Here is a 57671-nt window from a genome sequence, read left to right on the forward strand (position 1 = left end):
CCCGGACACGGACAGGTCCGGACACGGACAGGTCCGGACACGGGGGAAGGCCCGGCTACGGGCCGAGCTGGTCCGTAGCCGGGCCGACACGCCCCTGCGAGAAAACCTCCCACCTCACGGTGGGGAGGATTGCGGGGCGCCGGGCTTCCCCGCCCCGCCTCCCCCCCCCCCGCCCCGCCCGTTGGCAAACTGCCTGCCCCCGCCCCCCCCCCCCCGGGGGGGGGCCCCCCCCGGCCCCCCCCCCGACCGGGGCTTCGTGCGTCGCGTGGCGGCGCGGGTGGGTGGCCCGGGTCAGCCGGTGTACGGCTTGGCCGAGAGGATCTTCACCGCGGCCTTCTTGCCGTTGGGCAGCTCGTACTCGGCGTCGTCGCCCGTGCGCTTGCCGTTGACGCCCCTGCCGAGCGGCGACTGCGGGGAGTACGTCTCGATCTCCGAGCTCGCGTACTCGCGGGAGGCGAGCAGGAAGGTGACGGTGTCGTCCGGGTCGCCGTCGAAGGCGATCGTCACGACCATGCCGGGCTCGACCACACCGTCGTCGGCCGGCGCCTCGCCGACCTTCGCGTGCTCCAGGAGCTGGGTGAGCTGGCGCACCCGGAGCTCCATCTTGCCCTGCTCCTCCTTGGCCGCGTGGTACCCGCCGTTCTCGCGGAGGTCGCCCTCCTCACGGGCCGCCGCGATCTTTACGGAGATCTCCGTGCGCGCGGGACCAGACAGGTACTCCAGCTCGGCCTTGAGCTGGTTGTACGCCTCCTGCGTGAGCCAGGTGACGTTTTCGCTGGTCTGGGTCACAGGTGCTCCTCGTCGGTACTGGGAATACAAAGCATCGCCCTACCCGGGAGCTTGTTCCCTCACGGGTGGGCGAAACCACGAGCCTAACAATTTCCCGGGCAAAGGGGGAGAAGGTTACCCAGTGCCGATGGCAGCGTGGCGGACAGTGCGGGTGGCACACCGGGGCCGCGCCGCGCGCGCTCAGGGTTCCCCGTCCGCCGCGAGCGGGCCTGCGGGGCCCGCAGGGGCTCAGCCCTCCGAGCTGCCGCCCGTGCAGCCCAGCAGCTCCACCGCGCTGGCCCGGGACGTCGTCCGCAGGGCCACCACCTCGTCGACGCGGTCGACGGGCTGGTCGAACCGGAAATCCTTGCGGGCGACCTCGACGCCTTCCGCGTCCAGGGCGCGCACCGTGCAGAAGCCGCCGGATTCCTTGTCCTTGCGCACTTCCAGATGGGCTTCGGCCCGGTCGTCGGAGACGATCTTGGACTTGATCAGCTCGGCGCTGATGTCCGTGCCGCCCACGTAATCCACACCGATCCAGACGATCACGCCGACCAGCGCGGCACCGAGGATCGCACCGATCACCCGGAGCTTGCGGTCCGCCCGCTCGTCCTGACTCCGGCCGTACCGGCCCTGAGGAGTGGCCTCGCGCACCGCCGTCATGATCGTTCCTCCTGTGCAGGGAATCGAGGAATTTTCCACCTTCCCGTTCGGTCACTATAGGAGTTGCCCATCGCGACGAATAACTGAGGATCGAGTCTTGACCGAGCAGCTGCGCCTGATGGCCGTCCACGCCCACCCCGACGACGAGTCGAGCAAGGGCGCGGCCACCATGGCCAAGTACGTGTCCGAGGGGGTGGACGTCATGGTCGTCACCTGCACCGGTGGCGAACGTGGTTCCATCCTCAACCCCCGTCTCCAGGGAGACGCGTACATCGAGGAGAACATCCACGAGGTGCGCCGGAAGGAGATGGACGAAGCCCGCGCGATCCTCGGCGTCCAGCAGGAGTGGCTCGGCTTCGTCGACTCCGGCCTTCCCGAGGGCGACCCGCTGCCCCCGCTCCCCGAGGGCTGCTTCGCGCTGGAGGACGAGGAGACCGCCGCCGGGCGTCTCGTCGCCAAGATCCGTGCCTTCCGCCCGCAGGTCGTCACCACGTACGACGAGAACGGTGGCTACCCGCACCCCGACCACATCATGACCCACAAGATCACGATGATCGCGTTCGACGGTGCGAACGACAAGGAGCGCTTCCCCGAGGACGCGTTCGGACCGGTCTGGGAGCCGCAGAAGCTCTACTACAACCAGGGCTTCAACCGGCCCCGCACACTCGCCCTGCACGAGGCGCTCCTCGCGCGCGGCCTGGAGTCCCCGTACGCGGACTGGCTGAAGCGCTGGGACGACATGGAGCACACCGAACGCACCCTGACCACGCACATCCCGTGCGCGGACTTCTTCGAGGTGCGTGACCGGGCGCTCATCGCGCACGCGACGCAGATCGACCCCGAGGGCGGCTGGTTCCGCGTGCCGATGGACGTACAGAAGGAGGTCTGGCCGACCGAGGAGTACGAGCTCGTGAAGTCCGGCGTCGATACTTCCCTCCCCGAGAGTGATCTCTTCGCGGGCATCCGCGACAATGCCTGATATGTACTCCACCCAGGCACTGACGCATCTCGTCCCGCTGGCCGCCGACGAGCTCGACAAGAACAAGGTGACCCCCGGCGTTCTCGGCTTCCTCGTCTTCGCCGCGCTCGCCGTCGGCGTGTGGCTGCTGATGAAGTCGATGAACCGCCACATGGGCCGGGTGAACTTCGAGGAATCCCCCGAGGGCGCCGGCGCCACTGACGGCCCCGCGGACGGCGGGACCGGGGCCGGTACCGCTGCCTCCGCCGGAGCCCGCGGCAAGTAGCACCCCGGCGCCGTCCGTCCTCCGGCCGGTGCCACGCCCCGCCCCGCGCCACGGCTCTCCGGCGCGGGGCGCGCGGTACTGCCCCGGGGCCCCGCACCGGCTGCCGTCGCGTCCCCTACGGGCCGCGTTCCCGCGTTTTCCCGGGTCGGGCGGGGGGCGTCCCCGATGGGGCGGTTGGCGGCCGACTGCGAGTCTGGCCGCATGACTCCGACACGCACGGGCGGCCTGCGCGCCGCCCTCGTCGCGCCCCTCCTGCTGGTGCTGTACGGCGTCCTGCGGCTCGTCGACGGGCTGAACGGGAGCCACGGGCCGGGGCTCGCCTGGAACCTCGGACACACCTTCTTCTTCGCCGGCTTCTTACTCTTCGGCGTGGTGACCTTCCCACTGCGGCGGCTCGCCCTCGCGGCCACCCCGCGCAGACGCCATGCCGCGAACGCGGCCGCGGTGGTCAGCCTGTTCGGCATCGCCTGTTTCCTCTGGGTGATCCTCGGCGACCTGTTCGCGGGCCTCGACACCGCGGCACCCCTGCCCGGACCGCTGGAACTGGCGGGCCCCCTGGCGTTCCAGCTCGGCTGGCTCGTCCTCCTGGTCCTGCCGATTGCCGCCACGCCTCGATCGCTGCCGGTGTGGAGCCCCCTCCTGGTACTCGCGGGCTTCCTCCTCTTCTCCGTCGACCTCGACCTGCTCCCGGTCGGCGGACTGCTCGTGACCGCCGGTCTGCTCCCGGTGGCCCGCTCCGGCCCGTACCGCGTCCGGTCGCCGCGCGGGGCGCGGTAGGCCCCGGCCGACCGGTGACCGCGGCGGTGACCCGTCGGACCGGGGCCGCCGCCTCGGGCGTTCCTCGACCGGGGGCCGGTGGGCCTCCGACGTCGGCCGTCAGACGGTCACCAGGTCCACGGCGACGGGGAACGGAGCAGCGGCCCTGATCGCGCCGGTGAACATCTCACCGTCCCTGTACGCCGTGGTCGCGGGGTCGAGGACGTACGTGTAAATGATCGGGACGCCCGTGGCTGCCTGCTCGACGCGCCAGTAGAAGGGGATGCCGGCCTTGGCGTACTGGTCGACCTTCACGATCCGGTCGGTGGTCTCCGAACCGGGCGACACGACCTCGACGACCAGGAGCACGTGCTCGGGACGGGTCGGCGAGAGGTCGATGGTGTCGGCCCGGTAGACGACGACGTCCGGACGGCGATTGGTGAGGGGGACGTCCTGCAGACGGACGTCGAAGTCCGTGTCGGCGTTCCAGTCCGGGCCCGCCGCGGTGTCCAGGGCGTTGGCCAGGGTGCGGGCCAGCCGGTTGTGGCGCTTGGACGCACTCGGGCTCACGACGACCATCCCGTCCACGACCTCGACGCCGGCGCACTGCTCTTCGGGCCAGGAGTCGTACTGCTCCGCGCTGATCTGCTCGTGCATCCAGGCGGGTGCGACCATTTCGGCGGTCATGGCGTGCCTCCTTCGAGGATGCTCGTCAGTTCCGGTGTTACTCGGCTCAGCGTACTGTCCGCCCAGTGTCGGCGAGGGGTTCGCCGCAGCTCCGTACGGCGCCCGACTGCCCAGCCTCCGCCGCCCGTAGGGGCACCAGGTGGCCGTTGCGCCCCACCCGGTGGCGGCGCGCGTGGTTCGACTGCCCCCGTGCCCGTGCCCGTGCCCGTCCCCGTCACCGTCCAGGCCGACGCTCTTCGTGGCCGCCCTCGTGCGTGGCGGGGGGCCATATGCTGAAAGCGCGACGGGAAGGAGCTGTTGATGAGCGTGGACGCGGTCCTGCACACCGAGTTCCCCACGGGATACGTGGTCTTCTTCGGTATCGACGGGAAGGTGGTCATGACCGCGCAGAGTGAAGAGCACTCCAGCACCATCCGGTCGATGCAGATCGACTCTCTCGCCCTCGGTCGTCACGCGAAGGTCATCTCCGACGTGTACATCGACTTCCCGGCCGACGAGAACTCCGCTCCCGATTTCGCGATCATGCGGGAGGACGCGCAGCGGCAGGGCAAGCGCTACGGCTTCGAGGACGTGCTGTTGATCGCCGAGGTGGTGTCGGTCTCCTCCGCGCGCGCGGACTACGACGACTGCACCGCGAAGTACGGCCGCTACGGCATCCCGGTCTACGTGATCGTGGACCCGTATGCGGCGGAGGTTGTCGTCCACACCCGGCCCACCGGCTCCGACTACATCGCGGCTCACACACACAAGTACGGCTCGGGCAAGCTGCCCGTCGAGCTGGCCGACGGGCGGACTTACACCCTCGACCTGGACGAGCTGCCCCGGCCCGTGTCGGACGGCCGCTGACGTACGGCACCGGCCGGCTTCAGTTTCTGTCACTCGCACAGTAAGGGAATGGGTTCACCGCAGCTCCGTACGGTGCCCGACTGCCCGACCTCCGCCTCCCGGTGAGCCCGTCCCCCCGCCGCCACCTCCGGTGCGCAAGGATTGGGCCATGGTCAACCGACTCGCGCACACCACCTCCCCGTACCTCCTCCAGCACGCGGACAACCCCGTCGACTGGTGGCCCTGGTCGCCCGAGGCGTTCGAGGAGGCCCGGCGCCGGGACGTGCCGGTCCTGCTGAGCGTCGGGTACGCCAGCTGCCACTGGTGCCACGTCATGGCACACGAGTCCTTCGAGGACGAGACGCTCGCCGCCTACCTCAACGAGCGCTTCGTCCCGGTGAAGGTGGACCGGGAGGAGCGGCCGGACGTCGACGCCGTCTACATGGAGGCGGTGCAGGCGGCGACCGGGCAGGGCGGGTGGCCGATGACCGTGTTCCTGACGGCCGACGCGGAACCCTTCTACTTCGGTACGTACTTCCCGCCCGAGCCCCGGCACGGCATGGCGTCCTTCCGGCAGGTGCTGGAGGGCGTGTCCGCCGCCTGGACCGACCGGCGCGGGGAGGTCGCCGAGGTGGCCGGGCACATCGTGTCGGACCTGGCCGGGCGGTCGCTGGCGCACGGAGGGCAGGGGGTGCCGGACGAGTCGGACCTGGGGAGGGCGTTGCTGGGGCTGACCCGGGAGTACGACGACACGCACGGTGGGTTCGGCGGCGCGCCGAAGTTCCCGCCGTCGATGGCCATCGAGTTCCTGCTGCGGCATCACGCCCGTACCGGCTCCGAGGGGGCCCTGCAGATGGCCGCGGACAGCTGTGCGGCGATGGCCCTGGGCGGCATCTACGACCAGCTCGGCGGCGGGTTCGCCCGGTACGCGGTGGACCGGGAGTGGACGGTTCCGCACTTCGAGAAGATGCTCTACGACAACGCGCTCCTCTGCCGGGTGTACGCGCACCTGTGGCGGTCGACCGGTTCCGGCCTGGCCCGCCGGGTGGCGCTGGAGACGGCCGACTTCCTCGTCCGTGAGCTGCGGACGGCCGAGGGCGGCTTCGCCTCCGCGCTGGACGCGGACAGCGAGGACGCCGAGGGCCGGCACGTGGAGGGCGCGTTCTACGTCTGGACGCCCGAGCAGCTCCGCGAGGTGCTCGGCGAGGAGGACGGGGCGTTCGCCGCGGCCCGCTTCGGGGTGACCGAGAAGGGGACCTTCGAGGAGGGGGCGTCGGTGCTCAGGCTCGACGCCGGTACCGCACGGGCGGCCGAGGACGGCGACCCCGACGACGCCGCCCCCGCCGCCTCCGACAGCCCCGACCTCGACGCCCCCGACCCCGACGCCGAGCGGCTCGCCTCCGTCCGGGCCCGGCTGCTCGCTGCCCGTGAGCTGCGGCCCCGTCCGGGGCGGGACGACAAGGTGGTCGCGGCCTGGAACGGCCTGGCGGTCGCGGCGCTGGCCGAGACAGGCGCGTACTTCGACCGGCCCGACCTGGTGGAGCGCGCCACGGAGGCCGCCGACCTGCTGGTACGCGTCCACCTGGGCGAGAAAGGCCGGCTCTGCCGTACCTCGATGGAGGGGCGGGCCGGCGGGAACAGCGGAGTGCTGGAGGATTACGCGGACGTCGCCGAGGGGTTCCTCGCGCTGGCGTCGGTGACCGGTGAGGGGGTCTGGCTGGAGTTCGCCGGGCTGCTGCTCGACGTGGTGCTCACCCGGTTCGCGGGGGAGGGCGGGCAGCTCTACGACACGGCGGACGACGCCGAGAAGCTGATCCGGCGCCCGCAGGACCCGACCGACAACGCCACCCCGTCCGGCTGGACGGCGGCGGCCGGTGCCCTGCTGTCGTACGCGGCCCACACCGGGTCCGAGCCGCACCGCACGGCGGCCGAGGGCGCGCTCCAGGTGGTGAAGGCGCTCGGGCCGCGGGCTCCCCGCTTCGTGGGCTGGGGGCTGGCCGCCGCCGAGGCGCTGCTCGACGGGCCCCGCGAGGTGGCGGTCGCCGGGCCGGTCGGCGGGGAGCTGCACCGGACGGCGCTGCTGGGACGGGCACCGGGCGCGGTCGTCGCGGCGGGCGAGCCGGGTGGCGGGGAGTTCCCGTTGCTGGTGGACCGGGTGCTGGTGGGCGGCGAGCCGACCGCGTACGTCTGCCGCCATTTCGTCTGCGAAACCCCGACGACGGACGCGGAGGAGCTGAGCCGGAGGCTGGGGGGCTGACGCCCTGCCCCATGGCGATGGACGTACTGCTCCATGGCGGCTGACGTTCTGCTCCATGGCGATGGCCGCGGCTTCTCAGCCGCGGCCATCGGGGGAAGATCTGTGCGAAAGGCGTTCGGCTGCTCAGTCGTGCTGGTAGGCGACGAGCGAGATGGCCACGTAGTGCGCGGTGAACGCGGCGAGGGTCAGCGAGTGGAAGACCTCGTGGAAGCCGAAGAACCGCGGCGAGGGATTGGGGCGCTTGAGGCCGTAGATCACGCCGCCCGCGCTGTAGAGCAGGCCGCCGACGACGACCAGGACCAGTACGCCGACGCCGCCGGCCCGCATGAAGTCCGGCAGGAAGAAGACCGCCGCCCAGCCCATCGCGATGTAGCAGGGCGTGTACAGCCAGCGGGGGGCGCCGACCCAGAACACCCGGAACGCGATGCCGGCCAGAGCCGCCGCCCAGACCGCCCAGAGCAGGGGCCGCCCGGTGGAGTCCGGCAGCAGGAGCAGGATCAGCGGCGTGTACGTCCCCGCGATGATCAGGAAGATGTTCGCGTGGTCCAGCCGCCGGAGCACCGCCTCGCCGCGCGGGCCCCACGTGCCCCGGTGGTAGACGCCGCTCACGCCGAAGAGCAGGCAGGCGCTGAGGATGTACACCCCACAGGCGACCCGCGCCCTGGTTCCGTCCGCGAGCATGATGAGCGCCAGCCCCGCGATCACCACCGCGGGGAACATGCCGGCGTGCAGCCAGCCGCGCATCCGCGGCTTGAGCGGCTCGGCCTCCAGGGTGGCGGATTCGGGTGCGGACGCACCGGCAGCAGTCATGTCCGCATGCTACCTACGCCACCGTAGGCGCCGCCGTGAGCGGTGACGCTCGCCCCCGGACACCCGCATACACGCCCCCTTCACACCCCCGTACACGCCGTCGAGGCCTGTCCGTCGAGGCATGTCCGGGGGCGTCCATGCTCACGCTCCGAGTGGCCATGCTCACATGTGAGGCCCCCTGGACAGATGGGCGGCAGCGTCGGATGATCAAATGAGTGCGGTCGGCACCGGATGAGCGCCAGGGATGACGCAGTCGAAGCGTCCGGGTCGAAGCCCCCACGGGGCATCAACGGAATCCACCCTCGACAAGGAGCGATCGTGGCGCGCGACATCGCAGCTCCCTCCCCTCTTCCCACCCGGCACCAGGAGCTCGTCTCCTGGGTCGACGAGATCGCGGCTCTCACCCAGCCGGACCGTGTGGTCTGGTGCGACGGCTCAGAAGCCGAGTACGAGCGCCTGTGCGAGGAGCTCGTCGCCAAGGGCACCTTCACCAAGCTGGACGCGACGCTGCGCCCCAACTCCTACTACGCCGCCTCCGACCCGAGCGATGTCGCCCGCGTCGAGGACCGCACCTTCATCTGCTCCGCGAAGGAGTCGGACGCGGGCCCGACCAACCACTGGAAGGACCCCGCCGAGATGCGGGAGATCTTCTCCGGCGAACAGGGCGTCTTCCGGGGCTCGATGCGGGGCCGCACCCTCTACGTCGTGCCCTTCTGCATGGGCCCGGTCGGCTCCCCGCTCTCCGCGATCGGGGTGGAGCTCACCGACTCCGCGTACGTCGCCGTCTCCATGCGCACCATGACGCGCATGGGGCAGGACGTCCTCGACGAACTCGGCACCGACGGCTTCTTCGTCAAGGCGGTCCACACCCTCGGCGCCCCGCTCGCGGAGGGGGAACGGGACGTGCCGTGGCCGTGCAACTCCACCAAGTACATCTCGCACTTCCCCGAGGATCGCGAGATCTGGTCCTACGGTTCCGGCTACGGCGGCAACGCCCTGCTGGGCAAGAAGTGTTACGCGCTGCGCATCGCCTCGGTCATGGCGCGCGACGAGGGCTGGCTCGCCGAGCACATGCTGATCCTCAAACTCACCCCGCCCCGCGGCGAGTCGAAATACATCGCGGCCGCGTTCCCGAGCGCCTGCGGCAAGACCAACCTCGCGATGCTGGAGCCCACCATTTCCGGCTGGAGCGTCGAGACCATCGGCGACGACATCGCCTGGATGCGGTTCGGCGAGGACGGCCGGCTGTACGCGATCAACCCGGAGGCCGGGTTCTTCGGTGTGGCGCCCGGTACCGGTGAGCACACCAATGCCAACGCGATGAAGACGATGTGGGGCAACTCCGTCTTCACCAATGTCGCGCTCACCGACGACGGCGACGTCTGGTGGGAGGGCATGACCGAGGAGCCGCCCGCGCACCTCACCGACTGGAAGGGCAACGACTGGACCCCCGAGTCCGGCGTTCCCGCGGCCCACCCCAACGCCCGCTTCACCGTCCCGGCCGGCCAGTGCCCGATCATCGCTCCCGAGTGGGAGGACCCGAAGGGCGTGCCGATCTCGGCCATCCTCTTCGGTGGGCGCCGCGCCACCGCCGTGCCGCTGGTCACCGAGTCCTTCAGCTGGCAGCACGGCGTCTTCCTCGGCGCCAACGTCGCCTCCGAGAAGACCGCCGCCGCCGAGGGCAAGGTCGGCGAGCTGCGCCGCGACCCCTTCGCCATGCTGCCGTTCTGCGGTTACAACATGGGCGACTACATGAACCACTGGATCAAGGTGGGCGCGGACAAGCCCGACCAGTCGAAGCTGCCCAAGATCTACTACGTGAACTGGTTCCGCAAGGACGACGCCGGCCGGTTCGTGTGGCCCGGGTTCGGCGAGAACAGCCGGGTGCTGAAGTGGATCGTCGAACGGCTGGAGGGCAAGGCCGAGGGCGTGGAGTCGCCGATCGGCATCCTGCCGGCCAGGGGGTCCCTCGACACCGTCGGACTCGGGCTCTCCGAAGCCGAGTTGGACCTTCTGCTCACCGTCGACAAGGAGATCTGGCGCGAGGAAGCGGCGCTGGTCCCGGAGCACCTCAATACCTTCGGTGACCACACACCGAAGGAACTGTGGGACGAATACCGGGCGTTGGTCCAGCGGCTCGGGTGAGGCCCGGTCCTTCGCGAGGACGCCTCCCGAATAGGTGAAGAGGTGAACGGCCCCCGGAGCCCGCGCGGTTCCGGGGGCCTCCCCGTGCGGAGCCGGGCGTGGTCCTTCCGGTGGGCGCCGACGGTGGGTCCGACGGCGCGTCGCAGGGGCGCAGAGGTGCAAGCGCAGAGGCGGGCGGAGGGCGATCGGCGCACGGGCCGGTCGCCCTCCGCCCGTGCCCGGCATGTTCCGCGGACGACTCAAGATCGTGGATAACTTTAGACTGATTCCAAGATAGGATGGTCATCCAGCAGAACCTGGAGGCCACCCATGTACGAGCCGATCCGCACTCCGTCGGTCCACACACCGGTCGACACCGCCCAATTCCCGCACCGCAGCCGCGAGGAGGAGCTGGACATCCAGCTCGCCGGTCATCTCGCCGCGCTGCTCTCCGTCACCGACGAGCTGGGGCTCGTCGCCGCCGGAGACCGCATCGCCGAACAGGTGTCGCGGTTGCGCGGCGCACCCCCGGCCCGGCACGCCGGGCTGATCGACGCCCCGGCCGCCGCACTGCACCGCCGTGCCCACTCCCTCGCGGGCCGGGCGCTCGTGGTGGCGGCATCGCGCGCCGACACCACCGTGGCGATCCTCGCCGCGGAGCGGATGGACGCGCACGCCGAAGCGCTGTCGGCGGCCGTCGGGACGCAGCGCCTGGCCCCGACGGCCTGAGGCCCTCGGGCGCCGGGGCTCCGGCCGTCGCCGTGTCACCAGCTACGGCTACGGCTACGGCGGCGGCGATGGTGGCGACGACCGACCTCGCTCTCGCTCAGGGCTGGCTGTAACCGTCCAGGAAGTGCGCGATCCGGGCCACCGCGTCCCGGAGGTCCTCCACCGAGGGCAGCGTGACCACCCGGAAGTGGTCGGGTTCCGGCCAGTTGAAACCGGTGCCGTGCACCACCATGATCTTCTCGGCCCGCAGCAGGTCCAGCACCATCTGCCGGTCGTCCTTGATCTTGTAGACCTTCGGGTCGAGCCGGGGGAAGAGGTAGAGAGCGCCCTTCGGCTTCACGCAGGTCACCCCGGGGATCTGCGTCAGCAGGTCGTACGCCACGTCCCGCTGCTCCAGGATCCGGCCACCCGGCAGCACCAGATCGTCTATCGTCTGCCGGCCGCCGAGCGCAGCCGCCACCGCGTGCTGCGCGGGCATGTTGGCGCAGAGCCGCATGTTGGCGAGGATGGTCAGCCCCTCGATGTACGAGGAGGCGTGCTCCTTCGGCCCGCACACCGCCAGCCAGCCGGAGCGGTAGCCGGCCACCCGGTAGTTCTTGGAGAGGCCGTTGAAGGTGAGGACCAGCAGGTCCGGGGCGATCGCCGCGGTCGGCGTGTGGGTGGCGCCGTCGTAGAGGATGCGGTCGTAGATCTCGTCCGAGCAGACCACCAGGCTGTGGCGCCGCGCGATCTCGGTCAGGCCGCGCAGCATCTCGTCGTCGTAGACGGCACCGGTCGGATTGTTCGGGTTGATGATCACGATGGCCTTGGTGCGGTCCGTGATCCTGCGCTCGATGTCGGCGAGGTCCGGCATCCAGTCGGCCTGCTCGTCGCAGCGGTAGTGCACCGCCGTACCGCCCGCCAGGGAGACCGAGGCGGTCCAGAGCGGGTAGTCGGGCGCCGGTACGAGAACCTCGTCGCCGTCGTCCAGGAGTGCCTGCATCGACATCTGGATCAGTTCGGAGACGCCGTTGCCGAGGTAGATGTCCTCGACGTCGAGCGGGATGCCCTTGGTCTGGTAGTGCTGCATCACACCGCGGCGCGCGGACAGCAGGCCCTTCGCGTCGCCGTACCCGTGCGCCCCCGCGAGGTTGCGCAGGATGTCTTCGAGGATCTCGGGCGGGCACTCGAAACCGAACGCCGCCGGGTTGCCCGTGTTCAGCTTGAGGATGCGCTGACCGGCCGCTTCCAGCCGCATCGCCTCCTCCAGCACGGGGCCCCTGATCTCGTAGCCGACGTTGGCGAGCTTCGTGGACTGGATGACCTGCATGTCCGCGAGCTTACGGCTGTGTTTCGCGGGGTGCTCCGGACTTACCGTCCGGCGGCAGTCCCGGTGGCGCACAGGACGGCCGCGGAGGCTTCCATCGCCATGCGGCCGGGCGGGTGGAGCCGTGGGAACCCCGGTCGCGCCGCTGGTGCGGCTTGGAATGCGCGTGCGCCGCGAGGGCGGGTGAGATGCACCACCCCGGGCACCCGCTCGTACGCGCGAGTGGCAGGACGGGGGTGACGCGTACGTGTGTGCGGGCGGGGCGTCGACCCCTCGGAGCGGGCCGCCTCAGATGTTGCTCAACTCGCACACCGGGGCGGCGGTGCCCGGGAAGAGTGCCGGCATGGGCCTCTTCACGAAGAACCACCTCGCCGTCCTCGTCCTGCACGACGCCCCCCGCATCCTGGACGCGCTGCGCGAGGAACTGGCGACGGCACCGGACTCCGACCGGCCGGGCCTGGAGCGCGCGCTCGCCCTCGTCGGGCGCTGCGCCGACCGTCCCGAGAGCGAGCTGCGCGTCCGCTGGGTGCGTGAGCGGCTCGCGGCGGCCGGTCACGCGGGCCCCGCCGACTCCACCGAAGCCATCAAGGCGCTGCGCCGGGCCGAGCCGGGTCTCTCGCTCCTCCAGGCCGTGACCTACGCCAGGGAAGCGGCGGCTGCCGGGGGCTGAGCCTGCCCCGGCCGGGGCCTGAGCCTGCTCGGCGGTGGGCGGGTGTGGGGTCGTGCGTGGTGTGGGAGTGCGCCTTCGGGGAGTGTCGGCAGGAGGGTGCCGTCCGGAGAACGAGGCTTGATTTCGCCCCTTGTGGGGGCGCGACCGGTACGTGACCATGCTCATGCCAAGGCCGGAAGATCTCCGGTCGCGCGTGTGCGGGCCCGCCGACCCCGGGGTGTCCGCATACCAGGTCATCGGAGGGGACCCCCCATGAAGAAGCCTCTCGTCGCCGCGCTCCTGAGCGCCCTGCTCCTCGGTGCGGGCACCGTACCCGCGGTCGCCGCCGCCGACTCCGCGGCGCCCGACGGTGCGCGCGCCTCCTCGGCGACCGCGTCCGCATCCGTCGGCAAGTCCGCGCCGATCGCCGGGGCGCAAATGGCCCCGGCCGCCGCCGGGGTGCAGGCGGTCGGCTTCGCCGGCACCGTGGCGCTCAGCAACTGTTCCGGCTCGGTCGTCCGTACGCCCACCGCACTGCCCACCGACCCCGCGCTGGTCCTCTCCAACGGGCACTGCCTGGAGACGGGCTTCCCGGCCGCCGGGCAGGTCCTCGTGAACCGCGCGTCCACCCGCTCCTTCACGCTCCTCAACGCGTCGGGCACCGGCGTCGGCACCCTGCGCGCCAGCAAGATCGCCTACGGCACGATGACCGACACCGACATCTCCCTCTACCAGCTCACCCGCACCTACGCCCAGATAGAGAGCAGCTACGGCATCAAGGCCCTGGAGCTCTCCGCCACGCACCCCGTCCAGGGCACCGCGATCACGGTCGCGTCCGGCTACTGGAAGCGGACCTACTCCTGTGCCGTGGACGGCTTCGTCTACCGTCTCAAGGAAGGTGCGTGGACCTGGAAGGACTCGGTCCGCTACACCTCCGCCTGCCAGACCATCGGCGGCACCTCGGGCTCCCCGGTGATCGACAACACGACCGGCAAGGTGGTTGCCGTCAACAACACCGGCAACGAGGACGGCGAGCGGTGCACGGAGAACAACCCGTGCGAGGTCGACGCCAACGGAACGGTCACCGTGCGCCAGGGCATCAACTACGCCCAGGAGACCTACGGCATCGTCCCCTGCGTCGGCCCCGGCAGCGTGATCGACCTCAGCCGCACCGGCTGCGCCCTGCCCAAGCCGTAGCGTCCTCGGGTGCCCCCGGACCTCCGTGCGGTCCGGGGGCACCCGTGCGCTCCTCGCGTCAGCGCCCGGTCGAGCGGACCGAACGGCCCGCCAGCACCTGGGTCCTCCGGCCGTCCTCGATGACGAACCGGCCGTCGATCAGCACGTGCGGGATGCCCACCGGAAGGGCCCGGGGCGCCTCGAAGGTCGAACCCGCCGCCACCGTCGCCGGATCGAAGAGTACGAGGTCGGCGCGGTACCCGGGGCGGACCAGCCCGCGGTCCGTCAGCCGCAGCCGGGCGGCCGGCCGGGAGGTCAGGTGCGCCACGCACTCCTCCAGCGTGAGGACCCCCAACTCCCGTGCGTACCGCCCCAGATAGTGCGGGAAGGTGCCGTACGCGCGCGGATGCGGCTTGTCACCCCGCAGGATGCCGTCGCTGCCGCCGGTGTGCACGCGGTGGCGCATGATGTGCCGGACGTTCTCCTCGTGCCCCACGTGCTGGAGGATCGTGGAGCCGAGGCGGTCCTGGTCGAGCAGCCGCCGCGCGGTGGTCCACGGCTCCTCGCCGCGCTCCCGCGCCGAGGCGGCGACCGTGCGGCCCACGTACCCGGAGAGCGCGGGGACGGTGACGCCGGAGATCTCGATGGTGTCCCAGTCGATCGGCACCCCGTGGCAGCCGTCCGAACCGGTGACCTCCAGGTCGTGGCGCATCCGGGCGGCGGCGACCGGGTCCGCGAGCCGCGCCAGGGTCGTCTCCGGGCCGCCCTCGCTCGCCCAGCTCGGCAGCATCGCCACCAGTGTGGTGCAGCCGGGGGTGTACGGGTACGTGTCCAGGGAGATGTCGGCGCCCTCGTCCAGCGCCCGGTCGAGCAGGTCGAGCAGTTCGGGCGCGCGGCCCTCGTTCACCCCGAAGTTCATGGTGGCGTGGGCGAGATGGAGCGCGCACCCCGCTTTCCGGGTGAGCCGCACCATCTCCTCGTACGCCTCCAGCGCACCGGCTCCGTACGAGCGGTGGTGCGGGCACCAGTAACCGCCGTGCTCGGCCACCACCCGGCACAGCTCGGTGAGTTCGGCTTCGTCCGCGTACATCCCGGGGGTGTAGGTCAGCCCCGACGACATGCCGACAGCGCCCTCCCGCATTCCCTGGGCGACGAGTTCGCGCATCCGTTCCACTTCGGCGTCGGTGGCGGGGCGGTCCTCCCAGCCCACCGCGTACATCCGGACGGTGCCCTGCGGGACGAGGTAGGCGGCGTTGACGGCGATGCCCTCGCCGCCGAAGTTCCGGTCGAGCCGGTCCAGATACCCGCCGACCGTGCGCCAGTCGAAGTCGACGTCCTCGCCGTCGCCGTTCCACCCGGCGATGGTCCGGCGCACCTCGGCGAGCGTGCGGTCGTCGGCGGGGGCGTACGACAGGCCGTCCTGACCCAGGACTTCGAGCGTCACGCCCTGGGCGGCCTTGGCGCTGTGGTCGGGGTCGCGGAGCAGCGCGAGATCGCTGTGGGCGTGCATGTCGATGAAGCCGGGGGCCAGGGCGAGACCGTCCGCCTCCAGGGTGCGGCGGCCGGTCGGGCGCGGGCCCGGCGAGCCTTCCGGGTGGATCGCTGAGATACGCCCGCCGTCGACGGCGACGTCCGCCCGGCAGGACGGACCGCCGCTGCCGTCGATGACGCGCGCGTCGCGGATGACGAGGTCCATGGCGACCCTCCCGGGGGCTCGTGGTGTGGCTCTGGTGTGCGGTTCGGACGGTGTGGGCGGGTGCGGACGGATGCGCTGCCGCGGCGCGGCCGACCCGGTGGCGCGGCCGACCCGGTGGCGCGGCCGACCCGGCGGGGCGGCTGACCCGGCGGCGCGGCTCGGAAGTCGGCCGTGGCTCAGAAGTAGGTGCGCAGGTACTCCGCGACCGTGCCGTCCTCCCGTACGACGGGGATGAGCTGCCACTTGTCGAAGGAGGTGCACGGGTGCGAGAGCCCCAGGCCGACCCAGTCACCGACCTCCAGACCGGTGCCCGGCTCGGTGGTCAGCCAGCCGTGCTGGTCGGAGAGGCCGGTGACGGTGATCCCGGTCGCGGGGCGCACCGATCCGTCCCGGGCCGAACGGACCACCTGGGCTTCGGGGAGGTGGAGGTCGTAGGCGGCGTCCCGCTTTCCCGCGTTGACGAACGCCTGCCCTTCGGCGGGGCGCGAGACGACCTGCGTCCACAGCCGGAAGGCGGGCCGCAACTCTCCCTCTTCCGGGACCCGGTTGAAGGGAGTCAGGTTGCGGTACTGACCGTCGTCGTGCGAGACGTACGCACCCGAACGCAGCAACCTGCAGACGGGACGGCTCAGTTCGGGAACCCCGGCGAACACCTCGGCGACCACGTCGAACCAGGCGCTGCCGCCCGCGCTCACCAGGATCTCCTCGTCGCCGACGAGCCCGTCGAACCTGCCTGCCGCGTCGAACTCCACGGCGAGCGCCACGAGTCGGCGCAACCAGTCGGCGACCCGCTCCGTGGTGGCCTTCGGTACCTCGCCCTCGTAACCGGCGACCCCGACCAGCCGCAGCGTGGACACGGCGGCGACCGCGTCCGCGACCGCCGCGGCCTCCGCCTCCATACGCACCCCGGTACGGGCGTCCTCGCCCGCGCCCAGCTCCACCACCACGTCCACCGGACGGCGGGCACCGGCCGCACGGAGTGCCTCGTCCATCAACTCGACCCCGCGCACCGAGTCCACGTAGGCGACGAAGGAGAACTCCGGGTCCGCGTCCAGCTCGCCCGCCAGCCAGGTGAGCGCCACCGGGTCCACCACCTCGTTGGCGAGGAAGATCCGCCGGATTCCGTGGTCGCGGTAGACCCGTGCCTGGTGCGGAACGGCGGCGGTGATCCCCCAGGCGCCGTGCCGGAGTTGGCGGGCGAAGAGCTGCGGCGACATCGAGGTCTTGCCGTGCGGCGCGAAGGCCAGACCGTGTCGCTCGGTGTAGGTCTCCAGGAGCGCGAGGTTGGCGTCGAGCGACTCGGCGGAGAGTGTCAGCAGGGGGGTGGTGAACCCGCCGGAGAAGAGGGGCCGTTCCTCGGCGGCGAGGGCGCCCACGGTGAGCCCCTCGGCGTCCGGCGGCAGCCCCTTGAAGCGGGAGTCGATCCGCTCGTCGGCGAGCGCGGCGGCGTACCGCTCCGCGACCGTCGCCGCGTCCTCGGCCGGGCCGGCCGCAAGGGTTCCCGTGGTCCCGTTCCCGGATGTCGCGTCGGCTGCCATGCGGATCCCCTTTCCCTGGGCGTTGCATCCTGTGCAACGCTCATTGCGTATGTCGCTCCAGGCTGTCTAACATCCGAGCCGATGCCGGGTCAACGACGAGCCGGCGGAGCAGCGCCCCTGCCGGCAGCGAGTCGGCGACCAGCGATCAGCGAGGAGCCCAGGTGCCCGGAACCGGAGCGGGAACGGCCGACCCGGCGGAGGCGGGGACCGGCGGCGCCCACGCTCTTGCCGCCGAGGCCGTTGACGTCGTCTGCCTGGGAGAGTCGATGGTGACCTTCCTGCCCACCGAGCCCGGCCGCCTCGCCGACGTACCCGCCTTCCTGCGCGGAATCGGCGGCGCCGAGTCCAATGTCGCCTGCACCCTGGCCGGTGCCGGACACCGGGCGGCCTGGGTGGGCCGGGTCGGCCAGGACGGCTTCGGCGACCACCTCGTCGAGACGATCGCCGGACACGGGGTCGACACCTCCGCCGTCCGGCGCGACCCCGACCGCCCCACCGGCGTCTACTTCCGCACCGCCGCCGACCGCGCCGACACCGGCCACGAGGTCGCCTACTACCGGGCCGGGTCCGCCGCCTCCGCGATGTCCCCGCAGAACGCCCCGTACGAGGCCCTCTTCGCCGGCCGCGTCCTCCACCTCTCCGGCATCACCGCCGCACTCTCCGCCGACTGCCTCGCCCTGCTGCGCACCCTCACCGCGGAGCGCCCCGGCCGGCCCCTGGTCTCCTTCGACATCAACCACCGCCCCCGCCTCTGGCGCGGACACCCGCGCGGACCCGGGGTCCTCCGTGATCTGGCGCGTGGCGCGGACGTGGTCTTCGTCGGTGAGGACGAGGCGGCGGAGGCATGGGGCGTACACGGCCCGGACGCCATCCGCGCCGCGCTGCCGGAACCCGCCGTCCTCGTCGTCAAGCACGGCGCGGACGGTGCGACGGTCCTCGCCCGCCCCGAGGGCACCCCGCCCGGCCCCGGAACGGACCAGATCACCACCGTCCCGGCCCTCCACGTGGACGTGGTCGCCGCCGTGGGCGCCGGCGACGCCTTCGCGGCCGGCTTCCTCTCCGCCACCCTGCGCGGACTGCCCGTGCGCGACCGGGCCCGCCACGGCCACCTGATGGCCGCCGCCGTCCTCACCGTCTCCGGCGACGTGGCCCACCCCCCGGACCGCGCCCACGCCGACCGGCTCGCCGCGCTGGACGACGAGGCATGGGGGAGACTGCGACTCGGCCCCGGATGGACGGGGCGCACGGCAGCCGACCGTACGGCCGAGGGCACCGGAACGGTGGCCGCCGGGCCCACGAGCGCCGGGCCCACGAGCGCCGGGCCCGCGAGCGTCGGGCCCGCGAGCGTCGGGCACCCGGTGGAAGGAGCCCTCGGATGAGCCAGACCGTCGACCGCGCGCTCAGCATCCTGCCGCTGCTGGCCGAGGGCCCCGCCGACCTCGGCCGCGTCGCCGACCGCCTCGGTGTCCACAAGTCCACGGCGCTGCGGCTGCTGCGCACCCTGCGCGAACACGGGCTCGTCTACCGCCAGGAGGACCAGCGCTACCGGCTCGGCGCCCGCCTCTTCGCGCTCGCCCAGGAGGCCGTCGAGAACCTCGACGTCCGCGAGATCGCCCACCCGCACCTCGTCGGCCTCAACGAACAGTGCGGACACACCGTCCATCTCGCCGTCTACGAGGAGGGCGAGGTCCTCTACATCGACAAGGTCGACAGCCGCTACCCGGTCCGGATGTACTCGCGCATCGGCAAGACCGTCGCCATGTCCGTCGCCGCCGTCGCGAAACTGCTCCTCGCCGACCTCCCCGAGTCCGAGCGCCGGACTGTCGCCGAGCGGCTCGACTACCCCTCGTACACACCCCGTTCGACGCCCAACGCCGCGGCCTTCCTCCGTGAACTCGCCACCGTCCGCGAACAGGGCTGGGCCACCGACCTCGGCGGCCACGAGGAGTCCATCAACTGCGTCGGCGCCCCGGTCCGGGGCGCCGACGGACGCGTGGTCGCCGCGATGTCGGTCTCCGCGCCGAACGTCGTGGTGACCGCCGAGGAACTGCTCGCCCTCCTGCCGCTGGTGCGCCGCACCGCGGACGCCATCAGCGGGGAGTACTCGGGCACCACCGTGCCCCCGCCGTAGAACCCACCCCGGCGGGCGGCCCGACCCCGGTACGCCCGACGCACCGACAGACCCGCAGCACCGCGGCCCGCACCACCCCAGCACGTGCGCAGCCCAGCACACGCGCAGTCCAGCACATGAGCAGCCCAGTACACCGCACCGTCGAAGGACATCCCATGACCGAGAAGACCGCTCTCACCCCCAGCACCCACACCACCCCGCCGGCGAAGTTCTCGCACGGGGTGAAGAAGGGGAACATCCTCCAGGTCGCCGGCCAGGTCGGCTTCCTGCCCGCCGTGGAGGGTCAGGCCCCGACCCCGGCGGGACCGACGCTGCGCGAGCAGACCCTCCAGACCTTCGCCAACGTCAAGGCGATCCTGGAGGAGGGCGGCGCCGGCTGGGACGACGTGATGATGATGCGCGTCTACCTCACGGACGTGGACCACTTCGCCGAGATGAACGAGATCTACAACGCGTACTTCGAGGAGCAGGGCCTCAAGGCCCCCGCCGCCGCGCGCACCACGGTCTACGTCGGCCTGCCCAGGGGCCTGCTCATCGAGATCGACGCGCTCGCCGTGCTCGGCTGAGGCCGCACAACCCGCCCGACCTCCACCGCTCCCCCTGAGGACAGCTCCCGGACGCCGAAAAGCGCCACCGGGGGAGCGGTGGCGCTTTTCGATGGTGCGAGGCCGTCCTGGTTGCGAGGCCGTCCTGTCCCGAGCCGGCCGGGGGTCCGTGGGGCAGATGCCCCGGCCGGCTCGCTGTCTGTCGTGAGGGCCGGTCGTTACGGCAGGGCGTGGACGTGTGCGCCGACCGCGGTGGACCAGGCGTTGCCCGCGGTGGCGTCCCAGTTGGTGGACCAGGTCATCGCGCCGCGCAGCGCCGGGTAGGTCTTGGCCGGCTTGAACGATCCGCAACTGGTGCCCTTGGCCAGGCAGTCGATCGCCGCGTTCACGATCGACGGGGCGACGTAGCCGCTGCCCGCGCCCCGGGTCGAGGCGGGAACCCCGAGACCGACCTGGGAGGCGTCGAGGCCGCCCTCCAGCTGGATGCAGGCGAGCGCGGTGAGGAAGTCCACCGAACCCTGCGAGTAGACCTTGCCGTCACATCCCAGCATCGAACCGCTGTTGTAGTACTGCATGTTGACGACGGTCAGGATGTCCTTGACGTTGAGTGCCGTCTTGAAGTACTCGCCGGACGTCGACTGCATGTCGATGGTCTGCGGGGCCATGGTGATGACCAGGCCCGAGCCCGCCTTGGCGGAGAGCGCGCGCAACGCCTTCGTCATGTAGGTGGAGTTGAGACCGTTCTCCAGGTCGATGTCGACGCCGTTGAAGCCGTACGTCTGCATCAGCGAGTAGACCGAGTCGGCGAACGCGGTGGCGGAGGCGTCGCTGTTGACCGCGACCGCACCCTTCTCGCCGCCGACCGAGATGATGACGTTCTTGCCGGCGGCCTGCTTCGCCTTGATGTCGGCCTTGAACTGGTCGACCGTGTAGCCGTTCAGACCGGCCGAGTCCAGCGTGAAGGAGACCGCACCGGGCGTGGACGTGGCGTCCGCGAAGGAGACCGCGATGATGTCGTAGGCGGCCGGCACGTCGCTGAGCTTCTGGACGGTGGCGCCGTTGTTGAAGTTCTGCCAGTAGCCGGTCACCGCGTGCTTCGGCACCGTGGTGGACGGGTTCGGGTTCGTGGTGCCCGACGTGGACGTACGGGCGCTGATCGCGGCGGACTTGGCCGACTCACCCGTGGCGTTCGTGGCGCTGACCGCGAAGGAGTACGCGGTGTCGGCCGACAGCCCGGAGATCGTCGCCGAGGTCCCGGTCGAGGTGGTGGCCTTCGCGCCGTCCTTGTAGACCGTGTAGCCGGTGGCCCCGGAGACGGAGTTCCAGGAGAGCGACACGGAGGACGAGGTCTTGGTGCCCGCGCTGAGACCCGCCGGAGTGGCCGGAACCTGCGGGGCCGGTTCCTCGGTGCCACCACCGCCGCCGTCCGGGCCGGTGACCGCGATGTCGTCCGCGTAGTAGGCGGGCTGGCCGTACCAGCCGTGGGTGTAGACCGTCACCGAGGTGGTGGAGGCGCCCGTCGTGAAGCTCGTGGCGAGCTTCGTCCAGCCGGTGGCGCCCGGCGTCCAGGTGGAGACGTCCGTGGTGCCGGTGCCGTTCACGCCGAGGTAGACGTAACTGCCCTGTACCCAGGAGGAGAGCGCGTACGTCGAGTTGGGCTTCACCGCGACCGTCTGGCTGCACTGCGCGTTGTCCAGCCCGGCGGGGGTCGCCTTGAGCGCGGAGCTGCCGCCGTGCACGGGTGAGGAGACGGCGGCTCCGCTGCCTCCCGTACACGTCCAGTTGGCGAGGCCCGATTCAAAGCCCGCGTTCTTGGCCACGTTGATGTCGGCGGCCTCCGCGTTGCTCACGAGACCCGTGAGGGTCAGCGCGCCCGCCGCGACGACGGCCATGGCCGCGCCGAGCACGGGACGGGTGTAGGGCCTTCGGTGCCTTCTGCCTGCGGTGCGTTCCACTGCATCCTCCGGGGGGAGTCGGGGTGGTGGCGGGGGTGCGCCGGGGGGTCCGTGCGGTACTGCGTGGGGGTCGCGGTGGGGGGATCGCCGTGGGAAACCACGAGGGGCGGGGGTTACCGCTGGCCGATAAACTGGTCCAGACCAATCAAGTTGTCAAGACCTCTGCTGCCGATTCACTCGTCCTGGCGGTTATTGGGGGAGCGCGGCCGGGGTGCCGATTGTCCGGTCCGGGTGGGTCTGCGTGCTGCGCGCGGACCGGTCCGCCCCCGGGCCCCCGGTGCACCGTCGGGTCCCGTTGCGACCGTGTGCATCTGTGCTGCGCCGTCAACACGGTTGGGCTGCGGTGGCGTTGTGGGCCCGCGTGGGTGTGCGGGGTGGCGGGCCGGACGTGTCCGGCCGCTGCTCCTCCGTCCCTGCTGGGGGCGGCCCGGCGAAGGTTCCATCTCGTCTTGTGCGGAGTGTGGTGGCCGGTGCCGCGCCCGGCCGCTCCGTCATCCGGATAAAATGGCGGGTGCGAAGAAGGGTTGGCAGCCGCATCGATGGGCATCATGCGGACGCACGGGGAGCGGGTGGAGTCAATGAGTTCTCGTACTCAACAATTGTCGGACGCGCGTACGGACGACGATGCGGGAAACCTCAACGCCCGCCCATGATCAGCCGATTGGCGAATGGCTCGCAGGGCGACGCATAAACCTCTTCGGCGTCCCGAATTCAACTACCTTCGTACCGAACCGATATGGGCCGGGCGCGAGCGTCACGTTCCCGGTATCCGTCTCCATATTGATTCCTGAAGACGGTTTCCCGCCTGGTGGGACGTGACTACAGTGCTGTCCAAGAACCACGGACAGGAGCGATTGCGGTCGGCGGTGCGACGCCGGCCGGAGCCGAACGGGGAACAGCGTGCCGATCGCCATTGCAGTAACCAGCGCTGACCTGGTGCTACCGCCCACCGACCAGCAGACGCCGACCGCCGCTCTGCTGCACGCGCCGGAGGCTCAGGCGCTGGAACTCGCCGTCGGTGACATCCATCTCCTGCTGGAGCAGCACGGATACGTCATCGCCGTCTACCCGTCCTCCCTCCCGCCCGCCCACGAGCGGAGGCTGTACGCCATCCGCTCCGTCCTGGAGAGCGATCGGATCGCCCTCCTCAAGGTCGATCTCCCGCCGCTCGGGATCGCCGTCCTCGTACGGCAGTTGCGCCAGCTCTCCATCTGCGACTTCAGCCCCGGCGTGGTCGCCTCGGCCGTGCGGCTGCTCGCCCACTACATCCACGCCGGGGCACTGCTGAACTCCGTGGCCAAGCTGGACCGTTTTCCGGTGAGCCTCAAGGAGCACGCCAAGTCGTGGGTTCCGGGCGCACAGTTCGTCGCACTCGCCGGCGCCCGGGCGCGGCTGGTCAAAGTGCGACCGGTGATGGAGCCCCTGCCCGGACCGGATTTCGCGACCCATCTGCTGATCGCCAAGGGGCAGGCCCCGCAGGAATGGGTGAGGGAGCGACTCGCCCCCGACTGGAAGGTCCAGGCCATTCACGAGGCGGCACTTCCCGCCGAGTCGGTCCGCTGGTGGGGGACCCCGAAGCTGGTGGAATTCGCGTCCTACCTCCCGGACATCTCCGTCCTCTACCAGCTGGTGGCCTCGGTGCGCCGGGAGAACTGCCACTGGTGCGGCATGGAACTCATCGGGGACCGCTGCGGCTTCTGCTCCTCCCCCATCGCGCAGCCCGAGAACCGCGCCCACGCCTCGGTCGTCCTCGCCCGCGAGCGGTAGCGACCACCGCCGGGTCACCCGCCCCCGCCGGGCACACCGCACCGCGCGCACCCGTCCCTGTCCGCAGCCCCACGCATCCGATCCGAACGAGGTTGTCCGGTCCATGAACTCCCGCCAGCGCCGTGGCGTCATACTCCTGCTCCTGTCGGTCCTGTGCGCCTTCGGCGCCTTCGCCGGGGTGCTCTCCGTGATCAGTGACGTCAACTCGAAGGTCGGACCCGAGGTCACCGCGTACCAGCTCAAGGCCAACGTCGCCCCGTACACGGCGCTGAACAGCGGTCAGTTCGAGAAGATTTCGATGCCCGAGCGGTGGCTCTCCGCCAACGCCGTGACCGATCTGCGCGAGGTGCAGGGCAAGATCGCCGTCACCCAGCTCCGCGCGGGCTCGCTGCTGCAGAGCGACATGATGGTCGCCAAGCCCGAACTCCGCGCCGGGGAACAGGAAATCGCGATCATGATCGACGCGGCGACCGGCGTCGCGGGCAAGATCACCCCGGGTGCCACGGTCAACGTCTACGCCACCTTCGCCGCCGAACGCGAGGGCGACCCGGCGCAGTCGAAGGTCATCGTCGCCAACGCCAAGGTGCTCGAAGTGGGCAAGCTCACCGCGCTGGAGCCGGACCGCAGCAACACCTCCTTCCAGATGACGCAGGCGGTGCCGATCACCTTTGCCCTCAACACGCTGGACACCCAGCGCATCGCGTACGCCGAGTCCTTCGCGGAGCACGTACGGCTGGCGCTCGTCGCCCCCGGCAGCGACGGAACCATCCGTCCGGGCGACCGCACCTACCAGCTCGACAAGGACAAGTGAGGACGGATGACCATCAGAATCCTCCCGGCCGTGGGGGACATCGACGCGGCCAGATCCGTCACCACTCTCCTCAGCCAGCTGCCCGAAGCCGAACCGGCCACCCCGGTGAGCGACTCCACCCAGCTCATCGACACCCTCGCCCGGCTGGCGGGCGAGGCCTTCGACGAGCTGCCGGAGGTCGTCCTCGTCCACGAACGCATCGGTCCGGTGCCCGCCCTGGAGCTGATCCGGGAGGTCTCCCTGCGCTTCCCGGCGGTCGGGGTCGTCCTGATCACGGCCGACGCCAGCCCCGCGCTCTTCGCGGACGCCATGGACTCGGGCGCCCGGGGCATCGTCACGCTCCCCCTCAGCTATGAGGAGCTGGTCAACCGCATCCAGGCGGCCGCCCAGTGGGCCGCCGGTGTACGGCGCCACCTCGTCGCCGGCAACGAGGTCTTCACCGGACCCGGCGGCATGGTCGTCACCCTCACCGGCGCCAAGGGCGGCGTCGGCTGCACCCTCGCCGCCGTACAACTCGCCCTCGCCGCACAGGCGTCCGGCCACACCGTCGCCCTCGTCGACATGGACCTGCAGACCGGCGACATCGCCTCGTACCTGGACGTGCAGTTCCGCCGCTCGATCGTCGACCTCGCCCTGGTGTCCGAGATATCGCCCCGGGTCCTCACCGACGCCGTCTTCTCCCACTCCACGGGGCTCTCCCTGCTGCTCGCGCCGGGCGACGGGGAGCGGGGCGAGGAGGTCAGCGACCGTTCGGCCCGCCAGATCGTCAGCGCCCTGCGCTCCCGGTACGAGGTCGTCGTCGTGGACGGCGGCAGCCAGATGAACGGTGCCAACGCCGCGGCCGTCGAGATGGCGGACGTCGCCGTGCTGGTGACGACCCCCGACGTCATCGCGGTACGCGGCGCCAAGCGCATCGTACGGATGTGGGACCGGCTCCAGATCCGCAAGGCGGAGGAGACACTCACCCTCGTCAACCGCTACACCCGGAGCACGGAGATCCAGCCTCCGCTGATCCAGAAGATCACCGGCACTCGCGTCGCCGCCGTGGCCGTGCCCGCCCACTTCAAGGAACTGCAGGGTGTCGTGGACGCCGGACGGCTCCACGAGCTCGATGCCAAGAGCACGGTCAAACAGGCTCTCTGGGCTCTGGCCGGGGAAATCGGGATCGTCAAGCCCCGACCGGGGGAGAAGAAGAACGGCAAGGTGCGCAACGACCGGGGCTCGGTCACAGGCTCGCGCGGACGGCGCGGCGCGGACCAGGGCCGGGGACGGACCGAGGGGACACGGTGACCGATGAACACCATGCTGACGCACGACACCGACATACGGAGGAGGCGCCCCGGCGCCTCCTCCCGGGACGGGCGACCCGCCGGACCCCCGGCCGAACCCTCAGCCGGACCCCCGGCCGAACCCTCAGCCGGTGAACCCTTGCCGGACGAGGGCCGGGGGCCGGGCTCCGCGGAACGCCCGGGGCGTGGCGGGGGCCGATTCCGTGCTGCCGGCGGGCCGGACCGGGACCGCGGACAGACGGCGATCGAGTTCCTGGGCATGACGCCGTTCATCATCCTGATCATGCTCGTGCTCTGGGAGCTCGCCCTCGTCGGCTACACCTTCAGCCTCGCCGGGAACGCCGCCGACAAGGGGGCGCGGGCCGGGGCCGGGGCGGAGTTCGGTTCGAGCTCCGCCTGCCGGCGGAAGGCGCGCGAGAACCTGCCCGACGCCTGGGAGGGGAACGCGGTCATCAGATGCAGCAGCGGATCCGACCTCTACCGGACGAAGGTCACCCTCAAGGTCCCGGTCCTGGTGCCCGGCCTCTTCGACCTCGACGTGCACATCGACGGCGACGCGGCCTCGCCGCAGGAGGGCTGAGCGATGACGACCACGACCTCTCCCGAGCGCCCCACACCCTCCTCGCGCCCCGCACCCTCCTCACCCTCTGCCCTCCTCTCCGTACGCCGCGACCGCGGGCAGGTCGCCATCGAGTACCTCGGCTTCCTCCCCCTGCTGCTCCTGGTCGGGATGCTCGCCGTCCAGCTGGGCCTCGCCGCGTACGCGGCCAACCAGGCGGGCACCGCCGCCCGGGTCGCGGCCCGCAGCGCCGGCCAGGACTATCCCCGCGGGGACGCCGCGCAGAACGGCCGCGACGCCATCAGCGACTGGCTCACCGGCAGCGACGAGTTCCACATCAGCCTCTCCGGCGGAGCCAGGGAGGTGACCGCCACCGTACGGATCAAGGTCCCGAGCGTGGTGCCCGGCGTCGACTGGTCCTGGGCCGAACGCAGCGCCACCTTCCCGAGAGGCTGACCGCGCCCCTTCCCGTATCCCTGACCTGACCCCCGCCCGCCGCACCGCCCGGAAAGCCAGAGAGAGAGTCACGCACATGAGCCTGCGGGCACGCATCACCGCTCCCGAGGAGAACGGCGGGGCACGCGAGGACGGCCACATGGTCGCCCTCTACCGGGCCAAGCTCCTGGAGGAGATCGACCTCGCGGAGATGTCCTCGCTGGCCGCCGCCGACCGGCGGGTACGGCTGGAGCGCGTACTCGGCCACATCATCAGCCGCGAGGGCCCCGTCCTCTCGACGGTGGAGCGCTCGCAGCTCATCCGCCGCGTCGTGGACGAGGCCCTCGGTCTCGGCATCCTGGAGCCGCTGCTCGAGGACGCGTCCATCACCGAGATCATGGTCAACGGCCCCGACCAGGTCTTCGTGGAGCGAAGCGGCAAGGTCGAGCAACTGCCCCTGCGTTTCGGATCGCACGACCAGCTGATGCAGACCATCGAACGGATCGTCTCCACCGTCAACCGCCGTGTGGACGAGTCCAACCCGATGGTCGATGCCCGGCTCCCCAGCGGCGAGCGCGTCAATGTGATCATCCCGCCGCTGTCGCTCACGGGTGCGACGCTCACCATCCGCCGATTCCCCCGCTCCTTCACCCTCCACGAGATGATCGGCTTCGGATCGCTCGACGAACAGATGCTGGTGCTGCTCGCCGGGTTCGTCCAGGCCAAGCTCAACATCATCGTCTCGGGTGCCACCGGTACCGGGAAGACCACCCTCCTCAACGCGCTCTCCGGGCTGATCCCGAACAACGAGCGCATCGTCACCATCGAGGACTCCGCCGAACTCCAGCTCCAGCAGAACCACGTGATCCGGCTGGAGTCCCGCCCCGCCAACGTGGAGGGCAAGGGCCAGATCACCATCCGCGACCTGGTGCGCAACTCCCTGCGCATGCGGCCCGACCGCATCGTCGTCGGTGAGGTCCGTGGCGGCGAGTCGCTCGACATGCTCCAGGCGATGTCCACCGGCCACGACGGCTCGCTCGCCACCGTCCACGCCAACAATGCCGAGGACGCGTTGATGCGCCTCCAGACCCTCGCGTCGATGTCCGAGATCTCGATCCCGTTCGAGGCGCTGCACGACCAGATCAACAGTGCCGTCGACATCATCGTCCAGCTGACCCGGCACGCCGACGGAACACGCAAGATCACCGAGATCGCCGCGCTGGACTCGCACGGCCGCGACCCCTACCGCATCGTGAGCGTCGCCCGCTTCAACGCGCAGCCGATGGCCGCCGACGGCAGGATCTACGGCCAGTTCCAGTACCTCCCGCTGCCCCGTCGCATCGCCGACCGCCTCTACATGGCCGGCCAGCCCATCCCGCAGGCCTTCGGCGTCGCCATGCACTCCGACCAGCTCGCCACCCGAGAGGCCATGTAGGTACCCCCGCCATGAACTATCTCCCTCTGATCACGGTCGGCGTGACGCTGCTCTGCGGCCTCCTCGGCGTCTGGGGCCTGTACGCCTACACCGGCGGCAAGGCGGACCGCGACGCGCTCGTGGACCGGCTGTCGTACACCGGGCACGCCGCGAAGAGCAGCAGGCGCTTCGCGGGCCTCGACCGACGACTGCGGACGACCACACTCGGCCGGAAACTCGAACTCAAGCTCGGGGCAACGGGTCTGGAGATCACCCCGGGCGAGTTCCTCGTGTACGCGATCGCGGCGATGGCGATCCTCTGGGCCGTCGCCTCCTCGATGCTGGCGGCCTTCTTCGGTCCGGTTGCCGCACTGATCGGGCTGTGGGCGACGAACGCCTTCCTCAACTGGCAGCGGACCAAGCGGACCGAGCGGTTCATCAACCAGTTGCCGGAACTCTCCCGCATCCTCGCCAACGCCACCCAGGCGGGACTCGCCCTGCGCACCTCGCTCGCCATGGCGGCGGAGGAGCTGGAGAACCCCGCCGGGGAGGAGTTGGCCAGAGTCGCCCGTCGGCTCGCCGTCGGCGAGTCGCTGGACGATGCCCTCAGTGAGCTGACCGATCGTCTGCCCTCCCGCGAACTTGCCGTACTGGTCAGCACTTTGGTGCTCTCCAACCGGGCCGGCGGCACCGTCGTCAGCTCCCTGCGCAACCTCACCGAGACTCTGGAGGAGCGCAAGGAGACCCGCCGCGAGGTCAAGACCCAGCTGTCGCAGGTCACGGTCACCGCCTACGCGGTTCCGATCTTCGGCCTCGGCGCGATGCTGCTGATGAACGCGGTGATGCCCGGTGCCCTCGACCGTATGACCGGCGCCTTCCTCGGCCAAGTCGCCGTGGTGGTCTCCATCGCCCTGTACACGATCGGGTTCGTCGTGATCCGTCGTATGTCCCGTATCGACGTCTGAGGGAGGAACGGACATGGACCTGCTGCTCGCCGTGGGCATGGGGATCGCCGTCTACGGCATCATCTACGGCTACCGGATGTACCGTGCCGAGGCCAAGCTGCCCACCGACCTCGCCATCGCTCTCGAGGTCGGTGCCACCCGCACCTCTGCCGTCGGCTCCGGCATCGACCGGCTGGGCATGCGCTGGGCTCCCGCCGTACTGCGCATGATGGGCGAGAAGGCCGTCAACAAGAAGCGCCGCCAGATCGACATGGCGGGCAACCCCGGCGGCCTCACCATCGACCGTTACGCGGCCCGGCGCGCGGTCTACGGAGCGCTCGGCATGTTCGGCGCTTTCGCGATGCTGCTGCGCGGGCAGATCTTCCTCGCTCTGCTGATGGTCGGCTTCGGCCTCTTCTGGGTCGAGGCGGGCATCTGGTCGGCGGTCCGGGTACGTCGCGAGCACATCGAGCGGACCCTCCCGGACTTCCTGGACGTCCTGGCAGTGGTCGTTTCCGCAGGCCTCGGATTCCGGCAGGCGCTCGGACGCGTCGCCGACAAGTACGAGGGCCCTTGGGCCGACGAACTCCGGATCACCCTCCGGCAGATGGACATGGGTGTCAGCAGGCGCCAGGCCTTCGACGAACTGCGCAGGCGCAACGACTCCGAGCAGGTCGCCATGTTCGTCACCGCGCTCCAGCAGGGCGAGGAACTGGGCGCACCGATCGTCGACACGCTGATCCAGATCGCCAACGACATGCGGCGTACGGACGCACAGAACGCCCGGCGGAAAGCGTCCCGGGCCGTGCCCAAGGCGACCTTCGCCGTCACGACCTTCCTCCTGCCCGGCACCCTCGTCCTGCTCACCGTGGGATTCATCTACGGCGCCAACGTGGACTTCGGATTCGTGACGGGCGGATGAGAGGAGCGACCGGGTTCCAGCGCGAAGGGAGGTGGGGCGGTGCCGCGCCGACGGACAGCAGGGCGGCAGTCCTGGGTCGGTGAACCGACCCGTGCGGCGGACGAGGCACCGTCGCAGCCGGCGCTGGCCATCCAGGTCAACGCGCTCCAAGCCATGTGCCGCCAGGTCTTCGGGTTCCGGCTCGCGATGATCGCCATCGCCACTCCCTTCGCCATCGCCCACACCGCCCCGGGAGCGGCAACGTGGCTGATCGGGGGAGCGATCCTCGTCACCTTCATGGGGTCGTACGCCCTCTTCCGGGACTGGGAACGCTTCGGCCCCCAGTTGCTGCGTCACCGCTGGGTCCTCGCGGTGGACGTCTCCCTCGGGGCACTGCTCCTGATCACCGCCACCCCCGAATCGACACTCGCCTACGTCACCGTGTGCACGCCCCTGCTGGCCGGCCTCGTCTACGGCTGGCGGGGCGCGGCGGTCTTCGCTGCCCTCCAGACCGTCATCGTGCTGGGCGTGTACAACACCGTCCCCGGCCTCAGCAGCGGCGACGGCACGGTTCTGCTCCTCCCGGGCTTCTGCGTGATCGCGGGCGCAGTCGGTGTCACCCTGCGCAACCTCCTTCTCCGCTTCGGCACCGCGAGCCAGGCGCTCACGGAGACGCGGGCACGCCTCGCCATCAGCGAGGCGGTGGAGGAGGAGCGCACGCGTCTCGCGCGCGAGATGCACGATTCGGTGGCGAAGACCCTGCACGGCCTCGCGCTGGCGGCGGAGGGCCTCGCCCATTCGGCCGGCCGGGCGGACCCCCTCACCATCCGGAGCCAGGCCGAACTCGTCGCGAGATCCGCCCGCCGGGCCGCCGCGGAGTCACGCGAACTCCTCACGGATCTGCGCAGGGAGTCGGGGCTGGACGGTGGAGTGGACGTCATGTCGGAACTGCGTTTCAGAGCAGCCGATTTCGAGGCCCGGCACTGTGTCTCCGTCGTCTTCCAGATCTTCGGCACATCGGCCGTCCCGCCCGTCCCCCAGGTGGTCGCCCGTCAGCTGCTGACCGTCGCTTCCGAAGCCATGGAGAACGCGTACCGACACGCGGACCCCGGCTATCTCGTCGTCATGGCGGGCATGAAGGACGACATCCTGCGCGTCAGCGTGTACGACGACGGCCGGGGGCTGCCGGCCGGCACCACACTCGACAGCCTCCGCCGGGGCGGCCACTTCGGCCTGGTCGGCATGGTCGAACGAGCGGCGTCCATCGGCGCACGGATTCGGATCGGCAGGGGCAGAGCTTCCCGAGGCACCGAAGTGCGCGTCGACCTCCCGCTCGCCGCTCTCACCGCCGGTGCGTCGACAGCCGACCCTGCGCACTCCGCGCACTCCGCGCACTCCGGGGGCGAGGCGGCCGATGTAGGCGCTCATCCCCACAGCACCGCACGACGAGACTGAGAGGAGGCCGCAGCATGTCAGCAGAGAGCGCGCCCTCAGCGGGTTCACATCGGATGTCGTCGGGCCCCTACGCCGCCCAGCACATCCCAGGGCCCGCGCCGGGCCCCACTGCGCCGGGCCCCACCGCGCCGGGCCCCACTCCGCAGGGCTCGGCCGTCCCCGGACCGGGCACGGCACCCGAGACCCCGCTCTCCCCGTTCCCGCCGCTCGCAGAGAGCCTGCCGCCGTTGAGAGTGGTGGTGGCCGACGACAACCCCGTGGTCCGCGCGGGCCTCGGCGCGCTCCTGTCGGGACGCGCCGACATCGAAGTGGTGGCAGAAGCGGTGGACGGTCGGCAGGCCTGGGACCTCACGCTGCTGCACCGCCCTGACGTCGTACTGCTGGACGTCCGCATGCCCGGGGTCGACGGCATCTCCGCCTTGCCCCACCTGGTACGGATCTCCCCCGTGCTGATGCTGACATACAGCCGCGAGAGCGAGATCGTGCAGGAGGCGCTGCGGTTGGGGGCAGTCGGCTATCTCGTGCACGGCGAATTCACCGCCGACCAACTCGTCGAGGCCGTACGGGGCACCAAGCACGGTCGTGCCCACTTCACCGCCTCGGCGGCAGACGCGCTGCTCGCGCACATACGCCAGGACGACCCGGGGCGCCGCGATCTGCTTCCCGACGGGCTGGGCGCGGGTATGACCTCGGAGACCACCGAGCGAGGCACCGGGTCCCAGGAGCCGGCCGTCATGGACGGGCGGCCCGGTCAGTTCACCGATGCGTTCGAGCATGGGGCGACTGAAGGTCTTTCGCGACTGCAACCACTTGTGGGACAGTCGTTTTCGATCGGGAGGTCGGCGGATGCCTCCAATCGGCATCAGTTCGGGCTGAGTTCGCGGGAGGTGGAGATCATGGAACTGATTGCGGCCGGGATGAGCAACCAGCAAATCGCTGCCACGTGCTTCATCAGCGAGAAGACCGTGAAGAACCACATCAACCGCATCTTCACCAAGCTGCACTGCCGCACCCGCAGCGAGGCCATAGCCCGCTGGCTGGGCACCGCGCCGGGGGCCGGAGCGGGCCACTTCGGAGGGCGGTAGGGATGGGTACCGAGAGCAGCAGAATTTCGTCGGCTGCGCGGGCGCGGCGGCGCCTCGCACGTAACAACCGGGCCCAGAATGGGTATTGGGCCCGCGAATGGGCCCTGGGGCCCTCTGGCGATCGGGCCGCACAGTCGTATGTTTCTCACGTTGCGGGCGGCACCGGCCGGGAGGAAGCCGGTACCCGAAGCGACATCACAGGGACGTGCGAGTCGGCCGGCAAGCGGCCGACCGGACCAGGAGGGGACCACCATCATGTCGAACATCACTCTGAAGACCGCCGTCCGCGTGAACGGCTGGGCCAACACGGCGGTTTCCGCGATCCGGAAGCGGTACGAGGCGACGGACCGAGGCCAGACGGCGTTCGAGTACCTGGGCATCATCCTGGTGGTCGTGGCGATCATCGGCGCGATCGTGGCGACGGGCATCGGTGGTGCGATCTCCGGTCGTATCAGCGGCCTGGTCAACTCGATCACCGCGAGCTGATGTTTGAGCGAAATCGGCGCGACAGAGGGCAGGCCTTCCCCATCTACATCATGATGGTGGCGGGCCTGCTCTTCCTCGCGTTGGCCTTCTTTGCTGTCGGTAAGGCCTCTGCAATCCGTAATGGCGCCCAGGGTGCAGCAGATGCTTCCGCCCTGGCGGCGGCGCAGACAGCCCGCGAGCAGTTCGAAGCTCCGTTCATCGCGGCCCTATGGACCGACTCGATCGACATGTTCCTCAACCAAACCCCTCTACACACAGGATGCGTCGCGGCTCAGGGGTTGGCTTCGGACAACGACGCGGATCTCCGGGATTGCTTCTCGCGCGAGGGCGGCGACCGTGACACGTACACGACCATGGTGGAGAGCCGGGACAGTGTGGACTCTTCGGTGATACCGGGGTCCGACCGCATCGAGGCCAAGGCGACGGCGACAGCCATTGTCGAGTTCAGGTGCCGCTGGACTGCTGTCGATCTGAACGACGACGGCGTCAAGGATGTCTACTTCTTCACCTGTGATGGCGGAAAGATGGCAGAGATCCGCCCAAGCAGCCCACCGCCATGGTCCAGCGTGAGCAAAATTCTCTTCGACGTGCACTTGGTCGACAGTTGACAGCGAACAACGAGTAGAGGAATCGACCCATGAGCATTCGGCGCACCACGACACCCCGTAGGGCGGTGACTGCGGCCTCCATGGTCGCGGCAGCCATCCTTGCGCTGGCCGGCTGCGGAGGCGACGAAGGCGGTGAAACGCAGGGTCAGGCTTCGACACCTGCGTCGGCTTCGGCCAGTCCTTCCGACGAGAACAAGGGGGCGCAGCAGGAAGACACCGCTGCCGGGGAGAATGTCGACCCGAATGTGAAGCTGGCCGAGGTCCAGGGCCAGGGGGGGCTCACTCTCGTTATCCACCAGGTGAAGCGTGACGCGGGGGGGTTCCTCACCGTGCAGGGCGAGATCACAAACGGTGGAGATCAGGCACGCAACACTTCAAGTTGGGTCGGGCAGGAATCTGCCCTCGTCGCCAAGAATCCCAATTCCGTAGCAGGTGCGACCCTGGTCGATAAACAGGGGAAGAAGCGGTACTACGTGTTGCGAGACACCGACGCCCGGTGCCTGTGCACGACGGAGATCCTTCCGCTGGCGCCCGGCAAGTCGACCAGCGTCTTCATGCAGTTCCCCGCGCCGCCTCAGACCACGACCGAAGTCGACTTCACACTCCCGACGTTCGCGACCGCGTCGCTGAAGATCTCGGGGTGATCGGTCACATGAAGGTTCTGCAGCGGCCGTCGCCAGGTCAGCGAGCCGGTCGAGTTGTTGTGGCCGCAGTGCTTCTCACCGGAATGTCGGTCTTCGGAGTCACCTCCTCCTCGTACGCCGACGACGGCCCCAGCACGCCCCCGGGCACCGAGGCCACCTCCGAGGCCCCCGTCCCCCTCGACGCCAACGATCCCGACCTCAAGATGCCCGAGGGCGGCACGCTCGCCCCCGGCAAGGTGCTCGACATCGTCCAGGTCGTCGAGGACATGGGGGGTGAGGAGCGGCGGGAGGACTCGAACCAGTCCATCAAGTTCGCGCTTCAGGCCGAGGTGCTCTTCGGTAAGGACAGTGCGAAGCTCAGTCCGCAGGCGAACTCCCGGATCGAGGCGATCGCGGCCGAGATCAAGGCGCAGAACGCCACCCAGGTACGGATCTTCGGCTTCACGGACAACCTCGGCTCCTCGGCACACGGCGACACGCTCTCCAAGCAGCGCGCCGAAGCCGTGCACGCCCTGCTCTCGAAGGAGTTCGGCGCCGAGGTCACCTTCGAGATCCGTGGGTACGGCGAGGAGTACCCGATCGCCGACAACAGCACCGAGGAAGGCCGGAAGAAGAACCGGCGCGTGGAGGTCTCCTTCCCGCGCGGTGCCACTTCCTGAAGCGGTGAACTGCTGGAGAGCTTGAACCGCTGAGCAGCTGGTGCGGCGGACCCGGATCACGAGCAGCAACTCGTGCTCCGGGCCCGCCCGTCCGGGCGGATCGGCACGTCTGCGGACGGAGCACCTGCCCGCAGATCTCCCGCGTGGAAGCTCCCCCGAGGAGTCTGCCCGTTTGGGTCCTCCGCTGAGCCCAGGGGCCCAAGACCCCACCGCATGACGGAGTTAGCGTCAGTCCGGTGGGTCAGCCTGTCGCCGTCCTCGTCCCCGGCCTGCTCCGGTGCCTGCACGCGCTGCCCGAGCTGCACGGGCCCGGAGCCGTCGCCGGCCTGGACGTGCTGGCCAGGACCGGTGCCCGCGCGCTGTACTCCGCGCTGGTCCTCGCAGCCTGCCCGGGGGGACGGCGGCGGGCCGGGAGGTGCGGTGGAACCGTCCCTTTTCGCGCGGGACTTCGCACGGGAGATGTACCTTCACGGTGCGAAGCGACTCCCGGCGGAGGAGGACGGCGCGCAAGACCGTGATGTGTCGCTGATCATGTCGTTGACCGCGTCGGAGCTGCCCTCGTCGGAGCTGACCGCGTCGGAGCTGCCCTCGCTCCGGGCGAAGGCGGCCGAAGAGGGGCGGTACCGGCTGGCCCTGGCTGTCACCGGGTGCGCCGCGCAACCGCTCGGTCCGGCGGGGAACCGGGGGAGAGGCGGTCTGCGGCGTCCCGCCTGACCCCGCACCGCGTCCCTCGACACCACCCCGGCGCCGTCTCATCAATCTCATTCGTCGCGCCCGTCGCGCCCGTCGCGCCCGTCGCCCCGTCGCATCCGGCGCGTCCTTGCGCCCGGCACCCTGCGGCACGGAGGCGTTACACAGGACACGGGACGTGACCCCGGGCGAAACCCGGAGCGTGCAGGGTAGAAGCACGCGACAGACGGTGGGGGCACAGGTGTGCGGAGCAGAGGACGGACGGTGGGCGATGCGAAGACGGCCCGGGAGGGCGGCGGTCGGGCTCGTCGCCGTCGCGCTCTGTCTGGTGGCGACGGCCTGCGCACCGGGGGGCGGAGGGGCCGGCCGGGCAAGCAGTAATCCGGGGCTCACGAACGGGAACGGGAACCCCGCCGCTCCATCCCCCACTCCCGCGCCCCTCACTCCCGCATCCCCCACTCCCGCATCCCTCGCTCCCGCCTCCACCGCCCCCTCCGGCCCGACGGTCCCCGGGACCTCCACGCCCTCCCCTTCCGCGATGGCCGTACGCGGTAATGAGCTGAAGGGCTACGTCATCGCGCCCCTGTCGTACGAGGAGGTACGCGGCACCGAGCGGTCCGAGGACCCCGCCTGCGCCCCGCTCGCCGATCTGGTCGACCTGACTCCCGAACCGGCCCCCGCCGACTTCCTGTTGCGCACCGCCGTCGACGCGTCCCGTGCCGGGCGGGACGACCAGACCGTGGTGACGCTGCTGGTGGCGGCCTACGCCGACGGCGATGCCGCATCGCTCATGGACCGGCTACGGCGGGCCGTGGAGGTCTGTACGGGCGGCTTCGGCACCCGGGGGGAGGACGGGCCGGCCACCTACGCCTCCGTCACGACGCTGCCCGCCCCGCGCGTGGGCCAGGAGGCACTGGCGTACCGGATGGTGTGCGACCGGGGCGGGCACCGGAGCCCGCTGGTGTTCACCGTCGTACGGAGCGCGGGCGCCGTCGTCGTCTTCAGCGCGGCCAACTACCTCGACGGCGAGGTCCCCGAGATACCGCCCGCGCTCGTCACCGCGCAGGCCGCCAAGCTCCCGCCCGCCGTGTGAGGCTCCCGCCCCTCTCGCGATTCTCCCGCCCCCTCAAGGAGCCCCTGCGGCCCCCGAAGCCCGCCGATGCCCAGCACCGCGCCGGGAGTTCAGTCGCCGAGGGGCTCCCGCGACACCGCCACCCGGACGCCCGGCCGCAGCCCCCACGTGGCCATCGCTCCGGCCTCCGACTCCACCGCGTGGCGGGCACGCAGCCGGGGCAGACCGAGTCGGCCCGGCTTCATCGTGCGGACGGCCAGCACGTTGAACTTCCGGTCCAGGTAGGCCACATCGATGGCGAACCGCATCTTGAAGGTGTGGACGCTCGAACAGGGCGTGAGCCACAGCGCCCCCTCGATCCCGTCCTGCCCCAGCAGCCCTCGGGTGCGCGCCCGGTACGAGGCGGCCACCCGCAGCGGGACCACCCGCGCCTCCTCGCCCGTACCCACGGTCAGTGTTCCGTCGCCATCACACCATCTGCCCATGGGCACCGACCGTAGCGCCCACCGGAAGGCTCCGCGCCGTCTCCGACGAAGATCCCGATTCGCCCGGAGGCAGCCCTCTCCGGCGAAGATCCCGACTCGACCGGAGGCAGCCCGCTCCGGCGAACACCCCGACCCGGCCGGAGGCAGCCCGCTCCGGCGAAGATCCCGACTCGACCGGAGGCAGCGCCCGGCCGCCCACCACCCGTACGGGCCGCCCGCTGTGGGCCCTGGGGCCCAAGACCCGTGTGGGGCCCTGCGATTAGGGTCGGTCCGTGGACGCCACCTGGATCACCGTCGTGACCCTCGCCGCCGTCTGGGGCGCTGCCACCGGGCTGCTGATTCCGCGTGCCGCGTACCGGTTCTCGGTGGAACCGGAAGAGGGGTGGCGGGGTGCGTGCCCCGCCGGGCACCCCTTCCCCGGTGCCGGTCCCAGCCGTGGGTGGCTGGGCGCCGCGCGCTGCACGGTCTGTACGACGGCCGGCTCCGCCGCCGCCCCGTACGCGCCGCAGATCCTCCTCGCGGTGGTGACCGCTGCGGCCTGCGCCGTGCTGGCCGCAGCCACCGGTACGCGCCCCGAACTGGCCGTCTGGCTGCTGCTCGCCCCCGTTGCCGTACTCCTCGCCGCCGTCGACCACCGCGTCCACCGCCTGCCGGACCAGCTGACGCTGCCCCTGGCCGGAGCCGCCGTCGTGCTCCTGGGCGTGGCGTCCCTGTTGCCGGAGCACGAGGGGTCCTGGACCGGTGCGCTGCTCGGCGGCGCCGCGCTGGGCTGCTTCTACCTGGTCCTCTACCTGATCAACCCGAACGGGATGGGCTTCGGCGACGTGAAGCTCGCCCTCTCCCTCGGCGTGGTGCTCGGCTGGTACGGCTGGCCGGTGCTGGTGGCGGGAGGGTTCGCCGGGTTCTTCTTCGGCGCGGTGTACGGCCTCGGGCTGCTGGTGCTGCGGCGCGCGAACCGTCGTACGGGTATCCCGTTCGGCCCCTTCATGATCGCGGGCGCGCTGACCGGGATCGTCCTGGGTGCCCTGTGACACCCGAGTGGGCTCCCGCCGCGCGCCGACAGGGCCGTCCGCCGCGCCGTCGACCTCCGCCCCCGCTCCGTCCCCGCCCCCTGCTCCGTCCCCGCCCTCTGCTCCGTCCCCATCCCCATCCCCATCCCCATCCCCGTCCCCGGCCCTCCGCCGCAAAATCGATCGCGGTGGCCGTCCCGCCCTGCCACTCTGCGAACATGCCGCAGCAGCCCGAGTTCCCGGCCTCCTCTCCACCCCTCACCGATGCATCCGCCGAGCGGTTCGCCGCGCTGGTGACCGAAGCGGAGGCGGCGCCGCTGGACGGCTGGGACTTCTCCTGGCTGGACGGGCGGGCGACCGAGCAGCGCCCCTCCTGGGGGTACGCCCGCTCCATGGCCGACCGGCTCGGCCGGGCCACCGCCGCGCTCGACATCCAGACCGGCGGCGGAGAGGTGCTGGCCTCGGCTCCCGTGTTCCCGCCGCTCATGGCGGCCACCGAGTCCTGGCCGCCGAACGTGGCCCGCGCCACCGGCCTGCTCCATCCGCGCGGAGCGGTGGTGGTCGTGGACTCCGACGAGCCGCCGCTGCCGTTCGGGGACGGCGCCTTCGACCTGGTGGTCAGCCGCCACCCGGTGACCACCTGGTGGCAGGAGATCGCCCGGGTGCTCGCGCCGGGCGGTACGTACTTCTCCCAGCAGGTGGGTCCGGCGAGCGTCTTCGAGCTCGTCGAGCACTTCCGGGGTCCGCTGCCGCCCTCGGCGTACGCCGCCCGCGACCCCCGGCGGGCCCGCGCCGACGCCGGGGCGGCGGGGCTGGTGGTGACCGACCTCCGGTCGGAGTCGCTGGACACCGCGTTCTTCGACATCGGGGCCGTCGTCTATTTTCTCCGCAAGGTGATCTGGATGGTTCCGGACTTCACCGTCGACGCCTACCGGCCGCAGCTGGAGTCGCTGCACCGGCGGATCGAGACCGAGGGCGCGTTCGCCGCCCGCACCACGCGCTACCTCATCGAGGCGCGCAAGCCGACAGGACGACCGCAGCACGGCCTTGGGTGAGGAAATCATGAACCTCCCTCTCCTCGCGCCGTCTTGTGCCGCGCAGTGCGATCCTGGACGAGTTGTACGGAGAGAGGGAGCGTGTCGTGGGGAGCGAGCAGTCCGGGGGGACGGCCGGCCGGCACCGCTCGGGGAGGTCCGATTGGCTCCGGGGCGCCCGGATCATCGGTGTTCACGGTGTCTTCTACCGCCCGGACGGCCGGGCCGGCGGCCCCGAAGCGGTGGAGTTCGTCCTCGCCGACGACCGGTCCGTCCTGATGACCTGCGCCACCGACCGGACGCTCCGGGTGACCGCCGGCACCTGGCCCCGGCTCCCCGACTGGTGCGTGCCCGCCGGGCTCTGGGCGCACGGCTCGCTGACCGGCCTGCCGCCCGCCCGGTACGGGGGAGGCCGGACGGTCACCGGTGCGCAGGAGACGCGGGACGAGAACGACGAGGTGCGCGAGGCCGTCATCCGCTGCGAGGACGGCGACTTCGTCGTCGTCGCCGGGGACGCGCTCGTCATCCGGTTCCACCCGAACCGAAGCGATACGGACCCGGGCCCCCGCTGAACGCCGGACCGACCCCGGGGCGGACCCCCGACAGAACCCCACTGGAACCCCGGGCCGGCCTCGCACCGGACGCCGGACGAGCACCGAATCCCCGCCCCACACGCCCCGGAATGCCGGATTCCCTGCCCGCTACGGAGTCCGCCGAATCCGGAGAGTAGTGGTGGAGTGGCGTGGCGGCCAAGAACGCTCACGAAGGGTTAGGGTGGAGTTCCCCCCCTCGGGCCGGTCCGTATCCCCCCACGGACCGGCCCGTTTTTTGGGCTCTCGTTCTGTGTGTCCCCGCCCTTTTCGCACCGCCCGGAACCTCCGGCGCGCGCCGGTACTCCCCGGAGTCGCCGGACGACACGGTGGTACGAGCGGCTGGGGGGTGTCCACATTTCTCTGGTTCTCGCGGAGTTGTGACAGACCGGGTTGGGCCCGTACCGCCTTCCCGCAGTAATGTGACGGCTTCGGGGGAATGCCGGCGCGAGGCGCGGCACACGTCCGCGCGGGGCCGTGCGGACGTGGCGGCGAACCTCCCGCGGGGCGGTCCCCGCACCCCTGTGACAGGGGCAGGCGGGCCGATGACCCGAACGGAACCGAGAGGGTGAACTCAGTGAACTTGCGCGACCTGGTGTACGGGCTCTACGCACGCCGGGTGGAGGGCCGGCTGGACCACTCCCAGGTGCCGAAGCACATCGGAGTCATCCTCGACGGCAACCGCCGCTGGGCGAAGGCGTCCGGTGGTTCCGCGGTTCAGGGGCACCAGGCCGGTGCGGACAAGATCTCCGAGCTGCTCGGCTGGTGCAACGAGACCGATGTCGAGGTCGTCACCCTCTGGCTGCTGTCGACGGACAACTTCGACCGCCCCGAGGCCGAGCTGAAGCCGCTCCTCGGCATCATCGAGAACACCGTGAGCAATCTCGCCGCGGACGGCCGCTGGCGGGTCCACCACGTGGGCACCATGGACCTGCTCCCCGCCCAGACCCAGACTGTCCTCAAGGAGGCGGAGCAGGCCACCGCCGACGTCGACGGGATAATCGTGAACGTCGCGGTCGGCTACGGCGGCCGCCAGGAAATCGCCGACGCGGTCAGGTCGCTGCTCCTGGACCACTCCGACAAGGGCACCACCTTCGAGGAGCTGGCCGAGGTCGTCACCACCGATCTCATCTCCGAGCACCTCTACACCCGCGGCCAGCCCGACCCCGACCTCGTGATCCGTACGAGCGGCGAACAGCGCCTCTCCGGATTCATGCTGTGGCAGAGCGCCCACTCCGAGTACTACTTCTGCGAGGTCTTCTGGCCGGCCTTCCGCAAGGTCGACTTCCTCCGGGCGCTGCGCGACTACGCGGCCCGCCACCGCCGCTACGGCGCCTGAGGGCCATAGCGCCCGGAGCATCCGGCCTCTCCTCTATACGTACGCAGTACGCACCCACCACGGATTCGCCGCCCCGCGGATCCGCACGCCCCACGGATCCGCACGCCCTACGGATCCGCACCCACCACGGATCCGCACGCACCCACGAGGGCGTCCCCACCGACCGGGGGCGCCTTCGTGGCGGTCCGCCGCCCGTCGCCCCGCCGTTGCCGCGTGTCCAACTGGGCGTCCCGGGACGGTGGTGCAACCTGTGGCATGGCTTCGGGCGTTCGAGGGAATACCCCTGACAGGTCGACGTCCGGTCAGTAACCAGGCGGACGTCGCAGTACGTGGACGGCCCACCGGACCGTCCACCCGGGAGGCCCTTTGCACACGAAGGACCGTACGCACCGTACGTCCGACGCGGAGGGCCGGCGTTCGGCCCGCGCATTCGGGTCCCAACCCGGTCCGTCCTCTTCCTCCGGGAAATTCCGCGACGTCCGTCGCACTCCCCGACCTCGTCCGAGGGGGTACGTCCTTCCGTGGTGACCAGCTCAAAGCGCCGCATGCCCGACAGGCGCACCTATGTTCTCGACACCAGCGTCCTGCTGGCCGACCCCAACGCCATGACGCGCTTCGACGAGCACGAAGTCGTGCTGCCGATCGTCGTCGTCACGGAGTTGGAGGCCAAAAGGCACCACCCGGAGCTCGGTTACTTCGCCCGGCAGGCCCTGCGCCTGCTGGACGACTTCCGTGTCCGGTACGGCAGGCTCGACGCACCGATTCCCCTCGGGGATCTGGGCGGCACGCTCCGTGTCGAACTCAACCACTCCGACCCCGGCGTTCTGCCCGCCGGCTACCGGCTGGGGGACAACGACTCACGGATTCTCGCGGTGGCGCGCAATCTCCAGGCCGAGGGGTACGACGTCACCGTCGTATCCAAGGACCTCCCGCTGCGCATCAAGGCGTCCTCGGTCGGGCTGCTCGCCGAGGAGTACCGCGCCGAACTGGCCATCACCGACTCCGGTCACACCGGGATGGCCGAACTGTCGCTCTCCGGTGAGCAGGTGGACCTGCTGTTCTCGGAGGAGACGCTCTACGTCCCCGAGGCGGCCGAACTCCCGGTGCACACCGGGCTCGTGCTCCAGTCCGAGCGGGGGAAGGCGCTCGGCCGGGTCACGGCGCAGGGCAACGTCCGTCTGGTGCGCGGGGACCGGGAGGTGTTCGGCATCCACGGTCGCAGCGCCGAGCAGCGGATCGCGCTCGATCTGCTGCTCGACCCGGAGGTCGGCATCGTCTCGCTCGGCGGCCGGGCGGGCACCGGCAAGTCGGCACTGGCGCTCTGCGCGGGCCTGGAGGCCGTCCTGGAGCGCCGCCAGCACCAGAAGGTGATGGTCTTCCGGCCGTTGTACGCGGTTGGCGGGCAGGAACTGGGCTATCTCCCGGGCAGCGAGGCCGAGAAGATGAGCCCCTGGGCGCAGGCCGTCTTCGACACGCTCTCGGCCGTGGCCGGGCGTGAGGTGATCGAGGAGGTCCTGGGACGCGGGATGCTGGAGGTCCTGCCACTCACCCACATCCGGGGCCGCTCGCTGCACGACGCGTTCGTGATCGTCGACGAGGCACAGTCCCTCGAACGCAATGTCCTGCTGACCGTTCTCTCCCGTATCGGGGCGAATTCGCGGGTGGTGCTCACCCACGACGTGGCCCAGCGGGACAACCTCAGGGTCGGCCGGTACGACGGAGTGGTCGCCGTCGTCGAGAAGCTGAAGGGCCATCCCCTCTTCGCCCACGTGACACTCACTCGCTCCGAGCGTTCACAAATCGCCGCACTGGTGACCGAAATGCTCGAAGAGGGATAAATAGGCGACAGATTCGGCGATCTGTCCCGCATGTCCACGGAGGCCGCCCGGCGAGCGAAGCAGCTTAGCCGGGCACCTTCATGTCGCGCCGTCATTTCCGTCAAACGGGTGGCATAAGGAGCGTGTGAGCTTTCCCACGCAACAGAGAATTGCTTCTCGGCGTCCATGTCCGGCAGAGTCTTGCTTCCGTCAGGCCCCGCATACGGAAACCGGGCACCTTCCGAGGTGCTCCGCACCACACAACTCAACAACCGATCTCCGTATGCCGCCCGCGAGCACCACGCGGCACTTCCGCGAGGAAGTTGCCCACCGGGCCCGTGTCTCCCGTGACCCAAGCAGTAGGGAGGCCAGTGTCAGAGGGCACGATCGCGCCCGCGAGGTCACCTAAGCGGGCGATGCTGGAAGGACACCGTGTGAGCCGGATCTCGGTCCGGGGGTTCGCAGTGGCATCAGCCACCGCGGTCACCACCGTTGGCGCCGTCGTAGGCGTTGCTGCGGGCAGCACTCCCGCTGCCGACGACAACAACTTCGAGGCCACCGCAGCCGACACCACGCTGCTCGCAGACATTCCCGTGGGCCAGCAGGCCCAGGTCCAGACCGCTTCGCTGACGCAGCAGGCCGATGCCCAGGCATCCGCCGCCGACGCCGCCGCGAAGAAGTCGGCCGAGGAGTCGGCCCGCCTTCAGGCCGCCAAGGACGCCAAGGTCAAGAAGCAGGCGGCCGAGGACCAGGCGGAGAAGGAAGCCAGGGAAGCCAAGGAAGCCCAGGAGGCCAAGGACGCCCAGGAGCGTGCCAGCCGCTCGGCCGTGCGCGACGCCACGTCGTTCGCCGCCCAGGGCTCGTACTCGGTCGCCGAGGTCCAGGCGATGGCGCGGCAGATGATCCCCGCCGACCAGTTCCAGTGCTTCAGCAACATCGTGAACCACGAGTCCACGTGGAACTACCGCGCGGTCAACGCCTCCTCCGGCGCGTACGGTCTGGTCCAGGCGCTCCCGGGCTCCAAGATGTCGTCCGCGGGCGCCGACTGGCAGACGAACCCGGCCACCCAGATCAAGTGGGGCCTCAGCTACATGAACGGCAGCTACGGCAGCCCTTGCGGCGCCTGGTCGTTCTGGCAGTCCAACCACTGGTACTAAAGCCTTTCCGCTGCACACTCCGATGCCCCGCACCGTTCGACGGTGCGGGGCATCGTGCGTGGGGGACGTGTCACCCATGTACGGTCGCATTCCGGCCTTTCGGGGGTAGACGGTCGGTGCACACCCACGGGGGAGAGGGCCCACGTATGTCGAAACTGCCCGGTTGGCTCGGACGCGCCGGGGCCGAACTGACGGTCCTGGCTGCCCGGCTGGAGGAACGGCGGGAGCAAGCCGCGCGCGAGGACGGGGAGTCCGGGCACGCCCACGCCCACACCCACTTCCCGCACCTCCACGCGCACTCCGGTCGTCACGCCCCCGAGGCCGCCCCGGCCGCGAAGAGCGACCCCGACGCGCCCCCGCAGGTCCCCGCACCGCCCGCCTACGCCCCCGACGTCGCAGCCCGGCCGGATCCGGTGGCCGCCATCCCCTGGGGCATGCGGGTCGCCGCGGAGGCCGGCTGGCGGCTGCTCGTGCTGGCGGGCACCCTCTGGGTGCTGATGCGCGTCATCAGCGCCGTCCAGCTCGTGGTGCTCGCCTTCGTGGCCGCCCTGCTCGTCACGGCGCTGCTCCAGCCGACCGTGGTGCGCCTGCGGCGGTACGGCCTGCCGCGCGGTCTGGCCACGGCCGTCACCGCGGTCCTCGGCTTCGTCATCATGGGGCTGGTCGGCTGGTTCGTCGTCTGGCAGGTGATGGACAACCTCGACACGCTCTCCGAGAAGGTCCGCGACGGCATCGACGAGTTGAAGCGCTGGCTGCTGGACAGCCCCTTCCACGTCACCGAGTCGCAGATCAACGACATCGCCAAGAACCTCAGCGACACGATCGGCACCAACACCGAGGAGATCACCTCCGCCGGGCTCCAGGGCGTCACGGTGATGGTCGAGTTCCTCACCGGGATGCTGCTCGCGATGTTCTCGACGCTCTTCCTGCTCTACGACGGCAAGCGGATCTGGCAGTGGACCCTCAAGCTGGTCCCCGCCCCGGCCCGCCCGGGGGTCGCGGGGGCAGGACCGCGCGCCTGGCGCACCCTCACCGCCTACGTGCGGGGGACCGTGATCGTGGCGATGATCGACGCCATCTTCATCGGGCTCGGGATCTGGTTCCTCGACGTGCCGATGGCGGTTCCGCTCGCCGTGTTCATCTTCCTCTTCGCCTTCATCCCGCTGGTCGGCGCCGTGGTGTCCGGGGCGTTGGCGGTGGTCGTCGCGCTCGTCACCGAAGGGGTGTTCACCGCCCTCATGGTGCTGATCGTGGTGCTGGCGGTGCAGCAGATCGAGGGGCACATCCTCCAGCCGTTCATCCTCGGCCGGGCGGTGCGGGTCCACCCGCTCGCCGTGGTCCTCTCCGTCGCCGCCGGCGGGATGGTCGCGGGCATCGGCGGCGCGGTCGTCGCCGTACCGCTGGTCGCCGTCACGAACACGGTGGTCGGTTACCTGCGGTCGTACAGCAGGCGGGCGGCCGAGCGGCACGCGCCGCAGCCGCACGGCGCCTCCGCGCTCGACGTGGCCCCCACCCCCGCCCCCGGCACCCCGCCCGAGGACCGGTACGACGAGTCGTACCCGAGTGACGCGGACGGCCGGCCGAGCGGTGCGGAGAAGACCGGTGCGGCCGGGGATTCCGGCGCCTCCGGAGAGGCCGACGGCGCTCCCGGGGACGCGGTAGACGGTGCGGAGACCGCCCGCGAGCCCCAGCATGCCCAAGAGCCTCAGCAGCCCCAAGCGGCCCAGCATGCCCAAGAGCCCCAGCAGCCTCAGGGGTCCGGGGAGCCCGGCGAACCGGGAGGACCGGCGGAGAGCCCGGACCGTCCGGACCGCCCGTAGGGGCCCGTGCCCGAGAGGCCCGCGCACGAAAAGCACGAAAAGAAGGGCCCCACGGACGGTCGGTCGTCCGCGGGGCCCTTCTCGTACAAGGTACCGCTGTCCTATTCGGCGAGCACGGCCTCGGCTTCGAGGGTGACGCCGACGGCCTGGATCACCGAAGCGATCTTCACGGCTTCCTGAATGGTCTCACGGTCCACGCCGGCCTGGCGGAGCACCTGCTCGTGGGAGTCCAGGCACTGGCCGCAGCCGTTGATCGCGGAGACGGCGAGCGACCACAGCTCGAAGTCGACCTTCTCCACGCCCGGCTTGCCGATGACGTTCATCCGCAGACCCGCGCGGAGGTTGCCGTACTCCGGGTCCGACAGCAGGTGCCGGGTCCGGTAGAAGACGTTGTTCATCGCCATGATGGCGGCGGCCGACTTCGCGGCGTTGTACGCCTCCGCGGAGAGGTTGGCCTTGGCCTCCGGCTCCAGCTCGCGCAGAACCTTCGGCGAACGCGAGGCGATCGCGCAGGCGAGCACGGTGCCCCAGAGCTGCTGCTGCGGCAGGTCGCTGTTGCCGATGACCGAACCGAGGTTCAGCTTCAGGTCCTTGGCGAAGTCCGGTACGGCGGACTTGAGTTCGTCGAGTGCCATGGTGATATCAGCTCACTCGCCGGAGAGGAGGGCGACCGGGTCGAGGGTGGTCTCGCCCTTGGTCCAGTTGCAGGGGCAGAGCTCGTCGGTCTGCAGGGCGTCGAGGACCCGCAGGACCTCCTTGGGGTTACGGCCCACGGAACCGGCGGTCACCATCGTGAACTGGATCTCGTTGTTCTGGTCGACGATGAAGACGGCGCGCTGCGCGAAGCCGTCCTCGCCCTCGATGCCGAGCGCGCGCATGAGCTCGTGCTTCGAGTCGGCCATCATCGGGAAGGGCAGGTCGGTCAGGTCCGGGTGGTCCTTGCGCCAGGCGTGGTGCACGAACTCGGAGTCACCGGAGAAGCCGAGGATCTGGGCGTCGCGGTCGGCGAACTCGTCGTTCAGCTTGCCGAAGGCGGCGATCTCGGTCGGGCACACGAAGGTGAAGTCCTTGGGCCACGCGAAGACGATCTTCCACTGACCCTCGTAGGTCTTGTGGTTGATCTGCTCGAACTCCTTGCCGCTCTCCAGCGACACGCAGGCGGTCAGGTCGAACTCGGGGAACTTGTCACCGACAGTGAGCACGCGATCTCCTTGCAGGTCAGGAATTCCCCTTTTGGGGGTCTTCCTGGAGGGTTGGACGAGATCCACCTTGGCACAGAGTGCATTGATCGCGGAAATAGCTACACTCGGTGTCGATGATCGGAGGTACCTATCAGTGGCTCAGACAACCCAGGGCAATAGGACCAAACAGCCCAGCCTCTCCCAGCTCCGCGCCTTCGTGGCGGTGGCGGAACACCTGCACTTCCGGGACGCGGCGGCGGCCATCGGCATGAGCCAGCCCGCCCTCTCCGGGGCGGTCTCCTCGCTGGAAGAGGCGCTCGGCGTCCAGCTCATCGAGCGTACGACGCGCAAGGTGCTGCTCTCGACGGCGGGCGAACGCCTCGCGGTCCGCGCCGGGGCCGTCATGGACGCGGTGGGCGCCCTCGTCGAGGAGGCCGAAGCGGTACGCGCGCCGTTCACCGGGACGCTGCGGCTCGGAGTGATCCCCACCGTCGCCCCGTACCTGCTGCCGACCGTGCTGCGCCTCGTCCACGACCGGTACCCCGAACTCGACCTCCAGGTCCACGAGGAGCAGACCTCCTCGCTGCTGGACGGGCTCACCGCAGGACGGCTCGACCTGCTGCTGCTCGCCGTGCCGCTCGGCCACCCCGGCGTCACCGAGCTGCCGCTCTTCGACGAGGACTTCGTCCTGGTCACCGAGCGCGCCCACCGGCTCGGCGGCCGCACGGACATCCCCCGCGAGGAGCTGCGCCGCCTGCCGCTGCTGCTCCTCGACGAGGGCCACTGCCTGCGCGACCAGGCGCTCGACATCTGCCGGGAGGCCGGGCGTACGGAGGGGGCGCCGGTGACGACGACCGCCGCCGGGCTCTCCACCCTCGTGCAGCTCGTCGCCGGCGGCCTCGGCGTCACGCTGCTGCCCCGCACCGCCGTGACCGTGGAGACCGACCGCAACCCGGCGCTGGCCACCGCCCGCTTCGCCGACCCCGCCCCCTCGCGCCGGGTCGCGCTGGCGATGCGCACCGGGACCGCCCGCCACGAGGAGTTCGGCCAGTTCGCCGCAGCGCTCCGCGAGGCGATGGCCGCGCTGCCGGTACGGGTGACGGCCGCCGGGGAGGAGTGAACCCCGGCGGCCGTCACCCGTGGACCCACCCGGCCGGCTACTCCGTGCGCAGCCCGTCCGGGCGCATCAGGCGCCAGAGCACGGGCAGCGAGAGCAGGGTCACCAGCAGCACCGAGGCCGCGCCCGCACCCGCCATCGGCAGGAACAGCCACCAGTCGGAGACCGGCTTGACCGTCATCCAGGACAGCCCCCAGCCCAGCGTCAGCCCGCCGACGACCGCGACCACCAGGCCCACCCCCACCGGGATCGCCGTCTGCCACAGCACCGACCAGCCCAGCGTGGAGCGCCGGGTCCCGAAGGCCACGAGGACCGAGAGCAGCCTGCGGCGCTCGCGGAGCTGCTCCAGCTGCTGCACCAGCATCGACGCGGCCATCAGCAGCAGCATCGCGGTCCCGCCGACCTTGAGGGCGGTCTGGATGCTCGCGTACCTGCCGTCCCGCTCGGTCGAGTTCAGGGCGACGACCCGCATCGAGGGATCGATCACGGCCGCCGCGTTCCGTACGAGGTCCGAGGCGCCCGGCATGCTCTCGTCGATCTTCACCTGGAGGACGATGGTGGCTCCCGGCAGGGTGGCCGGATCGATCGCCCCGAGGGTGGCGAGGATACCCGTGGTCTCCTCGCCGTTCGGGTCCACGCGGCTGGTGACGGTCCGTGCCGATGCCGGCAGGGTCCAGCGGACCGGCCCCCCGGCCGTCATCCCGTAGTCGTCGATCTCGATCTGCTCGCCCTTGCGGGCGGACTCGTCGATCCAGTCGGACATCTCCCGGTCGTGGGCGGGGTGGGCGACGAAGGTGTCGCCGTCCGCGCACCTGCCGATCCCGGCGAGTTCCTTCAGCGTCGCGCAGTCCCCGACCGTGATCGAGGTGGTGGGCTGGACCTCGTTCTCGGCGTACGTGCCCGGCTTGCCCGCGTACACGTTCACCGTGCCGATGACCTTCTCGACACCCTCGGTGGCCCGGAGCGACTCGATCGCGCTGGTGGCGCCTTGGCCGTGGACGTTCTGGGAGGCCATGTAGAACTGGGCCCGGGTCGGGTCCTGGCCGGTCGCTCTGTTGAAGTCGGCGTTCATCGAGGCGAAGAGCATCTGGAGCGCCACCGCACCCGCCACCGCCACGGTGATCCCACTGGCCGTCCGCGCCGCCGCTCCGGCGCTCAGCTGGAGCCGGCGCCCGGCCAACTGCCAGGGCACCGGGCCCCCGCGCAGACGGTTCACGCACGCCTCCACCGCCCAGGGCAGCAGCAGGGCCAGGCCGCCCAGGACGAGTACCGCGCCGATGACGACGGGTGTCGCCGCGGCCGTGCCGTCATCGGGTGTCCTGCCCTGCGCGGCGAAGACACCGAGCCCCGCCAGCGGCACCAGCAGCCGCCACCAGAGCCGCCGCTTCCCGCCCCGGGCGTCCCGTACGACACCCAGCGGCTCCACCACCACGGATCGCATGGCGACCAGGGTCACCAGCACGGCGCAGACCGGGACGGCGCACGCGATCAGCGCGACCAGGGGGGCGGAGGGGGCGAGGTCGGCGGGGAAGACGCTCTGCTCCCAGACCGAGAGGGAACCGACGAACGGTCGCCCGGCGAGGAAGAGGGCCGTCCCGCAGGCCAGCCCCAGCAGCGCGCCGAAGAGCGCCTCCCCCGCCGCGATCCAGCGGACCGAGCGGATGTCCGCGCCCACCAGGCGCAGCGCGGCGAGGCGGCGGTCCCGGCGGTCACCGCCGAACCGCACGGCAGTGGCGACGAAGATGGTCACCGGCATCAGCAGCACCACGCCGACCATCACGCCGAGTACGAGGAGCAGCGGGCTGAGCGGGGGGACGGGCAGGCCGCCGCCGTACGCGTTCAGCCGGTGGCCGCCGTTCGCCCGCTCCAGGGTGGAACTGCCCAGGTAGAAGAGGCGTTCGCCGGGGGAGACCAGGCCCGCGTCGGAGATGGTGCCGTCGACGGGGTACGGCAGCCGCTCGCGGAGCAGGCGCCCGTCCGGGGCGTCCAGCATCTCGGCGAGGGCGGGCGAGACGTACATCCGGCCGGCGGCCGGTACGCGCGGCAGCCCGGGCGGCAGTACCGGACGGGCGCCCTCCGCACGCATCATCACGCCCTGGATCGCTTGCTCGTGGTACTCGGTGTCGATCCGGGTGACGAGTACCGTCCTGTCCGTCTTCTCGTTGGTGTCGGGAGCCAGGGAGGACCTGCTCTCCGACCGGGCCTCGCTGCGGTCGTCGCGCGCGCTCAGCAGGTGCGGGACCGCGGCGGCGACGAGCAGGAGCCCCACGCCGATGCCCACCCCGACCGCCGTGAGCAGCGTCCGCGCCCAGCCCTCGCGCCCGCCCGCCACCGCGAACCGGACGCCGAGGCCGAGGTCCCGGAGCCGGGCGGGGGTGCGTGTGCGGGAGTCCGGTCCGGTCACAGGGCGTACTCCAGGTCGGTGGCCCGGCCGTCCCTGACGGTGACGTCCCGGTCCGAGTACGCGGCGACCCGTGCCTCGTGGGTCACCAGCACCACGGCGGTCCCGGCGGACCGGGCGGCCTCGGTGAGCAGTTCCATCACCCGCTCGCCGTTGAGGGAGTCCAGTGCGCCGGTCGGCTCGTCCGCGAAGATCACCTCGGGGGAGGAGGCCAGGGCCCGGGCCACCGCGACGCGCTGGCCCTGACCGCCCGAGACCTCACCGGGGCGCTTGGCGGCCACCCCTTCGACCTCCAGTCGCTCCATCCAGTGCAGCGCGGTCCGTTCGGCGGCCTTGCGGCGGACTCCGCTCAGCCGCAGCGGGAGCGCCACGTTCTCCACGCAGGTCAGCTCGGGCACCAGCTGGCCGAACTGGAAGACGAAGCCGAACTTGGTCCGGCGCAGGGCGCTGCGCTCCGCGTCGGACATCGCGGAGAGCTCCCGGCCCGCGAAGAGGACCGAGCCGGAGTCGGGGGTGATGATCCCGGCGAGGCAGTGCAGCAGCGTGGACTTGCCGGAGCCGGAGGGCCCCATCACGGCGACGACCTCACCCGGGTGTACGGAGAACGACGCGCCGTCGAGCGCGGGCGTCGCGCCGTACGTCTTGTGCAGGTCGCGGGCGGCGAGCAGAGGGCCGGAGGGATTCAGGGGAGTGGTGGGGCTCGCAGGGGCCACCGGGGTCACGGGGCTCATGGGGTGACCACCTCGGCGAGCTTGTCGAGCCGGGCGGCGGTCAGTTCCAGCCACCGCAGGTCGGCCTCCAGGTGGAAGAGCGCATGGTCGCAGATCAGCTGGTCGGCGAGGTCGCCGCCGCGCTTGCGCTCCGTCAGCGTGCGCATCAGCCGCAGGTGTTCCGCGCGCTGCGCGTCCAGTACCGCGGCCGCGCCGCGGCCGGTCAGGATCGCCAGCACCACCTTGGTGTACAGCGTCGACTGGAGGTAGGGCTCCGGCTTCTCGGGCTGGGCGAGCCAGGTCGAGACATCGGTGATCCCGGCGTCCGTGATGGCGTACCGCTTGCGCTCGGGACCTCCGTCGCTCTCCACGCCGTCGACCTCGACGAGCCCGTTCTTCAGCAGCCGGGACATGGTCGAGTAGACCTGCCCGTAGTGCAGCGGGCGGTCGTGGCCGAACTTCTCGTCGAAGGTGCGCTTCAGGTCATAACCGTGGCGGGGGCCGGACTCCAGGAGTCCGAGCAGGGTGTGGCCGATAGACATGCCGAGCACTGTACACGGGATGTATACCTACTGTGTATAGCTGGCCGAGGGGTGGCGCCGCGGAGTGACGGCGCCAGGGTCCCCGGGGGGCGTACGCGGCGTCCCGGGGTGCGCCCGGCATCACTCCGGCGGGAGCGCCCCCGGCTCCGCGCTGGGTGCCCCGGGCTCCGTGGCGGGTGTCCCCGGCCCGGTGCCGGGCGCCCTCGGTGGGCGTCCCCGGCGGGCGATGGGCGTCGCGGCGCCGGGCAGCCGGCCCGCCTCCGCCAGCGCCCGCCGCAGCAGGAACTCGATCTGCGCGTTGGCGCTGCGCAGTTCGTCGGAGGCCCAGCGCGCCAGCGCGTCGTGCACGGCGGGGTCGAGCCGCAGCAGCATCTGCTTGCGCTGCCGCGGCCCGCGCCCGGAGGTCTCTTCGGTCACTGGTAGAGCGTGCCGGTGTTCAGGACCGGCTGCGCGGCCCGGTCCCCGCAGAGCACCACCATCAGATTGCTGACCATGGCGGCCTTGCGCTCCGAGTCCAGCTCGACAATGCCCTGTTCGGCGATCCGGGTCAGCGCCATCTCGACCATGCCCACCGCGCCCTCCACGATCTGCTGCCGGGCCGCCACGACCGCTCCGGCCTGCTGCCGCTGGAGCATCGCCGAGGCGATCTCGGGGGCGTACGCGAGGTGACTGAAGCGCGACTCGATGATCTGGACGCCGGCCGCCCGGACCCGGGCCGTCAGCTCCACGGCCAGCTTCTCGGTGATCTCCTCGGCGTTCCCGCGCAGCGAGAGGCCACCCTCCTCATGGGCGTCGTAGGGGTACTCGATGGCGATGTGCCGGACGGCCGCCTCGGTCTGCGTGGCGACGAACTCCAGGAAGTCGTCCACCTCGAAGAGGGCCTGCGCGGTGTCCTCGACCTTCCAGACGACGATCGCGGCGAGCTCGATCGGGTTGCCGTAGGCGTCGTTGACCTTGAGCACCGCGGTCTCGTGGTTGCGGACCCGGGTGGAGATCTTCCGGCTGCTGGTGAGCGGGTTGATCCAGCGCAGGCCGTCGGTCCGGATGGTGCCGACGTACCGGCCGAAGAGCTGGATGACCCGGGCCTCGCCGGGCGCGACCATCTTCACCCCGCTCATGCAGAAGAAGGACGCGATGACGAGCAGGATGCCGACGATCACCAGGGCCGCGCCGGCGCCGTCGTCGCCCCCCGATCCGAGGACGCCGCCGATGACGATCACGCCGACCCCGAGGAGGACGCCGACGACGGTGAGCAGCAGGCCGAGGCCGCCCGGGATGGAGTGTGCGGTCACCTCCCTGACCTGCGCCGCCGGCAACTTCGGGGCGTTCACGGGCAGATCGGTGGTGGGTACGGGTGTGGACGGGGCCGGCTGCTGGTCGTCGTGCTGTTCGGACACGGGGTCCCCCGATTCGTCTGACAACCCTGCGGATACAGGGAAGTTCGTAGCTTCCAAAGTGATATCACATTAATGCTTTTCGCAACCATGGCGCCCTCCGCGGAGTCGGTTCCTTGAGGGGCGGGTGCTGATTCTCACGTCCCGAAAAGGCCGGATCGCTTGCTTTTTGTCCGTCCTGACAGTGTTAGCTGTCTTGGCTGGGCAGAGCCGGCAGCAGAAGTGACGGCAGGGTTCACGACGGTGCGGACGGCAGGGCCGACCGGACCGACGGAGCCTCGGGGGACCGACCGAGAAACAGGAGCGAGACAGCGATGGGGCGAGCGGATGAGCGACGTGCCCGCGGCCAGGAGGCGCGGGCCGGGAAGCGAGGTGGCATACGCGGGCTCTTCACCTGGAAGCGGCTCCTGGGCACCTTCTTCGGTCTCTGCCTGCTGGTGATGGGCGCCTTCGTGGTGCTGTACCTGTACGTACCGGTACCCGCGGCGAACGCCCAGGCCCAGAAGCAGAGCAACGTCTACAAGTACAGCGACGGCACCCTGCTGGCCCGCACGGGCGAGGTGAACCGGGAGATCGTGGACCTCTCGCAGGTCCCGAAGGCGGTGCAGCACACCTTCGTCGCCGCCGAGAACAAGACCTTCTACCAGGACAAGGGCGTCGACCTGAAGGGCACCACCCGTGCCCTGGCCAACACCCTCTCCGGCAAGGGCAAGCAGGGCGGCTCGACCATCACCCAGCAGTACGTGAAGAACTACTACCTCACGCAGGACGCGACGGTCTCCCGCAAGCTCAAGGAGCTGGTGATCTCGCTCAAGGTCGACCAGAAGATGAGCAAGGACGACATCCTCGCCGGGTACATCAACACCGCCTTCTACGGCCGCGGCGCCAGCGGCATCCAGGCCGCCGCCCAGGCGTACTACGGCGTGGACGCCTCCAAGCTCGACGTCTCCCAGGGCGCCTACCTCGCCTCGCTGCTCCAGGCTCCCAGCCAGTACGACTGGGCCACCGCGACCCCCACCGGCAAGCGCCTGGTCAAGGAACGCTGGGGCTACACCCTCGACAACATGGTCGAGAAGGGCTGGCTGAGCAGCGCCGAGCGGCAGAGCCTGAAGTTCCCCGTGCCGAAGAGCCCCAAGGCGGCGCCCGGCATGGAGGGCCAGACCGGCTATCTCGTCGACGCGGCCAAGGCCGAGCTCAAGGACCAGGGCGTCACCGACGAGCAGCTCGAAGCCGGCGGTTGGACCGTCACGCTGAACATCGACAAGAAGCGCCAGAAGCAGCTGGAGAAGTCGGTCGACGCCCAGCTGGAGTCGAAGCTCGACCGGAAGAACAACAAGGTCGACGCCACCGTCCAGGCGGGCGCCACCTCGGTCGACCCGAAGACCGGCGCGGTCGTCGCCCTCTACGGCGGAGTCGGTGCCACCGAGCACTGGATTTCCAACGCCACCCGCAGCGACTACCAGCCCGCCTCCACCTTCAAGCCGCTGGTGCTCGCCTCCGCCCTGGAGAACGAGTCCACCACCCAGGACGGCGACCTGATCGGCCTGAACACGACCTACGACGGCACCAGCAAGCGTCCCGTCGTCGGCAGCGCCACCCCGTACAGCCCGGAGAACGAGGACGACCGGGACTACGGCGACATCAGCGTGCAGACGGCCCTGAACGCCTCGGTCAACTCCGTCTTCGCGCAGATGGTCGTCGACGTCGGACCCGGCAGGGTGAAGAAGACGGCGCTGAGCCTGGGCCTGCCCGACAAGAACTTCCCCGAGCGCCCCGCGATCACGCTGGGCACCATGAACGCCTCGACGTGGGACATGGCCGGGGCGTACGCCACCCTCGACCACCACGGCAAGAAGGTCACGCCGTTCATCGTGAAGTCCGCCGAGCACCGCGACCACACGGTCGATGGCGTGGAGGGCGTCGGCAAGCAGGTGATCAGCCGCAAGTCGGCCGACACCGTGACCAAGGCGATGACCGGGGTCATCGACTCCGGGTCCGGCCAGGCCGCCAACACCTCCGCCTACGAGGCGGCGGGCAAGACCGGTACGTCCGAGAACAACAAGGCGGCCTGGTTCGCGGCCTACACGCCTGAACTGACCACCGTCGTCGCGCTCTACGGCGAGTCCCCGAAAGACGGCGGCGGCCAGGTCAGCCTGACCGGTACCGCCAACTCCGGCCGCGCCAACGGCGGTGGCTTCCCCGCCAGGATCTGGGCCGACTACACGCTGGGGGCACTGAACGGCGGTTCCGACGCCCAGTTCGACCTGGAGGACGTGGAGGCCGGCGAGGTGCCCTACACCCCGCCGCCGAGCCCGACCCAGTCGGCGTCCCCCACGCCGACGCCGAGCGCCACGACCCCGTCCCCGTCGGCGACGCCCTCGGAGGAACCGACGGAGACCGAGACCCCGTCGCCCGACCCCTCCGCGTCGGAGTCGGAGTCGGAGTCGGTCGAGCCCAGCGAGTCGCCCTCCGACGAGTACGACCCCGGACCCGGTGGCGGCGACCAGCCGTCGGTGCGCCCCGGCCGCACCGGCCTGCTCGGCTGACCAGAAGCGGCAGCGGTAGCGGCGTGAGGAGCGGCGGCGCGCGGCTCCGCGCACATGGGTGAGGGGCGGTACCGGATCACTCCGGTACCGCCCCTCACCCATGTCCGGGATCCCCGGCCGGCCGGCGCACGCCTCGTTCGCGGGCGAGCGCCGCTACTGGCCCCGGGTCGCCATCTCGAACCAGACCACCTTGCCCGAGGAGAGTCGCGTCGCCCCCCACCGCCGGGCCAGCCGGTTCACCAGGAACAGCCCGCGCCCGCCCTCGTCCGTCTCCCGGGCCCGTCGCTGCCTCGGCAGCTGCGGCGAGTCGTCGCCGACCTCGCAGCGCAGGATGTCCGTCCGCAGCAGCCGCAGCGTCACCGGACGCTCGGCGTACCGGACGGCGTTGGTGACCACCTCACTGACCAGCAGCTCCATCTCGTCCGAGAGGTCGGCGTCCATGTCCCAGCGCGCCAGGGCCCCCCGGGCCAGCTTCCGGGCCCGGCTCGGCGCCGAATCCTCCGGGTCGAGCGTCCAGTAGGCCACGTCGTTCGGCGCGATCCCGTCGAAGCGGGCCGCCAGCAGCGCGATGTCGTCGTCCCGGTCGCCCGGACCGAGCATGTCGAGCACGTCGTCGCAGAGCGCCTCCAGCGGCGGCGAGTGGTCCGGACCGGTGAGCCGCGCGGTCGCGGCGAGCCGCTCCCGCAGCTGCTCGATGCCGGTCCACACGTCCCGCAGCCGCGACTCCACCAGGCCGTCCGTGTACAGCAGCAGCGTGCCGCCGGCCGGCGCCTCCAGCTCCACCGCCTCGAAGTCGACCCCGCCCACGCCGATCGGGGCGTTCGGCGGCACCTCCAGCACCTCCGCACGGCCGCCGAGGTGCAGCAGCACGGGCGGCGGATGACCCGCGTTGGCGACGGTGATGCGGTGGGCGACCGGGTCGTACACGGCGTACAGGCAGGTCGCCATGCGGTTCTCGCCGAGCCGCTGGGCCTGCTCGTCGAGGTGGTGCAGGACCTCCTGGGGCGGCAGGTCGAGACCGGCGAGGGTCTGCGCGGTGGTGCGCAGCTGCCCCATGATCGCGGCCGAGGTCATCGAGTGGCCCATGACATCGCCGACGACCAGGGCGACCCGGCTGCCGGGCAGCGGGATCGCGTCGTACCAGTCGCCGCCCACCCGGGCGGTCTCGGCGGCCGGAAGGTAGCGGGAGGCGAGCCGCACCCCGGTGGGCTGCGGCAGCGAGTCCGGCAGCATGGTGCGCTGGAGCTCGTCCGCGATGTACGCCTCACGGCCGTAGAGGACGGCCTTGTCGATGCCGAGCGCGGTGTGGGTGGCGAGCTGCGCCGCGACCAGCAGGTCGTTCGCCTCGAACGGGGTGCGGTCGGTGGTGCGCAGGAAGACGGCCGATCCGATGACCCGCCGCCGGCCGCGCAGCGGGGCCAGGATCGCGCGGTGGCCGGTGGGCGCGGGCCGGCCGGGGCCGAGCAGCTCCGGCAGGGCCGCCCGGGCCGCCGCGTTGTCGCCGAAGACCGGGCGTACGCCGCGCAGCACCTCGCCGAGGGCGCCGCCGGTGCGGACCTCGCAGAGATCCGCGACGGGGAGCAGATCCGTCTGCGGGTCGACCAGCGGCGGCCTGAGCCGTTCGGGGTCGTGGAGCCCGTCCGGCTCCTCCTCCGTCAGCCGCAGCCGGTCGCTGCGGCGCAGCCGCAGCACGAACGGCTCCACCGGCCGCTCGTCGCCCACCGGCAGCGGATCGCGGAGGTAGATGAGGATCTCGTCGCAGAACGTCGGCACGCTGGCCCGGCAGAGACCGAGCACGATCTCGTCGAGATCGATGCCCCGGGCGATCCGGCGGGTGGCCGCGCCGACGA

The 57671-nt window shown here is 70.9% G+C and carries 53 protein-coding genes and 1 pseudogene (1 of these 54 running past the window's edge); 37 read left to right on the plus strand and 17 right to left on the minus strand.

Annotated elements, in window-relative coordinates:
- Positions 1-291: 291 nt before the first annotated feature.
- Together greA and ACFYPN_RS03285 are read right to left on the minus strand one after the other, a co-directional pair.
- A complete protein-coding gene (gene greA / locus ACFYPN_RS03280) occupies positions 292-789 on the minus strand; it encodes a transcription elongation factor GreA (RefSeq protein ID WP_358760454.1) in 498 nt (165 codons plus the stop codon).
- A 228-nt stretch (positions 790-1017) separates the two neighbouring features.
- On the minus strand, positions 1018-1431 hold the full coding sequence (locus ACFYPN_RS03285) for a DUF4307 domain-containing protein (protein ID WP_358760455.1): 414 nt from the start codon (positions 1429-1431) through the stop codon (positions 1018-1020).
- A 97-nt stretch (positions 1432-1528) separates the two neighbouring features.
- Between ACFYPN_RS03285 and mca the strand changes: the two genes are divergently transcribed.
- The 3 genes from mca to ACFYPN_RS03300 all read left to right on the plus strand — a co-directional run bounded on the left by mca (position 1529) and on the right by ACFYPN_RS03300 (position 3452).
- Positions 1529-2410: a mycothiol conjugate amidase Mca gene (mca, locus tag ACFYPN_RS03290; RefSeq protein WP_358760456.1), complete on the plus strand. Its 882-nt coding sequence runs from the start codon at positions 1529-1531 to the stop codon at positions 2408-2410.
- 1 nt (position 2411) lies between these two features.
- Entirely contained in the window at positions 2412-2675 is a 264-nt protein-coding gene (locus ACFYPN_RS03295; RefSeq protein WP_358760457.1) for a hypothetical protein, read from the plus strand.
- A 201-nt stretch (positions 2676-2876) separates the two neighbouring features.
- Positions 2877-3452, plus strand: a complete 576-nt coding sequence (locus ACFYPN_RS03300; RefSeq protein ID WP_358760458.1) for a hypothetical protein — start codon at positions 2877-2879, stop codon at positions 3450-3452.
- A gap of 99 nt (positions 3453-3551) precedes the next feature.
- On the opposite strand, the gene ACFYPN_RS03305 is transcribed toward ACFYPN_RS03300, so the two are convergent.
- A complete protein-coding gene (locus ACFYPN_RS03305; RefSeq protein ID WP_389296587.1) occupies positions 3552-4118 on the minus strand; it encodes a Uma2 family endonuclease in 567 nt (188 codons plus the stop codon).
- Positions 4119-4418: 300 nt separating this feature from the next.
- Between ACFYPN_RS03305 and ACFYPN_RS03310 the strand changes: the two genes are divergently transcribed.
- On the plus strand, positions 4419-4964 hold the full coding sequence (locus tag ACFYPN_RS03310; protein ID WP_389296588.1) for a Uma2 family endonuclease: 546 nt from the start codon (positions 4419-4421) through the stop codon (positions 4962-4964).
- Between the two features lie 148 nt (positions 4965-5112).
- A complete protein-coding gene (locus ACFYPN_RS03315) occupies positions 5113-7200 on the plus strand; it encodes a thioredoxin domain-containing protein (protein WP_389296589.1) in 2088 nt (695 codons plus the stop codon).
- Between the two features lie 123 nt (positions 7201-7323).
- Here the strand turns inward: ACFYPN_RS03315 and ACFYPN_RS03320 are convergent, their stop codons facing one another.
- Positions 7324-8010 carry a hemolysin III family protein gene (locus ACFYPN_RS03320; protein WP_389296590.1) on the minus strand — a complete coding sequence of 229 codons (687 nt, stop codon included), beginning with the start codon at positions 8008-8010 and terminating at the stop codon, positions 7324-7326.
- A 318-nt stretch (positions 8011-8328) separates the two neighbouring features.
- Here ACFYPN_RS03320 and ACFYPN_RS03325 point away from each other — a divergent pair, with 318 nt between their 5' ends.
- The gene (locus ACFYPN_RS03325) at positions 8329-10155 is read left to right on the plus strand and encodes a phosphoenolpyruvate carboxykinase (GTP) (RefSeq protein ID WP_389296591.1); all 1827 of its coding nucleotides are present in this window, start codon (positions 8329-8331) and stop codon (positions 10153-10155) included.
- Between the two features lie 309 nt (positions 10156-10464).
- Positions 10465-10863: a hypothetical protein gene (locus ACFYPN_RS03330; RefSeq protein ID WP_389296592.1), complete on the plus strand. Its 399-nt coding sequence runs from the start codon at positions 10465-10467 to the stop codon at positions 10861-10863.
- A gap of 97 nt (positions 10864-10960) precedes the next feature.
- Here the strand turns inward: ACFYPN_RS03330 and ACFYPN_RS03335 are convergent, their stop codons facing one another.
- Entirely contained in the window at positions 10961-12172 is a 1212-nt protein-coding gene (locus tag ACFYPN_RS03335; protein WP_358760465.1) for a pyridoxal phosphate-dependent aminotransferase, read from the minus strand.
- 340 nt (positions 12173-12512) lie between these two features.
- Between ACFYPN_RS03335 and ACFYPN_RS03340 the strand changes: the two genes are divergently transcribed.
- Entirely contained in the window at positions 12513-12839 is a 327-nt protein-coding gene (locus ACFYPN_RS03340) for a hypothetical protein (RefSeq protein WP_358760466.1), read from the plus strand.
- Between the two features lie 252 nt (positions 12840-13091).
- Entirely contained in the window at positions 13092-14015 is a 924-nt protein-coding gene (locus ACFYPN_RS03345; RefSeq protein ID WP_358760467.1) for a serine protease, read from the plus strand.
- A gap of 58 nt (positions 14016-14073) precedes the next feature.
- Here the strand turns inward: ACFYPN_RS03345 and ACFYPN_RS03350 are convergent, their stop codons facing one another.
- Positions 14074-15690 (minus strand): D-aminoacylase, encoded by a 1617-nt coding sequence (locus ACFYPN_RS03350; protein WP_358760468.1) that lies wholly within the window; start codon positions 15688-15690, stop codon positions 14074-14076.
- A gap of 176 nt (positions 15691-15866) precedes the next feature.
- Complete coding sequence (locus ACFYPN_RS03355) at positions 15867-17228, minus strand: alanine racemase (RefSeq protein WP_358760469.1); 1362 nt, start codon at positions 17226-17228, stop codon at positions 15867-15869.
- 161 nt (positions 17229-17389) lie between these two features.
- Between ACFYPN_RS03355 and ACFYPN_RS03360 the strand changes: the two genes are divergently transcribed.
- From ACFYPN_RS03360 to ACFYPN_RS03370, 3 genes are all read left to right on the plus strand, one after another.
- Entirely contained in the window at positions 17390-18607 is a 1218-nt protein-coding gene (locus ACFYPN_RS03360) for a sugar kinase (RefSeq protein WP_389296593.1), read from the plus strand.
- Positions 18604-19359 carry an IclR family transcriptional regulator gene (locus ACFYPN_RS03365; protein ID WP_358760470.1) on the plus strand — a complete coding sequence of 252 codons (756 nt, stop codon included), beginning with the start codon at positions 18604-18606 and terminating at the stop codon, positions 19357-19359. The genes ACFYPN_RS03360 and ACFYPN_RS03365 overlap by 4 nt, the downstream gene beginning before the upstream one ends.
- Positions 19360-19514: 155 nt before the next feature.
- Complete coding sequence (locus ACFYPN_RS03370; RefSeq protein WP_358760471.1) at positions 19515-19925, plus strand: RidA family protein; 411 nt, start codon at positions 19515-19517, stop codon at positions 19923-19925.
- Between the two features lie 197 nt (positions 19926-20122).
- Here the strand turns inward: ACFYPN_RS03370 and ACFYPN_RS03375 are convergent, their stop codons facing one another.
- Positions 20123-21859, minus strand: coding sequence for a glycoside hydrolase family 18 protein (locus ACFYPN_RS03375; RefSeq protein WP_358760472.1), 1737 nt, complete (start codon positions 21857-21859; stop codon positions 20123-20125).
- Between the two features lie 900 nt (positions 21860-22759).
- Here ACFYPN_RS03375 and ACFYPN_RS03380 point away from each other — a divergent pair.
- The 16 genes from ACFYPN_RS03380 to ACFYPN_RS03455 all read left to right on the plus strand — a co-directional run bounded on the left by ACFYPN_RS03380 (position 22760) and on the right by ACFYPN_RS03455 (position 36699).
- Entirely contained in the window at positions 22760-23626 is an 867-nt protein-coding gene (locus tag ACFYPN_RS03380; protein WP_389296594.1) for a hypothetical protein, read from the plus strand.
- A gap of 103 nt (positions 23627-23729) precedes the next feature.
- Entirely contained in the window at positions 23730-24437 is a 708-nt protein-coding gene (cpaB, locus tag ACFYPN_RS03385; protein ID WP_358760474.1) for a Flp pilus assembly protein CpaB, read from the plus strand.
- 6 nt (positions 24438-24443) lie between these two features.
- Positions 24444-25727: an AAA family ATPase gene (locus ACFYPN_RS03390; protein WP_358760475.1), complete on the plus strand. Its 1284-nt coding sequence runs from the start codon at positions 24444-24446 to the stop codon at positions 25725-25727.
- Between the two features lie 138 nt (positions 25728-25865).
- Positions 25866-26306 (plus strand): TadE family protein, encoded by a 441-nt coding sequence (locus ACFYPN_RS03395; protein ID WP_389296595.1) that lies wholly within the window; start codon positions 25866-25868, stop codon positions 26304-26306.
- Between the two features lie 3 nt (positions 26307-26309).
- Complete coding sequence (locus ACFYPN_RS03400) at positions 26310-26741, plus strand: TadE/TadG family type IV pilus assembly protein (protein WP_389296596.1); 432 nt, start codon at positions 26310-26312, stop codon at positions 26739-26741.
- A gap of 76 nt (positions 26742-26817) precedes the next feature.
- Positions 26818-28155: a CpaF family protein gene (locus tag ACFYPN_RS03405; RefSeq protein WP_358760477.1), complete on the plus strand. Its 1338-nt coding sequence runs from the start codon at positions 26818-26820 to the stop codon at positions 28153-28155.
- 11 nt (positions 28156-28166) lie between these two features.
- Positions 28167-29099, plus strand: a complete 933-nt coding sequence (locus ACFYPN_RS03410; protein ID WP_358760478.1) for a type II secretion system F family protein — start codon at positions 28167-28169, stop codon at positions 29097-29099.
- A gap of 13 nt (positions 29100-29112) precedes the next feature.
- A complete protein-coding gene (locus ACFYPN_RS03415) occupies positions 29113-30000 on the plus strand; it encodes a DUF5936 domain-containing protein (RefSeq protein ID WP_358760479.1) in 888 nt (295 codons plus the stop codon).
- A gap of 39 nt (positions 30001-30039) precedes the next feature.
- Positions 30040-31434, plus strand: coding sequence for a sensor histidine kinase (locus ACFYPN_RS03420; RefSeq protein WP_389296597.1), 1395 nt, complete (start codon positions 30040-30042; stop codon positions 31432-31434).
- Between the two features lie 53 nt (positions 31435-31487).
- Positions 31488-32519 (plus strand): response regulator, encoded by a 1032-nt coding sequence (locus ACFYPN_RS03425; protein WP_389296936.1) that lies wholly within the window; start codon positions 31488-31490, stop codon positions 32517-32519.
- Positions 32520-32774: 255 nt separating this feature from the next.
- Positions 32775-33005, plus strand: coding sequence for a hypothetical protein (locus ACFYPN_RS03430; RefSeq protein WP_389296598.1), 231 nt, complete (start codon positions 32775-32777; stop codon positions 33003-33005).
- On the plus strand, positions 33005-33613 hold the full coding sequence (locus ACFYPN_RS03435; RefSeq protein WP_389296599.1) for a pilus assembly protein TadG-related protein: 609 nt from the start codon (positions 33005-33007) through the stop codon (positions 33611-33613). Before ACFYPN_RS03430 ends, ACFYPN_RS03435 begins: the two co-directional genes overlap by 1 nt.
- 29 nt (positions 33614-33642) lie before the next feature.
- Entirely contained in the window at positions 33643-34257 is a 615-nt protein-coding gene (locus tag ACFYPN_RS03440) for a hypothetical protein (protein ID WP_389296600.1), read from the plus strand.
- An 8-nt stretch (positions 34258-34265) separates the two neighbouring features.
- Positions 34266-34916, plus strand: coding sequence for an OmpA family protein (locus tag ACFYPN_RS03445; protein WP_389296601.1), 651 nt, complete (start codon positions 34266-34268; stop codon positions 34914-34916).
- A gap of 420 nt (positions 34917-35336) precedes the next feature.
- Positions 35337-35630 (plus strand): hypothetical protein, encoded by a 294-nt coding sequence (locus tag ACFYPN_RS03450; RefSeq protein ID WP_389296602.1) that lies wholly within the window; start codon positions 35337-35339, stop codon positions 35628-35630.
- A 514-nt stretch (positions 35631-36144) separates the two neighbouring features.
- Positions 36145-36699 (plus strand): hypothetical protein, encoded by a 555-nt coding sequence (locus tag ACFYPN_RS03455; RefSeq protein ID WP_358760485.1) that lies wholly within the window; start codon positions 36145-36147, stop codon positions 36697-36699.
- Between the two features lie 89 nt (positions 36700-36788).
- Here the strand turns inward: ACFYPN_RS03455 and ACFYPN_RS03460 are convergent, their stop codons facing one another.
- Positions 36789-37163 (minus strand): DUF192 domain-containing protein, encoded by a 375-nt coding sequence (locus ACFYPN_RS03460; RefSeq protein ID WP_358760486.1) that lies wholly within the window; start codon positions 37161-37163, stop codon positions 36789-36791.
- A gap of 272 nt (positions 37164-37435) precedes the next feature.
- Here ACFYPN_RS03460 and ACFYPN_RS03465 point away from each other — a divergent pair, with 272 nt between their 5' ends.
- From ACFYPN_RS03465 to ACFYPN_RS03495, 7 genes and pseudogenes are all read left to right on the plus strand, one after another.
- Positions 37436-38194, plus strand: a complete 759-nt coding sequence (locus tag ACFYPN_RS03465) for an A24 family peptidase (protein ID WP_358760487.1) — start codon at positions 37436-37438, stop codon at positions 38192-38194.
- 197 nt (positions 38195-38391) lie between these two features.
- Positions 38392-39228, plus strand: coding sequence for a class I SAM-dependent methyltransferase (locus ACFYPN_RS03470; protein ID WP_358760488.1), 837 nt, complete (start codon positions 38392-38394; stop codon positions 39226-39228).
- A gap of 86 nt (positions 39229-39314) precedes the next feature.
- Entirely contained in the window at positions 39315-39779 is a 465-nt protein-coding gene (locus ACFYPN_RS03475) for a hypothetical protein (protein ID WP_358760489.1), read from the plus strand.
- A gap of 595 nt (positions 39780-40374) precedes the next feature.
- A complete protein-coding gene (locus ACFYPN_RS03480; protein ID WP_358760525.1) occupies positions 40375-41136 on the plus strand; it encodes an isoprenyl transferase in 762 nt (253 codons plus the stop codon).
- A gap of 521 nt (positions 41137-41657) precedes the next feature.
- On the plus strand, positions 41658-42974 hold the full coding sequence (locus ACFYPN_RS03485) for a PhoH family protein (RefSeq protein WP_358760490.1): 1317 nt from the start codon (positions 41658-41660) through the stop codon (positions 42972-42974).
- Positions 42975-43387: 413 nt separating this feature from the next.
- Positions 43388-44110: a lytic transglycosylase domain-containing protein gene (locus ACFYPN_RS03490; protein ID WP_358760491.1), complete on the plus strand. Its 723-nt coding sequence runs from the start codon at positions 43388-43390 to the stop codon at positions 44108-44110.
- 146 nt (positions 44111-44256) lie between these two features.
- Positions 44257-45675: pseudogene (locus tag ACFYPN_RS03495) on the plus strand (AI-2E family transporter); the annotation flags it as partial.
- Positions 45676-46031: 356 nt separating this feature from the next.
- Here the strand turns inward: ACFYPN_RS03495 and ACFYPN_RS03500 are convergent.
- Both ACFYPN_RS03500 and ACFYPN_RS03505 read right to left on the minus strand, forming a co-directional pair.
- Positions 46032-46565: an alkyl hydroperoxide reductase gene (locus ACFYPN_RS03500; RefSeq protein WP_358760493.1), complete on the minus strand. Its 534-nt coding sequence runs from the start codon at positions 46563-46565 to the stop codon at positions 46032-46034.
- Between the two features lie 12 nt (positions 46566-46577).
- Complete coding sequence (locus ACFYPN_RS03505; protein ID WP_275492316.1) at positions 46578-47132, minus strand: peroxiredoxin; 555 nt, start codon at positions 47130-47132, stop codon at positions 46578-46580.
- Positions 47133-47265: 133 nt separating this feature from the next.
- Between ACFYPN_RS03505 and ACFYPN_RS03510 the strand changes: the two genes are divergently transcribed.
- Positions 47266-48231, plus strand: coding sequence for a LysR substrate-binding domain-containing protein (locus tag ACFYPN_RS03510; RefSeq protein WP_358760494.1), 966 nt, complete (start codon positions 47266-47268; stop codon positions 48229-48231).
- Positions 48232-48268: 37 nt separating this feature from the next.
- Here ACFYPN_RS03510 and ACFYPN_RS03515 read toward each other — a convergent pair whose 3' ends face one another.
- From ACFYPN_RS03515 to ACFYPN_RS03535, 5 genes are all read right to left on the minus strand, one after another.
- Positions 48269-50632 (minus strand): FtsX-like permease family protein, encoded by a 2364-nt coding sequence (locus ACFYPN_RS03515; RefSeq protein ID WP_358760495.1) that lies wholly within the window; start codon positions 50630-50632, stop codon positions 48269-48271.
- Positions 50629-51315: an ABC transporter ATP-binding protein gene (locus tag ACFYPN_RS03520; RefSeq protein ID WP_358760526.1), complete on the minus strand. Its 687-nt coding sequence runs from the start codon at positions 51313-51315 to the stop codon at positions 50629-50631. Before ACFYPN_RS03520 ends, ACFYPN_RS03515 begins: the two co-directional genes overlap by 4 nt.
- A gap of 41 nt (positions 51316-51356) precedes the next feature.
- On the minus strand, positions 51357-51881 hold the full coding sequence (locus ACFYPN_RS03525; RefSeq protein ID WP_389296603.1) for a PadR family transcriptional regulator: 525 nt from the start codon (positions 51879-51881) through the stop codon (positions 51357-51359).
- Between the two features lie 120 nt (positions 51882-52001).
- Positions 52002-52253 (minus strand): hypothetical protein, encoded by a 252-nt coding sequence (locus ACFYPN_RS03530; RefSeq protein ID WP_358760527.1) that lies wholly within the window; start codon positions 52251-52253, stop codon positions 52002-52004.
- A 41-nt stretch (positions 52254-52294) separates the two neighbouring features.
- Entirely contained in the window at positions 52295-53278 is a 984-nt protein-coding gene (locus ACFYPN_RS03535; protein WP_358760497.1) for an SPFH domain-containing protein, read from the minus strand.
- A gap of 311 nt (positions 53279-53589) precedes the next feature.
- Between ACFYPN_RS03535 and ACFYPN_RS03540 the strand changes: the two genes are divergently transcribed.
- Positions 53590-55821 (plus strand): transglycosylase domain-containing protein, encoded by a 2232-nt coding sequence (locus tag ACFYPN_RS03540; protein ID WP_389296604.1) that lies wholly within the window; start codon positions 53590-53592, stop codon positions 55819-55821.
- Positions 55822-55974: 153 nt separating this feature from the next.
- Here ACFYPN_RS03540 and ACFYPN_RS03545 read toward each other — a convergent pair whose 3' ends face one another.
- On the minus strand, positions 55975-57671 hold the 3' portion of the coding sequence (locus tag ACFYPN_RS03545; protein ID WP_358760499.1) for a SpoIIE family protein phosphatase. It continues 217 nt past the right edge of the window; 1697 of the gene's 1914 nt are visible here — the last part of the coding sequence; its start codon lies beyond the right edge, outside the window; the stop codon is at positions 55975-55977.

It is taken from the genome of Streptomyces sp. NPDC005576 (assembly GCF_042871745.1).
Classification (GTDB): Bacteria; Actinomycetota; Actinomycetes; order Streptomycetales; family Streptomycetaceae; genus Streptomyces.

Excerpts from the sequence above, each read along its gene's own strand:
- ACFYPN_RS03295 (WP_358760457.1), top strand. The coding sequence starts at position 2,412 with ATGTACTCCACCCAGGCACTGACGCATCTCGTCCCGCTGGCCGCCGAC.
- ACFYPN_RS03525 (WP_389296603.1), bottom strand. The coding sequence starts at position 51,881 with ATGTCTATCGGCCACACCCTGCTCGGACTCCTGGAGTCCGGCCCCCGC.
- ACFYPN_RS03315 (WP_389296589.1), top strand. The coding sequence starts at position 5,113 with ATGGTCAACCGACTCGCGCACACCACCTCCCCGTACCTCCTCCAGCAC.
- ACFYPN_RS03410 (WP_358760478.1), top strand. The coding sequence starts at position 28,167 with ATGAACTATCTCCCTCTGATCACGGTCGGCGTGACGCTGCTCTGCGGC.
- ACFYPN_RS03335 (WP_358760465.1), bottom strand. The coding sequence starts at position 12,172 with ATGCAGGTCATCCAGTCCACGAAGCTCGCCAACGTCGGCTACGAGATC.
- ACFYPN_RS03355 (WP_358760469.1), bottom strand. The coding sequence starts at position 17,228 with ATGGCAGCCGACGCGACATCCGGGAACGGGACCACGGGAACCCTTGCG.
- ACFYPN_RS03365 (WP_358760470.1), top strand. The coding sequence starts at position 18,604 with ATGAGCCAGACCGTCGACCGCGCGCTCAGCATCCTGCCGCTGCTGGCC.
- ACFYPN_RS03330 (WP_389296592.1), top strand. The coding sequence starts at position 10,465 with ATGTACGAGCCGATCCGCACTCCGTCGGTCCACACACCGGTCGACACC.
- ACFYPN_RS03540 (WP_389296604.1), top strand. The coding sequence starts at position 53,590 with ATGGGGCGAGCGGATGAGCGACGTGCCCGCGGCCAGGAGGCGCGGGCC.
- ACFYPN_RS03530 (WP_358760527.1), bottom strand. The coding sequence starts at position 52,253 with ATGCTGCTGCGGCTCGACCCCGCCGTGCACGACGCGCTGGCGCGCTGG.
- ACFYPN_RS03300 (WP_358760458.1), top strand. The coding sequence starts at position 2,877 with ATGACTCCGACACGCACGGGCGGCCTGCGCGCCGCCCTCGTCGCGCCC.
- ACFYPN_RS03320 (WP_389296590.1), bottom strand. The coding sequence starts at position 8,010 with ATGACTGCTGCCGGTGCGTCCGCACCCGAATCCGCCACCCTGGAGGCC.
- ACFYPN_RS03350 (WP_358760468.1), bottom strand. The coding sequence starts at position 15,690 with ATGGACCTCGTCATCCGCGACGCGCGCGTCATCGACGGCAGCGGCGGT.
- ACFYPN_RS03310 (WP_389296588.1), top strand. The coding sequence starts at position 4,419 with ATGAGCGTGGACGCGGTCCTGCACACCGAGTTCCCCACGGGATACGTG.
- ACFYPN_RS03405 (WP_358760477.1), top strand. The coding sequence starts at position 26,818 with ATGAGCCTGCGGGCACGCATCACCGCTCCCGAGGAGAACGGCGGGGCA.
- ACFYPN_RS03285 (WP_358760455.1), bottom strand. The coding sequence starts at position 1,431 with ATGACGGCGGTGCGCGAGGCCACTCCTCAGGGCCGGTACGGCCGGAGT.
- ACFYPN_RS03400 (WP_389296596.1), top strand. The coding sequence starts at position 26,310 with ATGACGACCACGACCTCTCCCGAGCGCCCCACACCCTCCTCGCGCCCC.
- ACFYPN_RS03340 (WP_358760466.1), top strand. The coding sequence starts at position 12,513 with ATGGGCCTCTTCACGAAGAACCACCTCGCCGTCCTCGTCCTGCACGAC.
- ACFYPN_RS03440 (WP_389296600.1), top strand. The coding sequence starts at position 33,643 with ATGAGCATTCGGCGCACCACGACACCCCGTAGGGCGGTGACTGCGGCC.
- ACFYPN_RS03455 (WP_358760485.1), top strand. The coding sequence starts at position 36,145 with ATGGCCGTACGCGGTAATGAGCTGAAGGGCTACGTCATCGCGCCCCTG.
- ACFYPN_RS03500 (WP_358760493.1), bottom strand. The coding sequence starts at position 46,565 with ATGGCACTCGACGAACTCAAGTCCGCCGTACCGGACTTCGCCAAGGAC.
- ACFYPN_RS03390 (WP_358760475.1), top strand. The coding sequence starts at position 24,444 with ATGACCATCAGAATCCTCCCGGCCGTGGGGGACATCGACGCGGCCAGA.
- ACFYPN_RS03445 (WP_389296601.1), top strand. The coding sequence starts at position 34,266 with ATGAAGGTTCTGCAGCGGCCGTCGCCAGGTCAGCGAGCCGGTCGAGTT.
- ACFYPN_RS03425 (WP_389296936.1), top strand. The coding sequence starts at position 31,488 with ATGTCGTCGGGCCCCTACGCCGCCCAGCACATCCCAGGGCCCGCGCCG.
- ACFYPN_RS03470 (WP_358760488.1), top strand. The coding sequence starts at position 38,392 with ATGCCGCAGCAGCCCGAGTTCCCGGCCTCCTCTCCACCCCTCACCGAT.
- ACFYPN_RS03345 (WP_358760467.1), top strand. The coding sequence starts at position 13,092 with ATGAAGAAGCCTCTCGTCGCCGCGCTCCTGAGCGCCCTGCTCCTCGGT.
- cpaB (WP_358760474.1), top strand. The coding sequence starts at position 23,730 with ATGAACTCCCGCCAGCGCCGTGGCGTCATACTCCTGCTCCTGTCGGTC.
- ACFYPN_RS03460 (WP_358760486.1), bottom strand. The coding sequence starts at position 37,163 with ATGGGCAGATGGTGTGATGGCGACGGAACACTGACCGTGGGTACGGGC.
- ACFYPN_RS03430 (WP_389296598.1), top strand. The coding sequence starts at position 32,775 with ATGTCGAACATCACTCTGAAGACCGCCGTCCGCGTGAACGGCTGGGCC.
- ACFYPN_RS03415 (WP_358760479.1), top strand. The coding sequence starts at position 29,113 with ATGGACCTGCTGCTCGCCGTGGGCATGGGGATCGCCGTCTACGGCATC.
- ACFYPN_RS03370 (WP_358760471.1), top strand. The coding sequence starts at position 19,515 with ATGACCGAGAAGACCGCTCTCACCCCCAGCACCCACACCACCCCGCCG.
- ACFYPN_RS03305 (WP_389296587.1), bottom strand. The coding sequence starts at position 4,118 with ATGACCGCCGAAATGGTCGCACCCGCCTGGATGCACGAGCAGATCAGC.
- ACFYPN_RS03435 (WP_389296599.1), top strand. The coding sequence starts at position 33,005 with ATGTTTGAGCGAAATCGGCGCGACAGAGGGCAGGCCTTCCCCATCTAC.